General features: G+C 61.7%; 52 protein-coding genes and 1 pseudogene (2 of these 53 cut by a window edge). 25 read left to right on the top strand and 28 right to left on the bottom strand.

The annotated features are described in order from the left end of the window. From ACESMZ_RS00750 to trpC, 3 genes are all read left to right on the top strand, one after another. Positions 1-262, top strand: the 3' portion of a protein-coding gene (locus tag ACESMZ_RS00750; protein ID WP_372972069.1) for an aminodeoxychorismate/anthranilate synthase component II. It extends 317 nt beyond the left edge of the window; only the last 262 of its 579 coding nucleotides appear in the window; its start codon lies beyond the left edge, outside the window; its stop codon occupies positions 260-262. A gap of 577 nt (positions 263-839) precedes the next feature. Continuing rightward, the gene (gene trpD / locus ACESMZ_RS00745; RefSeq protein ID WP_372956190.1) at positions 840-1,871 is read left to right on the top strand and encodes an anthranilate phosphoribosyltransferase; all 1,032 of its coding nucleotides are present in this window, start codon (positions 840-842) and stop codon (positions 1,869-1,871) included. A 13-nt stretch (positions 1,872-1,884) separates the two neighbouring features. After that, on the top strand, positions 1,885-2,697 hold the full coding sequence (trpC, locus tag ACESMZ_RS00740; protein WP_372956189.1) for an indole-3-glycerol phosphate synthase TrpC: 813 nt from the start codon (positions 1,885-1,887) through the stop codon (positions 2,695-2,697). 27 nt (positions 2,698-2,724) lie between these two features. On the opposite strand, the gene ACESMZ_RS00735 is transcribed toward trpC, so the two are convergent. The 5 genes and pseudogenes from ACESMZ_RS00735 to ACESMZ_RS00715 all read right to left on the bottom strand — a co-directional run. After that, positions 2,725-3,336, bottom strand: coding sequence for a DUF4202 domain-containing protein (locus tag ACESMZ_RS00735; protein WP_372956188.1), 612 nt, complete (start codon positions 3,334-3,336; stop codon positions 2,725-2,727). Positions 3,337-3,340: 4 nt separating this feature from the next. Continuing rightward, positions 3,341-3,958 carry a glutathione S-transferase family protein gene (locus ACESMZ_RS00730; protein WP_372956187.1) on the bottom strand — a complete coding sequence of 206 codons (618 nt, stop codon included), beginning with the start codon at positions 3,956-3,958 and terminating at the stop codon, positions 3,341-3,343. Positions 3,959-4,142: 184 nt separating this feature from the next. Continuing rightward, a complete protein-coding gene (locus tag ACESMZ_RS00725; protein WP_372956186.1) occupies positions 4,143-4,910 on the bottom strand; it encodes an alpha/beta fold hydrolase in 768 nt (255 codons plus the stop codon). A gap of 25 nt (positions 4,911-4,935) precedes the next feature. Then, positions 4,936-6,033 (bottom strand): M14 family zinc carboxypeptidase, encoded by a 1,098-nt coding sequence (locus tag ACESMZ_RS00720; RefSeq protein ID WP_372956185.1) that lies wholly within the window; start codon positions 6,031-6,033, stop codon positions 4,936-4,938. 142 nt (positions 6,034-6,175) lie between these two features. Beyond that, positions 6,176-7,171, bottom strand: a pseudogene (locus ACESMZ_RS00715) (tryptophan--tRNA ligase); the annotation flags it as partial. 155 nt (positions 7,172-7,326) lie between these two features. Here ACESMZ_RS00715 and ACESMZ_RS00710 point away from each other — a divergent pair. After that, entirely contained in the window at positions 7,327-8,094 is a 768-nt protein-coding gene (locus tag ACESMZ_RS00710; protein ID WP_372956184.1) for a pseudouridine synthase, read from the top strand. A 7-nt stretch (positions 8,095-8,101) separates the two neighbouring features. Next, entirely contained in the window at positions 8,102-8,842 is a 741-nt protein-coding gene (locus ACESMZ_RS00705; protein WP_372956183.1) for a glutathione S-transferase family protein, read from the top strand. Between the two features lie 32 nt (positions 8,843-8,874). On the opposite strand, the gene ACESMZ_RS00700 is transcribed toward ACESMZ_RS00705, so the two are convergent. Next, the gene (locus tag ACESMZ_RS00700; protein ID WP_372956182.1) at positions 8,875-9,813 is read right to left on the bottom strand and encodes an alpha/beta fold hydrolase; all 939 of its coding nucleotides are present in this window, start codon (positions 9,811-9,813) and stop codon (positions 8,875-8,877) included. An 80-nt stretch (positions 9,814-9,893) separates the two neighbouring features. Next, positions 9,894-10,535 carry a cAMP-activated global transcriptional regulator CRP gene (crp, locus tag ACESMZ_RS00695; protein WP_091853186.1) on the bottom strand — a complete coding sequence of 214 codons (642 nt, stop codon included), beginning with the start codon at positions 10,533-10,535 and terminating at the stop codon, positions 9,894-9,896. Between the two features lie 289 nt (positions 10,536-10,824). Between crp and ACESMZ_RS00690 the strand changes: the two genes are divergently transcribed. The 3 genes from ACESMZ_RS00690 (at position 10,825) to ACESMZ_RS00680 (ending at position 13,299) form a co-directional block, all read left to right on the top strand. Further along, a complete protein-coding gene (locus ACESMZ_RS00690) occupies positions 10,825-11,244 on the top strand; it encodes an OsmC family protein (RefSeq protein ID WP_372956181.1) in 420 nt (139 codons plus the stop codon). Positions 11,245-11,502: 258 nt separating this feature from the next. Further along, positions 11,503-12,294, top strand: coding sequence for an adenosylmethionine decarboxylase (gene speD, locus ACESMZ_RS00685; RefSeq protein ID WP_372956180.1), 792 nt, complete (start codon positions 11,503-11,505; stop codon positions 12,292-12,294). Positions 12,295-12,453: 159 nt separating this feature from the next. After that, a complete protein-coding gene (locus tag ACESMZ_RS00680; protein WP_372956179.1) occupies positions 12,454-13,299 on the top strand; it encodes a pirin family protein in 846 nt (281 codons plus the stop codon). Positions 13,300-13,322: 23 nt separating this feature from the next. On the opposite strand, the gene ACESMZ_RS00675 is transcribed toward ACESMZ_RS00680, so the two are convergent. The 8 genes from ACESMZ_RS00675 to coaBC all read right to left on the bottom strand — a co-directional run bounded on the left by ACESMZ_RS00675 (position 13,323) and on the right by coaBC (position 26,715). Then, positions 13,323-17,093 carry a DUF1631 family protein gene (locus ACESMZ_RS00675; RefSeq protein WP_372956178.1) on the bottom strand — a complete coding sequence of 1,257 codons (3,771 nt, stop codon included), beginning with the start codon at positions 17,091-17,093 and terminating at the stop codon, positions 13,323-13,325. Between the two features lie 341 nt (positions 17,094-17,434). Continuing rightward, positions 17,435-18,745: an amino-acid N-acetyltransferase gene (gene argA / locus ACESMZ_RS00670; protein WP_372956177.1), complete on the bottom strand. Its 1,311-nt coding sequence runs from the start codon at positions 18,743-18,745 to the stop codon at positions 17,435-17,437. After that, positions 18,742-19,926 carry an acetylornithine deacetylase gene (gene argE, locus ACESMZ_RS00665; protein WP_372956176.1) on the bottom strand — a complete coding sequence of 395 codons (1,185 nt, stop codon included), beginning with the start codon at positions 19,924-19,926 and terminating at the stop codon, positions 18,742-18,744. The genes argA and argE overlap by 4 nt, the downstream gene beginning before the upstream one ends. Before the next feature lie 40 nt (positions 19,927-19,966). Then, a complete protein-coding gene (locus ACESMZ_RS00660) occupies positions 19,967-21,238 on the bottom strand; it encodes an acetylornithine deacetylase (RefSeq protein ID WP_372956175.1) in 1,272 nt (423 codons plus the stop codon). Positions 21,239-21,311: 73 nt separating this feature from the next. Then, positions 21,312-22,208 (bottom strand): acetylglutamate kinase, encoded by an 897-nt coding sequence (gene argB / locus ACESMZ_RS00655; RefSeq protein ID WP_372956174.1) that lies wholly within the window; start codon positions 22,206-22,208, stop codon positions 21,312-21,314. A gap of 65 nt (positions 22,209-22,273) precedes the next feature. After that, positions 22,274-24,898 carry a phosphomannomutase/phosphoglucomutase gene (locus ACESMZ_RS00650; RefSeq protein ID WP_372956173.1) on the bottom strand — a complete coding sequence of 875 codons (2,625 nt, stop codon included), beginning with the start codon at positions 24,896-24,898 and terminating at the stop codon, positions 22,274-22,276. 118 nt (positions 24,899-25,016) lie between these two features. Further along, positions 25,017-25,478 carry a dUTP diphosphatase gene (gene dut, locus ACESMZ_RS00645; RefSeq protein WP_372956172.1) on the bottom strand — a complete coding sequence of 154 codons (462 nt, stop codon included), beginning with the start codon at positions 25,476-25,478 and terminating at the stop codon, positions 25,017-25,019. A gap of 22 nt (positions 25,479-25,500) precedes the next feature. Beyond that, on the bottom strand, positions 25,501-26,715 hold the full coding sequence (gene coaBC, locus ACESMZ_RS00640) for a bifunctional phosphopantothenoylcysteine decarboxylase/phosphopantothenate--cysteine ligase CoaBC (protein WP_372972068.1): 1,215 nt from the start codon (positions 26,713-26,715) through the stop codon (positions 25,501-25,503). A gap of 165 nt (positions 26,716-26,880) precedes the next feature. Here coaBC and radC point away from each other — a divergent pair, with 165 nt between their 5' ends. The 3 genes from radC (at position 26,881) to rpmG (ending at position 28,189) form a co-directional block, all read left to right on the top strand. Beyond that, positions 26,881-27,564 (top strand): RadC family protein, encoded by a 684-nt coding sequence (radC, locus tag ACESMZ_RS00635; RefSeq protein ID WP_372956170.1) that lies wholly within the window; start codon positions 26,881-26,883, stop codon positions 27,562-27,564. A gap of 221 nt (positions 27,565-27,785) precedes the next feature. Further along, the gene (gene rpmB / locus ACESMZ_RS00630; protein WP_372956169.1) at positions 27,786-28,022 is read left to right on the top strand and encodes a 50S ribosomal protein L28; all 237 of its coding nucleotides are present in this window, start codon (positions 27,786-27,788) and stop codon (positions 28,020-28,022) included. Positions 28,023-28,033: 11 nt separating this feature from the next. Next, the gene (rpmG, locus tag ACESMZ_RS00625) at positions 28,034-28,189 is read left to right on the top strand and encodes a 50S ribosomal protein L33 (RefSeq protein ID WP_091853212.1); all 156 of its coding nucleotides are present in this window, start codon (positions 28,034-28,036) and stop codon (positions 28,187-28,189) included. Positions 28,190-28,260: 71 nt separating this feature from the next. Here rpmG and ACESMZ_RS00620 read toward each other — a convergent pair whose 3' ends face one another. The 3 genes from ACESMZ_RS00620 to ACESMZ_RS00610 all read right to left on the bottom strand — a co-directional run bounded on the left by ACESMZ_RS00620 (position 28,261) and on the right by ACESMZ_RS00610 (position 30,630). After that, positions 28,261-29,121 carry an endonuclease/exonuclease/phosphatase family protein gene (locus ACESMZ_RS00620; RefSeq protein ID WP_372956168.1) on the bottom strand — a complete coding sequence of 287 codons (861 nt, stop codon included), beginning with the start codon at positions 29,119-29,121 and terminating at the stop codon, positions 28,261-28,263. A 58-nt stretch (positions 29,122-29,179) separates the two neighbouring features. Further along, positions 29,180-29,821: a thiol:disulfide interchange protein DsbA/DsbL gene (locus ACESMZ_RS00615; RefSeq protein ID WP_372972067.1), complete on the bottom strand. Its 642-nt coding sequence runs from the start codon at positions 29,819-29,821 to the stop codon at positions 29,180-29,182. Between the two features lie 203 nt (positions 29,822-30,024). Then, a complete protein-coding gene (locus ACESMZ_RS00610) occupies positions 30,025-30,630 on the bottom strand; it encodes a c-type cytochrome (protein WP_372956166.1) in 606 nt (201 codons plus the stop codon). A 154-nt stretch (positions 30,631-30,784) separates the two neighbouring features. Between ACESMZ_RS00610 and yihA the strand changes: the two genes are divergently transcribed. The 3 genes from yihA (at position 30,785) to coaD (ending at position 33,649) form a co-directional block, all read left to right on the top strand. Beyond that, a complete protein-coding gene (gene yihA, locus ACESMZ_RS00605) occupies positions 30,785-31,498 on the top strand; it encodes a ribosome biogenesis GTP-binding protein YihA/YsxC (protein WP_372956165.1) in 714 nt (237 codons plus the stop codon). 157 nt (positions 31,499-31,655) lie between these two features. Further along, entirely contained in the window at positions 31,656-33,101 is a 1,446-nt protein-coding gene (locus tag ACESMZ_RS00600) for a coniferyl aldehyde dehydrogenase (RefSeq protein ID WP_372956164.1), read from the top strand. A gap of 71 nt (positions 33,102-33,172) precedes the next feature. After that, positions 33,173-33,649: a pantetheine-phosphate adenylyltransferase gene (gene coaD / locus ACESMZ_RS00595; RefSeq protein ID WP_372956163.1), complete on the top strand. Its 477-nt coding sequence runs from the start codon at positions 33,173-33,175 to the stop codon at positions 33,647-33,649. An 88-nt stretch (positions 33,650-33,737) separates the two neighbouring features. Here coaD and ACESMZ_RS00590 read toward each other — a convergent pair whose 3' ends face one another. The 4 genes from ACESMZ_RS00590 to ACESMZ_RS00575 all read right to left on the bottom strand — a co-directional run bounded on the left by ACESMZ_RS00590 (position 33,738) and on the right by ACESMZ_RS00575 (position 38,784). Then, a complete protein-coding gene (locus ACESMZ_RS00590; protein WP_372972066.1) occupies positions 33,738-35,051 on the bottom strand; it encodes a DUF945 family protein in 1,314 nt (437 codons plus the stop codon). Positions 35,052-35,198: 147 nt separating this feature from the next. Further along, complete coding sequence (gene ppk1, locus ACESMZ_RS00585; protein WP_372956264.1) at positions 35,199-37,328, bottom strand: polyphosphate kinase 1; 2,130 nt, start codon at positions 37,326-37,328, stop codon at positions 35,199-35,201. 7 nt (positions 37,329-37,335) lie between these two features. Beyond that, positions 37,336-38,346 (bottom strand): porphobilinogen synthase, encoded by a 1,011-nt coding sequence (hemB, locus tag ACESMZ_RS00580; protein WP_372956161.1) that lies wholly within the window; start codon positions 38,344-38,346, stop codon positions 37,336-37,338. Positions 38,347-38,562: 216 nt separating this feature from the next. Continuing rightward, positions 38,563-38,784, bottom strand: a complete 222-nt coding sequence (locus ACESMZ_RS00575; RefSeq protein ID WP_372956160.1) for a hypothetical protein — start codon at positions 38,782-38,784, stop codon at positions 38,563-38,565. A 285-nt stretch (positions 38,785-39,069) separates the two neighbouring features. Between ACESMZ_RS00575 and ACESMZ_RS00570 the strand changes: the two genes are divergently transcribed. The 3 genes from ACESMZ_RS00570 (at position 39,070) to panP (ending at position 43,003) form a co-directional block, all read left to right on the top strand. Further along, positions 39,070-40,776, top strand: a complete 1,707-nt coding sequence (locus ACESMZ_RS00570) for an isovaleryl-CoA dehydrogenase (protein ID WP_372956159.1) — start codon at positions 39,070-39,072, stop codon at positions 40,774-40,776. Then, on the top strand, positions 40,769-41,110 hold the full coding sequence (locus ACESMZ_RS00565) for a DUF503 domain-containing protein (RefSeq protein ID WP_372956158.1): 342 nt from the start codon (positions 40,769-40,771) through the stop codon (positions 41,108-41,110). Before ACESMZ_RS00570 ends, ACESMZ_RS00565 begins: the two co-directional genes overlap by 8 nt. A 222-nt stretch (positions 41,111-41,332) precedes the next feature. After that, on the top strand, positions 41,333-43,003 hold the full coding sequence (gene panP, locus ACESMZ_RS00560) for a pyridoxal-dependent aspartate 1-decarboxylase PanP (protein WP_372956157.1): 1,671 nt from the start codon (positions 41,333-41,335) through the stop codon (positions 43,001-43,003). Positions 43,004-43,216: 213 nt separating this feature from the next. On the opposite strand, the gene ACESMZ_RS00555 is transcribed toward panP, so the two are convergent. Together ACESMZ_RS00555 and ACESMZ_RS00550 are read right to left on the bottom strand one after the other, a co-directional pair. Next, a complete protein-coding gene (locus ACESMZ_RS00555; protein ID WP_372956156.1) occupies positions 43,217-43,483 on the bottom strand; it encodes a hypothetical protein in 267 nt (88 codons plus the stop codon). 134 nt (positions 43,484-43,617) lie between these two features. Continuing rightward, a complete protein-coding gene (locus ACESMZ_RS00550) occupies positions 43,618-45,180 on the bottom strand; it encodes an inorganic phosphate transporter (RefSeq protein WP_372956155.1) in 1,563 nt (520 codons plus the stop codon). A gap of 197 nt (positions 45,181-45,377) precedes the next feature. Here ACESMZ_RS00550 and ACESMZ_RS00545 point away from each other — a divergent pair, with 197 nt between their 5' ends. Both ACESMZ_RS00545 and ACESMZ_RS00540 read left to right on the top strand, forming a co-directional pair. After that, a complete protein-coding gene (locus ACESMZ_RS00545; protein ID WP_372956154.1) occupies positions 45,378-45,830 on the top strand; it encodes a flavodoxin domain-containing protein in 453 nt (150 codons plus the stop codon). A 162-nt stretch (positions 45,831-45,992) separates the two neighbouring features. Then, positions 45,993-48,536 carry an EAL domain-containing protein gene (locus ACESMZ_RS00540; RefSeq protein WP_372956153.1) on the top strand — a complete coding sequence of 848 codons (2,544 nt, stop codon included), beginning with the start codon at positions 45,993-45,995 and terminating at the stop codon, positions 48,534-48,536. A gap of 58 nt (positions 48,537-48,594) precedes the next feature. Here the strand turns inward: ACESMZ_RS00540 and ACESMZ_RS00535 are convergent, their stop codons facing one another. From ACESMZ_RS00535 to ACESMZ_RS00525, 3 genes are all read right to left on the bottom strand, one after another. Further along, positions 48,595-49,464 (bottom strand): acyl-CoA thioesterase, encoded by an 870-nt coding sequence (locus ACESMZ_RS00535; RefSeq protein ID WP_372956152.1) that lies wholly within the window; start codon positions 49,462-49,464, stop codon positions 48,595-48,597. A 139-nt stretch (positions 49,465-49,603) separates the two neighbouring features. Beyond that, entirely contained in the window at positions 49,604-50,773 is a 1,170-nt protein-coding gene (locus ACESMZ_RS00530) for an FAD-dependent oxidoreductase (protein WP_372956151.1), read from the bottom strand. 13 nt (positions 50,774-50,786) lie between these two features. Further along, entirely contained in the window at positions 50,787-50,954 is a 168-nt protein-coding gene (locus ACESMZ_RS00525) for a rubredoxin (RefSeq protein WP_372956150.1), read from the bottom strand. Between the two features lie 282 nt (positions 50,955-51,236). On the opposite strand from ACESMZ_RS00525, the gene ACESMZ_RS00520 reads away from it, so the two are divergent. The 5 genes from ACESMZ_RS00520 (at position 51,237) to phoR (ending at position 55,516) form a co-directional block, all read left to right on the top strand. Further along, positions 51,237-51,794 (top strand): hypoxanthine-guanine phosphoribosyltransferase, encoded by a 558-nt coding sequence (locus tag ACESMZ_RS00520; protein WP_372956149.1) that lies wholly within the window; start codon positions 51,237-51,239, stop codon positions 51,792-51,794. A 10-nt stretch (positions 51,795-51,804) separates the two neighbouring features. Continuing rightward, the gene (locus tag ACESMZ_RS00515) at positions 51,805-52,350 is read left to right on the top strand and encodes a chorismate--pyruvate lyase family protein (protein WP_372972065.1); all 546 of its coding nucleotides are present in this window, start codon (positions 51,805-51,807) and stop codon (positions 52,348-52,350) included. A gap of 73 nt (positions 52,351-52,423) precedes the next feature. Then, positions 52,424-53,311: a 4-hydroxybenzoate octaprenyltransferase gene (gene ubiA, locus ACESMZ_RS00510; protein WP_372956147.1), complete on the top strand. Its 888-nt coding sequence runs from the start codon at positions 52,424-52,426 to the stop codon at positions 53,309-53,311. Positions 53,312-53,448: 137 nt separating this feature from the next. After that, a complete protein-coding gene (phoB, locus tag ACESMZ_RS00505; protein WP_372956146.1) occupies positions 53,449-54,138 on the top strand; it encodes a phosphate regulon transcriptional regulator PhoB in 690 nt (229 codons plus the stop codon). Positions 54,139-54,175: 37 nt separating this feature from the next. Continuing rightward, the gene (gene phoR, locus ACESMZ_RS00500; protein ID WP_372956145.1) at positions 54,176-55,516 is read left to right on the top strand and encodes a phosphate regulon sensor histidine kinase PhoR; all 1,341 of its coding nucleotides are present in this window, start codon (positions 54,176-54,178) and stop codon (positions 55,514-55,516) included. On the opposite strand, the gene ACESMZ_RS00495 is transcribed toward phoR, so the two are convergent. After that, positions 55,487-56,311: a response regulator gene (locus tag ACESMZ_RS00495; RefSeq protein ID WP_372956144.1), complete on the bottom strand. Its 825-nt coding sequence runs from the start codon at positions 56,309-56,311 to the stop codon at positions 55,487-55,489. The two genes, phoR and ACESMZ_RS00495, sit on opposite strands and share 30 nt — an antisense overlap. Positions 56,312-56,433: 122 nt before the next feature. Here ACESMZ_RS00495 and ACESMZ_RS00490 point away from each other — a divergent pair, with 122 nt between their 5' ends. Next, a protein-coding gene (locus tag ACESMZ_RS00490) for a lytic murein transglycosylase (RefSeq protein ID WP_372956263.1) crosses the window boundary here: on the top strand, positions 56,434-56,920 show its start. It continues 794 nt past the right edge of the window; only the first 487 of its 1,281 coding nucleotides appear in the window; it begins with the start codon at positions 56,434-56,436; the stop codon falls past the right edge of the window.

Raw genomic sequence — 56,920 nt, 5'->3', positions numbered from 1 at the left:
GGTTTACCACTCCGATACTGGTGTTTTCCGGGGGTTGAGCAACCCATTGCAGGCAACGCGGTATCACAGTCTGGTGATCGAGAAAGAATCATTGCCGGACTGCCTGGAGGTAACGGCCTGGACCCGCAATGAGGACGGGTCCATTGAGGAGATTATGGGGGTTCGGCACAAGACGTTGCCCATTGAGGGGGTGCAGTTTCATCCTGAGTCTATTATGACTGAGGAGGGGCATGAGCTTTTACGGAACTTTTTGCGGTCTTAGAATCAGGCCTTTTGGCTGAGTGCCATGGCTCGGGTACCGGCCGGGGAGCGGTATCATTTTTCTGGACACGCCCACGAGCACGTCCATGTGGGGCTCGACGGCAGCCTCTCGATGCTAAATGCTCCTGCGTCGCATCGAGAGTCCAGGACTGGCCTTCCATGGCCAGCCCGTGAAGAGCGATGCTCTTCACCCATGGCTGCCGACGGTCTGGAAGAATAATCCCCCACCCCTCCCCTCCGAGTAGCCCGACAACTGCACCAGAAAGAGGATTTCTGATTAAACGCGTGCTAGGGCACAGTTCGGGTTATAGGTGCGTCTCGCTGACAGGCCCGTCGGACGGGGGGTGCAGGGGGCATTTTCGCAGCAGCGCCATGGATGGCGCAGAGCAAGGCGGGTGCCAGGGACGGCCCCTGAATTGCGGCGGAGAAAATGCCCCCTGCACCCACCGGCCAGGCACCCAAACCCGACGTCAACCCATACTCAAACCCACGTCAAAGTGCGGTAGCATCGACAGGCCAGGTACTGGACCAAGACGACAACCAAACACAGAGTAAAGAAACGAGAGGCCCACCAAACCATGGACATGAAAGAAGCCCTGAACCGAATCGCCTCCAACCTGGACCTGAGCCGGGAAGAAATGAAAGCGGTCATGCGCATTGTCATGAACGGTGAGGCCACCGACGCCCAGATTGGCGCCTTCCTGATGGGCCTGCGCCTCAAGAGCGAAACCATCGACGAAATCACCGGCGCCACCGAAGTCATGCGCGAACTGGCCACCGGCGTCCAGATCAACGCCGAACCCCTGGTCGATATCGTCGGCACCGGCGGCGATGGCGCCAACCTGTTTAACGTGTCCTCCGCCTCCGCCTTCGTGGTGGCCGCCGCCGGCGGTTACGTGGCCAAGCATGGTAACCGGGCCGTTTCCTCCAAAAGCGGCAGTGCCGACCTGATCGAAAAGGCCGGCATCAACCTCAACATGACACCGGAACAGGTCGCCCGCTGCGTAGAACAGATCGGCGTCGGCTTCATGTTTGCTCCCAGCCACCACGGCGCCATGAAACACGCCATCGGCCCCCGCAAGGAACTGGGCTGCCGGACCATCTTCAACATCCTCGGCCCCATGACCAACCCCGCCGGCGTCAAGCGACAACTGCTGGGCGTGTTCACCCCGGCCCTGTGTCGCCCAATGGCGGAGGTTCTCCAGAAGCTGGGCAGCGAACACATCATGGTGGTGTGCTCAAAGGATGGCCTCGACGAAATCAGCCTCGCCACCTCCACCCACGTGGCCGAACTCAAGGATGGCCAGATCACCGAATATGATGTCAACCCGGAAGACCTGGGCATCAAGAGCCAGTCGCTGGTGGGCCTCACCGTGGACACCTCCGAGGACTCCCTGAACCTGATCCGCGCTGCCTTCGGTCGTGGCCATGACGAAATGGCCGAGAAAGCCCGGGACATGATTGCCCTCAACGCCGGTGCGGCCATCTACATAGCCGGTCTGGCGACCACACCGAAGATGGGGGTGGAAATGGCACTGGATGCCATGGGCAGCGGACTGGCCGCCGGCAAGATGTCCGAGCTGGCTGACTTTTCACACTGTTTTGACTGAGCAGCCTGACACCATGACTGACCGACATAACGACCGGACCCCCACCATCCTCCGCAAGATCGTGGACCGCAAGTGGGAAGAAATCGAAGAGCGCAAGCGCTCCATCTCCCAGGCTGACCTCAGGGCCATGGCCGGCGACCAGCCGGATGCCCGGGGTTTTGCCCGGGCTATGGCCGACCGGATAGGCCAAAGGAAGCCCGCCGTCATCGCTGAGATCAAGAAGGCATCCCCCAGCAAGGGCATCCTGCGGGACCCGTTTGATCCGCCAGCCATCGCCCATAGCTACGAAGAGGGCGGCGCTACCTGTCTGTCGATTCTCACCGACCATGACTTCTTCCAGGGCCACGAGGATTACCTCAAAGCAGCCCGGGCCGCCTGCAGCCTTCCGGTGATCCGCAAGGACTTCATGGTAGCGCCGTATCAGGTTTACGAAAGCCGGGCCATCGGCGCTGACTGCATCCTGCTCATCGCCGCCTGTCTGACCAGGGACCAGATGCAGGAACTGGAAGGTATCGCCCAGGAAGTCGGGCTGGATGTACTGGTGGAAGTCCATGATGGCGACGAAATGGATGATGCCCTGACCCTCCGCACACCGCTGGTGGGCATCAACAACCGTAACCTGCATACCTTCGAGGTATCTCTGGACACCACCTTTGATTTGCACCAGCGCATTCCCGAAGATCGCCTCACCATCACCGAGAGCGGCATTGTGACCCGTGACGACGTCACCGCCATGACCGGGCGGGACATCTACGGCTTCCTGGTGGGAGAGTCCTTCATGCGGGCACCGGAGCCCGGCGAAAAGCTGAGGGAACTGTTCGACTGACCGTTCCTGAAGGAAACGAGGGGGCCTTTAGCCCCCCTCAAGCGCTTCCTTCAAAACCACCTGCAAGTGGGCTGGCATGGTGCCAGCCAACTGCAGCGCTGCCTCATGGGCCCGGGGTGTCATCTTCTCCCAGGTGCGGCGTACGATTCGCAGCCACTTCTCCTTGTCGAAGTCCGGGTTATCCTCATAGAAGTCCGCAAAATAGCGTTCCAGGAACACCATGCAGGCCACGTCCTCCAATAGCTGCGTGTCAGGGTCGTTACGCAGCTCCCGCTTGGTAAGGATAGTAGCAACCCGCTGGCACTCCGCTTCCGGATACCCGCACTGCGCCATGATTTCAGCAGCCCGCTCGCCATGAAAACGACCACAGGCCTGGCGCCACTGGTAATAGCCCTTGCGACCTTCCGGAAAATCCGCCCGGGGCCGGGTCCAGCGTTCGATGTGCTGGGCCCGGCAGGCTATCTGCATGCGTTCGGACGGCTGTGCTTCCAGGGCGAACAGCCAGCGGGTCATATGCAGGCTGTAGGCGTACTCCCGTGGCACCGTCTGGCCGTCCACACGTTCCATGTTGGGGTCCTGGCGGTTGGCCCGGTCGATGGCATCCAGGGCACAGGCCAGGCCAGTATCCTTTGTCATCATGCCATCAGACCTTTGCAGAGGGGCGTTCCTTCATATGGTCGTACCAGGCCTGCAGGTTCTTCTGCTCCGGGCTGATACGGATCTTCACCACCTTGGCAAAGTCCAGCACACACAGGGCGGTAATATCTGCGGCAGTGATGCTGTCGCCGTAGATGAACTTGCGTCCTTCCAGGTGTCGGTCCAGGAAGTCCATAAAGCCGGCAGCCTGCTTGCCGGCCTCTTCGCCCCATTCCGGAATCGGATTCATCCGGTCCTTGAAATAGCCGGTGCTGTGCTGGAAGCACATGCCGGTGGGCACGAAGAAGTAGTAGTCCAGCCACCGCTGCCACTGGTCCAGCTGGGCTTTCTCCAGCGGTGTGGTACCCATCAGGGGCGTCGTATCCGGGTACTGTTCCTCGAAATAGAGGCAAATGGACATGGTCTCCGCAATGCAGTTGCCGTCATCCAGCTGCATCACCGGCACCTTCTTCATGGGGTTCATGGCCTGGAACTCCGGGGTCAGGTTCTCCCCTTTCTGCAGATCCACTTGCACAAATTCCACCTTGTCCAGCAGACCCTTTTCCGCCAGGAACATGCGCACTCGCCGGGGGTTGGGGGCAGTTTTGGTCTCGAAAATCTTCATGGGTGACGGCACCTCGGATGTTGTTATGAATAAACAGGTAACACAGGGGGTAAGGTTGCCGTCACAGATTGTCCTGTTGGCGAAGTTCCGTCAAGAGCGCAGCCTCACCCCACACCCCGGCGTCTGCTGACTTGTAGCATTACCCGATATTAACTGGAGTTAATTGAGGCATGTTAGTTGCCGGTCAGGGTAAGGAAGGTTCGACCGGGCTTTCGACAGGCCTGTTTGGCAGCTCACAACCGAGTTGCCTGATCACCCACTGCGGATCATCCAGCGGCAGGTCATGACCTGCATCCGGGTGGACCAGCAGCGGCCAGCTCCAGCGATCGGCCAGGCGGCGGCTGCACTGCCAGTTAACAATGCGATCTCCGGCACTGGCCAGCAGCAGGGCCCGGGCCGCTGGAGCGGAGGAGCCGGGACGGTAGCGGGCCGCTGCACGGAGCTGGGCAAGGGTGGTGCGCAGGCTGACAGGCCGGCGCCGCTGGATTTCGAACCAGCGCCTTTGCAGGGTGTCGGTTACCGGGCGGTTGGAGGTCAGCTCGAGTATGGCCCGCTCCCGCTTCTGTACATCCCGCTGCCACATCAGCGCCAGGACCCGCCCCAGGGTTTCCGGTTTCATGCGCTGCCAGGGCGGACTGAAACCGGTGCTGGCATTGACCAGCACCAGCTGCCGGACACGGTCCGGAGCAGCCTGCGCCCAGTCCAGGGCCACCATTCCGCCCATGGACAGTCCCAGCAGCCCGATTGGACCCGTGATGGGCTCCGCGCTGGCCTGCACTTTCCGGCGGATGCCGGCAATCGTGGCGGGGGAAACCTCATGGAAATGTTCGCCGGTACCAGGCAGGTCGAGGACATGAAACCGGTGCCGTGGAAACGCCTCCTCCAGCCGCTCCCGGAAGTCGCCCCAATGCGCTCTTTCCCGGGTCAGGCCCCGCAGCAGGATCCAGTTCATGGCGCAGTCCCCGGAAAGCATGGACTCAGGCTTCCCGGTACCAGTGGGTAAGCGCCGCTTCCCGCAGCGTCCGGGCCTGTTCCCCGGTTGGCAACCAGTTACCGTGGCTGACCGCAGCATGAACGAGAAAGTCCATCAGCAACAGGTGACTGCGAAGCACCCGCTGATGGCGGTGGGGCACCAGCGGGTTGAAGAAGCCTTCCATGCGGAACAGTTGACGAGGGCGTTTTCGCAGCCAGCGCCACGAGCCCATCTCCAGGGTCAGGGGAATGAAGGTGCCCTTTCCCTGGCGATTCACCTGCTTGTAAAAGTAATCCCACAGATCCCCGTGGGTCAGATAGTGGGCCGACTGGGGCTCGAACACGTAGCGGTGGTTGGGGTAGGCCTGCTCCCAGAGCAGCTTCAGGGCCATTACCGAGTCAATGCGACGCATCGGGCGACGGCGGTAGGCGTAGGGGAACCAGATCTGGTCCTGCCACCCAAAGCCCGAATGGCAGTCCAGGGCCAGGCTGAACGGCCGCCCCGGAAGCATCTCGTCAATCACCGATTTCAGGGCTTCACCCTCCGGCTCCATGCCCTGTTCAGGCTCACCGGTGTACCAGGGCAGCCGTGGCGAGAGCCTCTGCCCCCCGAGAAGGAAGGTGCTTTCACCCTGGGCCATGATCGGCGCATTGCGCATCAGGTCCACGCCGGATGGGTTGGCCCGCTGGTTCAGGAACATGCCGCCAGGGTTGAGAATGGGCAGCGCAACAATACGGACCCGAGTGAGCAGCTCGTTCAACGGCTCATCCCAGCGCAGTTTGGCCAGCAGACTGTCGAGCCAGGCAATGACCACCTGCGCTCCGATGCGTTCCAGCCCGTGGACACCGCCCACCAGCAAAACCACCGGTGCGTCCTCGGCCTGACTGCCGATATCAATGCGGTAAACCGGCAGAACCAGGTCCCGGACCTCTACCCGGGTCAGTACGCGGCTCTGGATGCCCTCCGGGGCTTCCGCCAGCAGGCGCTCCAGCTGGACCAGTTCCGGCAGGAAGGTGCGGATGGTCCGCCGCTGGTGATTGCTGCGGCGCTGTTTTTCCGCAGCGATATCCCGATGGTGGGTCAGCTGTTTCAGCTCGGTCACGGAAGGCCTCCCGGGGTGGAACGGACCCTCTATCATGACCGGCTACCAAGTCACTTCTGTGACACCGGGAACGCGACCTTAATCCCGCGCGCTCATGGGCCCCGGTGAAACAGCGGCAAACGCCTCAGCCGGCAATTGGCCCGATACCCACCTTGCGACGCACATCAGCCATCAGTGGCGTGGCGTAGTCCCGGGCCTTTTCAGCACCCTGTTGCAGGATACGGTCCAGCTGGGCCGGGTCGTCCATCAGGGTATTGTAGGTGTCCCGCATGGGCGCCAGTTCCTCATTGATCAGCTCGAACAGCTGTTTCTTGGCTTCGCCCCAGGCAATGCCGTTGGCGAATTCCTGGCGCATGGCGGCTGTCTGCTCCTGGCTGGCAAACGCGGAATAGATGGAGAACACCGCACTGGTCTCCGGGTCCTTGGGCTCACCAGGCTCCAGCAGGTTGGTCTTGATCTTGTTGATGGCCTTGCGCAGCTTTTTCTCACCCTCGAACAGCGGGATGGTGTTGTTATAGCTCTTGGACATCTTGCGGCCGTCCAGCCCCGGCAACACCATGGACGACTCCTCGATCACCGCCTCCGGCAGGGTGAAAGTCTCGCCGAACAGGTAGTTGAAGCGCTGGGCGATATCCCTGGCCATCTCGATATGCTGGGTCTGGTCACGGCCCACCGGGATTTTCTCACCGTTGAACATCAGGATGTCCGCCGCCATCAGGATCGGGTAGCAGAACAGCCCCATGGTGATGCCGCGATCGGGGTCGGCACCCTCGTTCTCCTCATTCTCCTGGACGGCCGCCTTATAGGCATGGGCCCGGTTCATCAGGCCCTTGGCAGTCACGGTGGTGAGCACCCAGTTGAGTTCAGTGATTTCGGGCACATCGGTCTGACGGTAGAAGGTCACCTTTTCCGGATCCAGGCCACAGGCCAGCCAGGTGGCGGCGATCGCCCGCACGGATTCCTGCACCCGGGCCGGCTCCTGGCACTTGATCAGGGCATGGTAGTCCGCCAGGAAGAGGAAGGATTCACTCTGGCCTTCCTCGCTGGCGCGAATGGCAGGGCGAATGGCGCCTGCGTAGTTGCCCAGGTGGGGAATGCCTGTAGTGGTGATACCGGTCAGTACTCGTGTCTTGCTCATGGTGATCGCGCTATTCCGGATGGGATAAAAACCGAGGTTAAAAAGAAAGCAGAACCATACCCAATGGAAGGCCGGGCGGCAAACGGATTCGTGAGTGCCGGCCCCCGAACACGGTATGATAACCGCTTCAGCCGCCAACGCGTTTTGACTGCCCCATGCCCCAGGAAACCCTGCCACTGATCTACCGGGACGACCACCTGGTGGTCGTGGACAAGCCCGCGAACCTGCTGGTCCACCCCAGTGAGATTGACCGCCGGGAAACCCGCTCCGCCATGATGATTCTGCGGGACCAGCTGGGACAGTGGGTGTGGCCGGCACACCGCCTGGACCGCCCCACGTCCGGTTTACTGGTATTTGCCCTGAACCGGGACTGCGCCCGGGAGCTGGCCATGGCTTTCCAGGAACACCGGGTGCGCAAGGAATACCTGGCCATCGTTCGCGGCCACCCTCCCCTCGGCGGCATTATCCGCCATGCACTGACGGTGAAGGATGACCAGGAGTCCCGGCGAACCATCGACGCTGAGCCCCAGCCGGCATTAACCCTTTACCATCGCCTGGCCCACACCACGGTGGATTGGCCGGTGGACAAACGCTACCCCACCAGTCGCTACGCCCTGGTGCGCTGCCGCCCTGCCACTGGCCGGCGGCACCAGCTACGCCGCCATCTCAAACACATCAGCCACCCCATTATCGGGGACAGCAGCTACGGCAAGGGCGCCCATAACCGTGCATTTGCAAGCACATTCGGCGAGCACCGACTGTATCTGCACGCCAGCGATCTCTGGCTGAATCACCCGGTGACCGGAGCACCTGTTGACTTGTCAGCCCCACCACCGGATGCGTTCCTGAGGGTCGCCGGGGCGTTCGGCTGGGCAGAGTCTGCTATGATCAGGTCCGGTCAGGCTCACGTCACCAAGGAGTAACCTGGACATGCCCCTGAAACTCTACCAGTTCGCCATCTCCCACTACTCGGAAAAGGTCCGCTGGGCCCTGGACCAAAAGGGCATCAGCTATGAGCCGGAGTACCTGTTGCCGGGGATGCACGGCAAGGTCATTCGCGGACTGACCGGGGAGAAGGCCACCTCGGTGCCGGTACTCGTAGACAGTGGCAAGGCCATCCAGGGCTCCGGGAAGATTCTGGACCATCTGGACAGTGCATTCCCAGACAACCCCCTGTTGCCGGAAAGCGCCAATGAACGTGCCTCGGCACTGGCCTGGGAAAAACGGCTCGATGAGGAGGCCGGCCCGGCGGTTCGTACCTTTGCCTACCATCACCTGCTGCAGCGACCCAGGGTGGTGGCCCCCCTGCTGACCGCAAAATCTCCATTCTGGAACCAGTACCTGCTGAGGCTGGGATTCAGCCGCGTGGATGAAACCATGCGGGAAATGATGAACATCAACGAGAAAACCGCCGCCCGGGCACAGGTGGTCATCGAAAACCTGCTGGAAGAGATCAACGAAATTTATGGCGAAGGCCGGTACCTGGCAGGTGCCAGCTTCAGCCGGGCGGATATCACTGCCGGGGCCCTGTTTGCGCCGCTTTTCATGCCCCCGCAGTATCCGGTGCCTTGGCCGGGACCCGGGCGACTACCTCCGGGGCTGAAAGAATGGCACCGGCAGAAGGGGGCTCTGCTGGAGCCTGTTGCCGCTTGCTACCGGAAGCACCGCTGAGCCGTTAACGCAGTGCCGGTCGCTGACGGAGGTCAGGGCAGCGGGTACCGCTGGAGAAATCCGTGCCACAGTTCAGCGGATTGCTTCGGCACCTCCAGCATGGGCACATGGCCCACACCATCAAGCAGGACCACCGTGCTGTTTTCGATACCTTCCGCAAAAACCCCGGCATTTTCCGGCGCCAGCACCCGGTCCTGCTTTCCCCAGACGATCAGCGTGGGGGCTTCGATTGCGGGCAGGATGCCGGAGAGATCCAGCTGCTCACCGGATGAAAGGATGGCATCAAAGATCTGGTCATTGATGGACTGCCGTGCCATGGCCTCTTCTTCCATCACGGAGGTGATCGGCCAGGGTGCAAACGGACGCTGCTCCAAAACGAAGTCCATCAGCTCGTCAAAGTCACCGGGATCACGAACCACCAGCGGGTTATGCCCTTCCGCCAGCGCCTGGTCCAGTTCGGAGGGGTACTGGCTCGACCCGGCAGGATCGAACAGGGCGATGGTCCGCACCCGGTCCGGGTAGCGGCTGGCGAAATAGGCGGTGATACCTCCGCCCATGGAATTACCGGCCATATCCACCCGCTCGATACCGAGGTGGTCTATCAACCGGGCGAGGGTGGCGGCCTGGGCCTCAACCGTGTACGCCTCTGGTCCGGCAACACTGCTGTCACCATGGCCCGGCAGGTCGGGAATAACCAGGTAGTAGTCGTCAGGGAGATGGGTCGCCATCCGGACCCAGTTGTCCTTGTCGGCGGCAAAACCGTGAACCATCACCAGGGCCCGGGTCGCCGAGGACTTACCATTGGTGAGATAGACCACGGAAAGTTCGCCGAGGGTAGCCTCCTGCAGCTGCAGACCAGCGTCTTCACGCTCGCTGGCGATCAGCCAATCGTACAGGTCATATCGGGAACACCCGGTCAGCAGCACCGCGCCAAGCAGCACCGCCAGCCATGCCAGCCGGCTGTGTGTCATACCATCCTCGTATTCTTCGGTCCGCCTGGCAGGCTGGCGCCTTCCCTGCCGGTAAACAGCCGGGAAGCGAGTCACCCCGGTCAGCGGGTTCCGTAGACCACCATGGTCTTGCCCTTGACCTGAACCAGGCCCTGCTCTTCCAGCGTTTTCAGTACCCGGCCCACCATCTCACGGGAGCAGCCGACGATACGACCGATCTCCTGACGGGTGATCTTGATCTGCATCCCGTCCGGATGGGTCATGGCGTCGGGCTCCTTGCAAAGGTCAAGCAGGGTCCGTGCCACCCGACCTGTGACGTCCAGGAAGGCCAGGTCGCCCACCTTGCGAGTGGTCTGACGCAGGCGGGTCGCCATCTGCTCGCCGATGAAGTAAAGCACACGGGGATCCTGCTGGGCGATTTCCCGGAACTTGGTGTAGCTTATTTCCGCCACCTCGCATTCCGTCTTGGCCTTCACCCAGGCACTACGGGAATCCATGTTGTCGAACAGACCCATCTCCCCGAAGAAATCTCCGGAATTCAGGTAGGCCATGATCATTTCGCGACCGTCTTCATCTTCTATGATGACGGTGACAGAACCTTTAACGATGAAAAAGAGAGAGTCGCTCTTGTCCCCGGCGTAGATGATGGTGCTCTTGGCCGGGTAGCGACGGCGATGGCACTGGGACAGGAAATAGTCCAGGTGCTTGGTTTTCTGCTCAACTGGCCGGACGATGGTAGCCATGGTAAGTGTCGTGCCTCCTCAAGTGTCGCCATCCCTGGACGTTTGTCGTTTATGAAGTCGCTCTCCTGCGACTGTTTTATTGTTCACGGGGGATCCTCCGTGGAGGGTACTCCGCCCAAATCCGGTTCGGTGTGTCGCTTTTGTAGACGAAACGCTACTACGACTCATGATGTTAAGCCGGAGTCACAAACTCGTCCATAACGCACTTCTCAATAGCGAACCATTTCACAGGTTTTTGCGGCTTTATGCTAGCATTTCGCCCCTGAGTTTTGACCAAAGGACTAATCCGATGAAAGCAACCATAGACTGGACCGGCAATGCCAGCTTCCGGGCGACCAGCGGCAGCGGCCATGAAGTACAGATGGATGGCCCGCCGGACCATGGCGGTGAGAACCTGGGACCACGCCCCATGGAGATGCTGCTGATGGGCCTGGGCGGCTGCTCCTCCTTTGATGTAATGAGCATTCTGCAGAAAAGCCGCCAGGACGTCACCGCCTGCCACGCCGAACTGGAGGCAGAACGGGCGGACGCGGTGCCGGCGGTGTTCACGAAGATCCACCTGCATTTCGTGGTCACCGGCAATAACCTGAAGGAAAACATGGTAAAACGAGCGGTCAGCCTGTCTGCGGAAAAGTACTGCTCCGCCTCCATCATGCTGGAGAAGGCCGGCGTCGAGATCACTCACAGCCATGAAATCAGGGCCAACTGAGCCGGCTGACGAACCCGACCCGAACCATTCGCCCCGCCCCCCCCGGATAACGCTGATCTGACAGTGCGGGAGGCGATGCTAAAATGTGGTTTGAAAAGCTATTCAACCGGATAAGCGGTGTGCATAATACGCACCCTTCTCCGCCGGTCTGCGCACGTAAAATGGTCAGTTATCGGTGGCGGCCTCGGCAGACCGGACCATCCGTGATTGATGGACGAGTCTGTACCTAACCATCTCCATTCTCCGGAGGGGCTGAACATGGAATCCAAACTCCAGCTGCACGGTTTCAACAACCTGACCAAATCACTAAGCTTCAACATCTACGATATCTGTTATGCGCAGACCGAAGAACAGCGTGAAGCCTATATCGACTACATCGACGAGATGTACAATGCCGAACGCCTGACCCAGATCCTCACCGACGTGGTGAAGATCATCGGCGCCAACGTCCTCAACATCGCCCGCCAGGACTACGAGCCCCATGGCGCTTCAGTTACCATGCTGATCGCCGAGCACGAACTCACCAGCGGCGAGCCGGACAACGAGGAGTCCCCTGGCCCCCTGCCAGACGCTATCGTTGCGCACCTGGACAAGAGCCACGTTACCGTGCACACCTACCCGGAGAGCCATCCCTATGAAGGCATCAGCACCTTCCGGGCGGATATTGATGTGTCCACCTGCGGCCTGATCTCGCCGCTGAAGGTACTCAACTATCTGATTCACAGCTTTGATTCGGATGTGGTCACGGTGGACTACCGGGTGCGGGGCTTTACCCGGGACGTGGACGGCACCAAGCACTACATCGACCATGACATCAACTCGATCCAGAACTACCTGACCGAGGACACCCAGAACGCGTACCAGATGATTGACGTCAATGTGTACCAGGAAAACCTGTTCCACACCAAGATGATGCTCAAGAATTTCGACCTGGATAACTACGTGTTCGGCGTCAACGCCAGCGACCTGGACCCGGAAGAGGCCGCTTCCATCGAGGAACGCCTGAAGCGGGAAATGCTGGAAATCTTCTACTCCCGTAACGTCCAGTAATAGCACGCCCGACTGACGGGCCGGCCCCGACCACACGGGTTTCGCGTGAAAGAAACCTTGTTCAGTTTTACTGAACACCGGGGCCGGAATTTTTCGGTTTCTTCCCCTCCCCGATCCTTCTTTAATGGTGATGTCAGTCAACCTGAGAAGGAGGTCGCCATGACCGAACGCACCATCAAACGCGTTATCCCCGCCCTGGAAACCTCGGATGGTGCGGGCGTGCGTATACGCCGCTCCCTCGGGCAGACCCAGCTGGTGCGCATGGACCCCTTCCTGATGCTGGACGAGTTCGGCTCTGACCAGCCTCAGGATTATATTGCCGGCTTCCCTGCCCACCCCCACCGGGGCTTCGAGACAGTCACCTATATGATCGAGGGCCATATGCTCCACGAGGATCATCTGGGTAACCGGGGCAACCTTCGTAACGGCGGCGTGCAGTGGATGACCGCTGGCCGGGGCATCGTGCATTCAGAAATGCCCCAGCAGGAAGAGGGCATGATGCGGGGCTTCCAGCTGTGGCTGAACCTGCCCGCGGCGGAGAAGATGAAAGCAGCCGGCTACCGGGATATCCAGCCGGAAGAGATTCCCCACATTGCCCTGGACGGCGGCGAGGTCTGGCTCATCGCCGGTGAACTTTCCCTGGACGGGCAGCCCCGCCAGGGCGCTGTTACCGGGGGCTCCACCCAACCGCTCTACGCCGACCTGCACATGGACGCGGGAGCAGGGATGACCTTGCCAGTGGCCTCTCATCTCAATGCCATGGTGTATCTTTACGAGGGCAGTGCCAGCATCGGCGGAGTGGAACTGAGCCGCTCAGCGGCCACGGTACTGGAGACCGGCGACCGGCTGACGGTGGAGGCCGGCCCGAAAGGTGCACAGCTGCTCCTGATCGGCGGCCGCCCCATCGGGGAACCCGTGGTGCAGTATGGCCCCTTTGTGATGAACAGTCGTAAGGAAATCGAGCAGACCCTGCGGGACTATCAGAACGGCCGGCTGACCGCCTGACGGGAAATACGGCTGACCGGGGCTCAGGCCGTTCCCAGGCGCTCCAGCAGCCCGGGCTTTTCGATCACGTACCCCTGGCCATAGTCCACGCCCAGCTTGCGCAGCATGTCCAGGGACTCGCGGCTCTCGACATGGGTGGCAATGACCTCCCGGTTCAGGTAATGAGCCATTTCCACCATGGAGCGAACCATGGCCTGGTCCGTCTCACTGTCAGCAATCTGAGCGGCAAAGGCCCCGTCCAGCTTGATCATATCCACGGGCAGGCTGCGCATGTACTGATAGGAAGTGGGGCCCGCACCAAAGTTGCCCAGGCAGAAGCGGCAGCCCAGCTCCTGCATCTCACCGATAAACTCGGCTACCGCATGCACATCGCGAATCGCCGCCACCTCGGTGATCTCAAACCACAAACGCTCAATCGGTGCATCGGCCTCGCTGAGTTTGCCGTAGATAAACTCCAGCAGGCTTTCGTCGTTCAGGGAGTATCCTGACAGGTTGATGCAGTAACCCGGCTGGCGGCTCTCACCACTGTCCCCCTGGCGGCTATGGCTGCGCAACCAGTCCAGCATGTAGCCCACCACCCAGCGATCAACAAACTGCATGCGGTTGTACCTTTCGGCCATGCGCACAAAATCTGCCGCGGTAATCAGCTCCCCCTGGTCGTCATACATGCTGATCAGCACTTCGTACTGGGTGGTCAGCCGGGTGTCCTTGTGCAGCGGGATAATCTTCTGGCACCGCAGCAGCATCCGTTCTTCGTTGAGATCCCCGAGGCTGGCTACCTTGGCGGCAATCTGTTCCTGCTTCTCGAAACGCTCCGGTTCCAACTGATAGATCACATACTTGCCCGAGCCACGGGTCTTCGCCAGCTTGCAGGCCTCCTCGGTGGCCCGCAGCCAGCGCCCGGCGGTGGTCAGTACCGGCAACTGGGGCGCCAGGCCGGCACTTGCCGACAACCGGTATCGGCGCCCCTGCCAGTTCAGTTCCAGACTCTCGATGGCGTGGATTATGCCCTCCACCAGGGGGGCGGCATTCTCGGATGGCACCAGAAAGCCGAACTCGTCTCCGTCCAGCCGGGCAAGGGGCATACCCTCCACCACCCTGTCCCGAAGAATGCCCGCCACCCGCCTCAGGGCCTCGTCACCGGCGGCCAGGCCGGCGGTGTCATTGAGCAGCCGGAACTGGCGCAGGTCCAGCCGCACCAGAGTGCGCTCGTCCTCATGGCGACTCAGCTGCTGCTCCAGTACCCGCTCGAACTCCCGCCGCTCCAGCAACCCGGTCAGCTCATCATGGGTAGAGGCCCAGGACAGCTGGTCATAGACCTTGCGCACCATCCGATCGATGCTTTCATCCACCAGCGGCCGCGCATACTGGCTGTCGGGCACGATCAGGCCCTTCTGCATACGTTCGGCCAGATCCGCCAGTTCCAGCTCTACCACCCGCATACCCTGGTGATTGACAAACACAAACCGGTTGAAACCCCGTGCGATCCATACCAGGCGGATGTACTGGACCTGGTCGGGGTTGGTCTGGTCTTTCAGCCAGTCGCCGGTACGCAGTTTCTGGGCCCGGGCGATCCAGCGTTGCAGGCGCTTCTGCAACCGCTCCTGCTGTTTGCGATCGACATCGTCTTCGGGCTCGGCCCTGGGCACCGGCACCCGCTCCACCGGCGTATCCGGCGACCGCACCAGGAACTGTTTGAGCTCCTCACGCACCTGGGTTGCGGGCAGATGGTTGCTGGATATGGAGCCCAGCCCCTCCTGGATCAGCCGCAGCAGTTCCGACAGGTTGATATCAATCTCTGGATCGTCCGCGAATGCCATCAGCGTATCCACTACCGACAGGTAGTCCTGCCATAGCTGGCTGTCCGGGCCCTGGCGGATCCAGGTCAGCGACAGCAGATCCCGCCAGCCCGCATTGAGCAGGCTGATGACAGCCCGGGGAACGTCCCGGCCGCCAAGTCGCTCATCCAGTGCCCTGCTGACCGCAGACTTGGACTCGGCGACCTTCTGGGCCCCTTCAGCGGCGGCCGTGACCCGCTCCACATTGCGGCGATAGATCAGGTTCTGCCGGTCGATCAGGGTATCCAGTTCACCCATGGCTCCTTCGAATACCCGGGTGTCCTGCTCGAATTCGGCGGCAATTCGATCCACCAGGTCGTCCACCCGGCGCTGTACGGCGGGGTTGGTGCGACCGCCACGAACCCCCAGTTGCGCCAGGCGGTTCATCACCCCCCGGACCGGACTTTCGATATCATCGAAGAAAGCTGGATCCCGCAGTACCACCTTGAGTACCGGCACTTCCAGCTGACGCATCTGCTGGCGGGCATGGTCGGTCAGTCTCGGGCTCTCCACCACGCTGCGGAAGAACTGGTCCACCACGTCCAGGGTAGCCTGCTGTTCCTCGTCCAGGGCATGGTCGCCGGAACGCTTTACCTGCTCAATGACTCGTTCTTTCAGCGGTGCGGCCTGCTCTTCCGGTTTCGGCGTCCTCTGCAGGGAATGCAACTGGGCCTGGAATTCGCCCTGGGAAAGCGGACGGGCGTCCTCGGCAAACGGTGCGGGCGCCTGTTCAGCCATGCGGCCGGATTTGAGGGTTCCGATCAGGTTGCGTACCGTTTCGAAGGCCGAGCGGGCAAGGGTCATCTGCTCCTGGAATCCCTGACTGCGGGCATCACCGACCGGCGGCCGGCCGGAACCTGTCGGGGTGGCCTTTTCCTTTATCGCTGCAGCAGATTGACTGACCGGCGACGCTGCGGCCGTTGTTGGCGGGGTCTCAGGCTTTGGTGCCTCGCCGCGGGGCTTGCGCTCGCTCAGGTAACGACTGAGGTCCAGGTCCGGCAAAATGCCGTGACGTACCAGAATCTGGTTGAGCTCCTCGTACAGCGGGCCAATTTTCTGCAGCACCAGGGTCTCGAAGGTTTTCAGGCAGATCTTTTCCACCGGCCGGCTCGATCGCAGGCTTTCCAGGCCGGTGTGAAACGCCTCGCAGATCAGTGAAGGCCCCAGGGGATTCTGGTGCCCCGTGGCGTTGGTCACGCCCAGCCGGTCCAGCCGCATCCGTAGCTGTAGCAGCTCGGCGCGATACAGGGTATCGGCCTTGGTCACCATCACCTTGATGGCCAGCCAGTCCTCGAACTCGCCCTTGTCCACCAGCGACAGGCTGGAAGAGGCCTGGTTATCCCGTTCCGGCTTCAGGGGGGACTCCAGGTACCGCGACATCAACAGCCAGAACGAACGCTGGCGACTCTCCACCTGGGCGGCGGCATCCATGAACTCGTTGGCCTGCTGGTCATTGGCGGCCTTGAGGGCGGCCTGCCTCAGGTTTTCCACCATGGCCACAAAGCACTCGCCCATCAGCGGCTCGATATGCTGGGTGACACTCCGGGCACACTGACGAAGGATAAACTGGACACGTTCACTGGGCGGTTTGAGGGAGGCGCGTTCCTGAAACTCTCCATCTGCACCGCACTGGCTGAGCATGGCTTCCACTGCCTGCGGACTGGAGCGGGTGAACTCGACGCCCATGGCACCGTCGATCAGGCGCACCGGCCTGGCGTTCAGCTGGTGGCGTTCGCGGCCATCACCGGTGCGAAAATGAATACCCAGGTCCTGGCCAGGGTATTTCTGCAGGTGGGCGCGGATCCTGGCGGAAGTATCGCCGGAGTAGCGGACAAACAGACCTTCTGCACAGAAATCGGCTATCTGGCAGGGCCACATTCCGGCTTCCCCCAGGTCAACCTGGGCGGCCAGTTTGATGGGGCGTCGGGGGCTGGAGCGTCGTTCCTTCGGATCCATTCACTACCTGATCGATGGTATAGCCCGGCAGCACCGTGGTACCGGCCAGGACGATTCCCTTTCAGCGGGTGGTAACCGGCACCCGCAGCGCGACCTCAGCAAACCGGGACCTATCCCGGTGCACCCGTCCGAAGCGGACAGGGCTCTGCGGTCAGTATAGCCATAACGGCCAGAAAACAAGATCACTGGAAACTGGCCCTCCAAAAAGGACGGAACCTTTTGTTTCCAATTGTTAATGTGACTATTTTGACGACGGTTCGTCAAGGGCATTACGGAATAAATTCGAGCAGGCGCTCGCTACAAAGCCCGCCCGCTCCCTGCCTCAGCCGGCGAACGGGATATCACCCCATGTTCTTGACGAAAACCTTGGAGTTGCGACGGGTATTGTAGGCAGCCAGTTTCGGCCCGGGCAACGACTGAACCGAGGAAGGCTCGAATCCCCGCTCCCTGAACCAGTGCTCGGTCTGGGTGGTGAGCACGAACAGTCTTGCCAGGCCCTGGGCCCGGGCCATGCGCTCGATCATCGACAGGATCTCGTCACCCCGGCCACCCCGGCGATAGGCTGGGTCCACGGCAAAGCAGGACAGTTCCCCCGCCTGCTCCTCCGGGTAGGCATAGAGGGCCGCGCAACCAATGATCATGCCATCCCTTTCAGCCACCACGTACTGGTCGATCTCGGTCTCCAGCATCTCCCGGGAGCGGCGCACCAGTACGCCCTGCTCTTCCAGGGGCTGGATCAGTTCCAGGATACCACCAATATCCTCCACCCGGGCACGGCGGATCTGCTCGTAGTCATCATCGGTGACCAGGGTGCCGGAGCCATCGCGGGTAAACAACTCTTCCAGGATGGCACCGTCCCGCAGGTAACTGATGATATGAGCCCGGCGCACCCCACGGGTGCAGGCATCACAGGCTGCCCGCAGCAGGTCGGCGTCATGGCCGGAGACCACCTGCTCGCTGACTTTCTGCAGGGCCTGGCGTACGGTCAGTTCGCGCACCAGCGAGCCATCCTCGTCCAGCACACCCTGATCATCGGTAAACACAATCAGTTTGTCGGCCCGCAGGGCCGAGGCCACCTGGCTGCCCACGTCCTCGTAGGACAGGTTGAAAATATCGCCGGTGGGCGAATAACCCTGGGGCGGCATCAGCACAATATGCCCCAGCTCCAGCAGGCGCTCGATACCGGCGGTGTCTACCCGCCGCACGCGGCCGGTATAACCGTGATCCACACCGTCCAGCACGCCGACCGGACGGGCCGCCACAAAGTTACCGCTGGAAACCCGGATTCTCGCACCGTGCATGGGGGAGTTCACCAGCCCCATGGACAGCCGGCTTTCCAGCCACGAGCGCACCCCCCCCACCGCCTCCATGATCAGGGGCAGGTCCTGTTCCGGCGTGATGCGCAAGCCGCCGACAAATTCGGACTCGTGTCCGGCCTGTTCCAGGCGCTGTTGTATCTGGGGACGGGCACCAAAGGTCACCACCAGCCGAATACCGAGGCTGCTGAGCAGGGTGATGTCATGGATGATGTTCAGCAGGTTGTCGCTGGCAAGGGCCTCGCCCCCCAGCACCAGCACTACGGTGCTGCCACGATGGGTATTGATATAGGGTGACGAGTGGCGAAAGCTGTGCAGCCAGTCGGATACGCTCATAGACAGAAGTGCCTGATCAGTTGTTTCAGCAACGAAATGGTGGGGTTGATCTGGGCCAGGTCCAGGTATTCGTCGGGCTGGTGGGCCTGGTCGATAGATCCGGGCCCCATCACCAGGGTTTCCAGGCCCAGTTTCTGCAGCCAGGGGGCCTCGGTGGCGAAGGCCACGGCCTCTGCCTGGTGGCCGGTCAGCTTTTCGCACACCCTGACCAGCTCGGCTTCCGCCGGAGTTTCAAAAGGTGGTACACCATCGAACAGGGGCTCGAAGGTCAGCGAGAGATCCCGCCGGCGGGCCAGGGGTTCCAGGCGGGTGAGAATGGCCTGGCGCAACCCGGCCATATCCATGCCCGGCAGGGGGCGCAGATCAAAGTGCAGTTCGCAGCGGGCGCAGATCCGGTTGGGGTTGTCACCACCGTGGATACAACCCAGATTCATGGTGGGGAACTGCACGCGAAAATGGGGATTGCGGTGCTGCTCCTGCCACTGGCCGCGCAGGGTCAGCAGCTCGTTCATGGCCTCGTTCATGCCCTCCAGGGCATTGCGGCCGAGTGAGGGGTCGGAGGAATGCCCGGACTGTCCCTCGAACACCAGCCGCTCCATCATGATGCCCTTGTGCATGCGAATGGGGCGCAGCTCCGTGGGCTCACCGATCACCGCATACCGGGCCTTCGGATAGCCTGCTTCCGCCAGGGCCCGGGCACCGTTCATGGAGCTTTCCTCGTCGGCGGTGGCCAGCAGGATCAGCGGTTGTTTCAGCGGCTGACCGGCCGCCTCCCTCGCGGCCTCGATGGCCAGGGCGAAGAACCCCTTCATGTCACAGGTGCCGAGGCCGTACAGGCGGTTATTCCGCTCGGTCAGGGTAAAGGGATCACTCTGCCAGCGCTTGTCATCAAAGGGGACGGTGTCAGTATGACCAGAGAGCACCAGCCCGCCGGGGCCGGACCCGAGCGTGGCTACCAGGTTGTACTTGCCGGGCATGCCCGGAACCGGCAGGATCTCGTTGCGGAAGCCGAGCGCGCCCAGCCACTCCGCGAGCAGGTTCACCACTGCTTCATTGCTGTGGTCCCAGTCGGCCGAGGCGCTGCTGATGGACGGAATGCCTACCAGCCGCTCGAGCATGGTACGGACATCCGGCGGCGCCTGATGCTGGTCGGTCGGTGTCTGGCTGGTGGGATTATTCATCTTGCCGGCTCCTGCAGGTCAATCCTGAAGGGATGGGGTGTCAGTCATCCGCCCGCTGGCCACGACGCCAGACCGCTAGCTGATCCACGGCACGGAGAGCCATCGGATAGGCCACTTCACCACCATCCACCGGGCGCGCCACCTCCACCTGCTGATCGTCAATACGGGTCAGCCGGCCTTCAACGTTGCGCCCGTTACTCAGGGTAACCCGGACGGTGTAACCAAGCCAGTCCGCCGCCTGTTCAGGCGCAATCACCTGCCAGCCGGCGACGACCGGTGCCTGCTCCGGATCCACCACCGGCTCCAGTGCCTGCTCGGGTACATCCGGCGTAACCGGCTCGATCCTGGACAGGTAGACATCGGGCACAGCCGCGCCGTTATAGGAGACCGTGAAGGACGGTGACCCTGAGTCCCGGGTTGCTCCCGGCGCACTTTCAGAGACCCGGACCGGTATCCCCGGCCAGGCGGCCTTCGGATCCAGGGTCGCCACCAGTTCGCCACCCTCGGTCAGCCATTGGCGGTACAGCGCCATCAACTGAGGTGAGGCCTGCAGTCCCCGGCTCTCCAGCCCTTCCCGGAAGGACGTCATCACCAGGTCGGCCCAGGACGCTGCCGGCAGACCGGTCTCCCGGGCACAATAGGCGGTTATCCGCCGCATCATGCCACCGTCCCGCAATGCTATCTGGATGCGTTCAGCGGCAGGGGTGAGGTTAACGCCGTCGGCGTCCAGCCTCAGCCGTGCCCCTTCCCAGAACACATCAATACCACCGGACTCCCGGGTGTGAACTTCCAGTCTTACTCCGCCGGAACTCTGACGCAGCTGGGCGTCGCCGGCCAGCTCATTCAACCCCATACGGATCAGATCGCCACTGCCCAGTTGTTGCCTGGCATCCGGACCGCACACCGGCATGAACAGGGGACGCGGCGCCTGTTCATCGGTATCCGTCACCCAGTTTCGCAGCATGGCTGTGTCCAGGGGCAGCCGCCAGTCGGAGGCCTCCAGCCGCCAGCTGCGGGGCAGGTCGTGCTTGTCATGGAGGCTCTGCAGCAGCGCCAGCGGTGAGTCCGTCATCAGGTGCAGGCGCCGGATTACCAGGGGCTGGGTCAGCCGGAACGACTGAAACCGGGTGCCCTCGAGGATCAGCTCACCACTGACACCGGAACTGATGCTGCCCCGCTCCAGCGCACCATGATCCGACAGCGAACGGCGCAGTTCCGCCATGGTCTGGTCTGCGTACCACCAGACCGCCCCCTTGTAGGCACCCCAGGCCACCAGCACCAGGATGACAGTCAGCGACAACAGTTTTCTCAAGGCTTCCTCTCCCTGTGGGGAATGCCGCGTGCAGAGGCGATTGGCCGGATCCGTTTACCCCGCAGAGCGGGGGTCAGTTCCGGGATATCAGCGTACCCACGCCTTCGTCGGTAAAGATTTCCAGGAGCGTGGCGTGGGCAACCCGCCCGTCAATAATGTGGGCCGTGCGCACGCCATTCTCCACCGCACTGAGGGCACAGCGGATTTTCGGCAACATGCCGCCATGGATGGTGCCGTCCTCGATCAGGTCATTGACCTGGGCCGCGGTCAGCCCGGTCAGTACCTTGTCATCCTTGCCCTTGAGACCGGACACGTTGGTCAGCAGGATCAGTTTTTCCGCATTCACCGCCTCGGCCACCTTGCCGGCCACCAGGTCGGCATTGATGTTGTAGGAGGCTCCATCCGGCCCTACCCCGATGGGAGCGATGACCGGGATCACATCGCTGTGGGTGAGCATGTCGATCACCTTGGTGTTCACCTGGGCCACCTCACCCACGTGACCGATGTCGATAATTTCCGGGCGGCTGACCTCGTCCGATTTGCCCACCACTTCCAGCTTGCGGGCCCGGATCAGATTACCGTCCTTGCCGGTCAGTCCAACGGCGGTACCGCCATGGGCGTTGATCAGGGAGACGATTTCCTTGTTCACCTGGCCGCCAAGCACCATCTCTACCACATCCATCGTCTCGGAATCGGTGACCCGCATCCCGTTGACGAAGTGGGACTTGATATTGAGCCGGTTCAGCAGGTCGCCGATCTGGGGACCGCCGCCATGCACCACGATGGGGTTGATGCCGACCAGCTTCATCAACACCATGTCCCGGGCGAAGCTGCTCTTGAGCTCTTCGTTCTCCATGGCGTTGCCGCCATACTTGATTACGACCGTCTTGCCGGTAAACCGCTGGATATAGGGCAGACCCTTGCTCAGGACATCCGCCACCTGCATTGCCGTATCACGATCCAGTGCCATTCATCTTGCCTTATCAGGTTCGGCCCGGTTCACCGGGCCAGGTAGTTAATAAACTTGGGAATACCTCAGAAGGTTATGTTCACATCCGGGGCCAGTGCCCTGAGCTGCCCGCGAAAGATCTGCTTGATGCGTTCCAGGGCTGCCTCGTTCTCCGCCTCGAACCGCAACACCAGTACCGGGGTGGTATTGGATGCGCGGCACAACCCCCAGCCGTCGGGGTAGTCCACCCGCACGCCATCAATGGTGGTGATATTGGCCTCCCCGAAGTCAGCCAGCTCCCTGAGGCGCTCGATAATGCGGAACTTGCTCTCGTCCGTCACGTCCAGATTCAGCTCAGGGGTGCTGATATCCTCGGGGAACTCCGCGAAAACCTCGCTGGTCTGGCGATCCTCGATACCGAGGATCTCCAGCAGTCGTGCCGCAGAATAGAGCCCGTCATCAAAGCCATACCAGCGCTCGCCGAAGAAAATGTGCCCGCTCATCTCACCAGCCAGCAGGGCGCCGGTTTCCTTCATCTTGGCCTTCATCAGGGAGTGCCCGGTCTTCCACATCACCGGGCGACCGCCAGCGGAAGAAATCACACCACTGAGTCGCCGGCTGCACTTGACATCAAACAGCACATCCGCACCGGGATTACGGGAGACCACGTCCCGGGCGAACAGCATCATCAGCCGGTCCGGCCAGACAATCTGTCCCTCGTTGGTAACCACACCCAGACGGTCGCCGTCACCATCGAAAGCAATACCCACGTCGGCGCCTTCCTGCCGGACCCGGTCAATAAGATCCTGAAGGTTCTCGGGCTTGCCGGGGTCCGGGTGGTGGTTCGGAAAGCTGCCATCCACCTCACAATAGAGCGGGATCACCTCACAGCCGAGCTCTTCCAGCAGTAATGGGCCAAGTTCCCCGGCAATGCCGTTACCGGCATCGACCACAACCTTGAGTGGAGCTGCCACGGCAATATCACTGACGATACGGTCCAGGTAATCCCGCCGCACATCCTGGTCCGAGGCGCTCCCCTGGCCCCGGTGCAGGTCGCCGGTCTGAACCCGCTGCAACAGCTTCTGGATGCCCTCTTCCGCCAGGGTTTCACCACCCAGCATGATTTTCAGGCCATTGTAATTGGACGGGTTGTGGCTCCCCGTCACCATCACCCCCGAGCCGGTGCCCAGGTGGTGGGTGGCAAAATAAAGCACCGGTGTTGGCACCGCGCCTATGCGGATGACATGACAACCGGCCTCCATCACGCCCCGGGCCAGCGCATCCGCCAGCTCAGGACTGGAGTGGCGACCATCGTAGCCGATGCAAAGGGTATCCTGGCTTCTGTCCAGCGCCTCGGAACCAATGGACTGGCCAATCAGACGAACGATCTCCGGTGTCAGTGTTTCACCCACGATGCCGCGAATGTCATAGGCCCGGAAGATCGCGGGGGACAGTTCGGCCCGGGGTGCCGGCGCTTCCGCCACTTCCGGGGTGGCGCCGGCAGGGCTCTCCCCGAAGCCGAGTACATCCTCGTCACCATCCAGCATGTCGATGTCCGGCATGTCCCGTTCCTGGAACAGGGGTTCGTCCATCTCCGGCTCAGCCGCCAGCGCCGGCTTCGCCTCGGGAGCCTTCCGGGCGCCCCCCTCAACCCGTTTCTCCACGGCCTTGCTCAGCCGGTACAGGACGTCGGCCAGTACCGAAGGCAGCTCCCAGTGAAACCGGGGAGGCGCCGTGCGATCGCCGGAGAATGCCTTGTTGGCCCACTGCACCAGGCGCGTCGTTTCCTTGCGCATTCCGGACTGGGCGGAGGACAACAGCAGCCAGACGATCACAGCAGCCACCAGGAAACCTGCCACCACCAGCCCCAACAAAACCACCGGCACAGGGGACGCAGCCGGCTGCGACTGATAGCGGAGACTCCAGTCGGGCACGGACAGCGACCTGGTCACTTCCGGCCCGGCCCCCTGACCGCGGCTGATCACATTGCGGGACTGACCACCTACCGTCTGGAGCAGGGTGGACTGGCCCTCAATACCGGAAAGCACATCGGCCAGCACATTGGCGTCAAACTGGATAACCAGCGTGCCCTCCGCTACCTCGGTAGACGGATTACGGACCCGGGTCGCCATCTGCACCCGCCATCCACCATCTGCCGGCAGGGCGTCCGGGGTAACAGAGCGACCGGTTTCCGCGCGGCGGGCCAGGTCCAGGGTGGCGAAGCCAAGACCAGCCTGTTCATCCGCCCGTCGCGGAATGGCGCCGTAGGGAAACAGGAATACTCGCTCAATACCCGGCAGCATGGACCGCAGTTCGCCGGCCAGCTCTCTGCCACCACCAGTCTCACCCAGGGCTTCCCGCACCGAGGTCTGGGTACCGAGCCCCTGCGTCAGCGACTGCAGGAAACCGATGCGCTGCTCCAGCCGCCCTGCCGCGAGTTCCGCATTACGCTCAGCCGCCTGCAGCCGGCCTTGCTGCTCCGCCGGCTGCAGTACCAGCATGTACATCACGACGGCTACCACCAGGCCGGTGACGACTACGGCCAGCGCCTGCCCCAGCGCCACCGATGAGAGCTTGCGCACCTTGCTGCGCTCAGGCTCTTTTGCCCCCTTGCCCCCGGCGGCTTTCTTCGTGGCTTTCTTGTTATCGGAAGTGGTCCCGGGTGACGGGTCAGCGGTCCCGGCCTCTTCCTTCTTTTTGCCAAATCTCATAGTCGGCTCCGTCTCGACGGCTGTCGCAGCACTGCGTGTTATTCAAAGCGTGAATGGCTGTCAGTATAGATGGTTACATGAATTCGTTAATGACACATTTGGCGTATTGGAAACTTTCTCAGTATCGTCCGGTGGAGCCGAAACCACCTTCACCGCGTCCGCTGGCGTGGAACTCATCGACAATATCGAACTGTGCCTGCACTACCGGCACCAGCACCAGCTGCGCAATACGTTCGCCCACGTTCACCGTAAAGGCGGTGGTACCACGGTTCCAGCAGGACACCATCAGTTCACCCTGGTAGTCAGAATCAATCAGTCCCACCAGGTTGCCCAGCACAATACCGTGCTTGTGGCCCAGCCCACTGCGGGGCAGGATCATGGCTGCCAGGGAATTGTCCTCGATATAGATGGAAAGCCCCGTGGGAATGAGTACCGACTCCCCCGGCGCCAGGGTCACCGGCCCTTTCAGACAGGCTCTCAGGTCCAGTCCGGCGGAGCCGTCAGTGGCATAGGTGGGCATGGGGATATCCTGGCCGATACGCTCATCCAGGATGCGCATCTGCACGGGCTGATGGCTCATACTTCTGTTCCTCAGGGCAGTTTCAGGGTTGGGCGGGCATCCGCTCGGCGATCAGGGTGATGAGTTCCCGGGCGATGTCACGCTTGGGGGCGGGTCCGAGGGCGCGCTGGCCCCCGGACCAGAATACCGTGACAGCGTTCTGGTCGCTGTTGAAGCCGATACCGGGGGCTGACACATCGTTAGCCACGATCATGGCCAGCTTCTTGCGCTTCATCTTGTCGGTGGCATAGGCGGCGACATCATTGGTCTCTGCCGCAAACCCCACCGTAAACGGGGCATCCTTCCGGGCGGCAATGGTGGCGAGGGTGTCCGGGTTGCGTACGAGCTCCAGCGACAGGGCCTCCGACGACTTCTTCATTTTCTGGCCAGCCACAGCCACCGGGCGATAGTCCGCCACGGCGGCTGTGGCAATGAACACATCCGCACCCTTGTCCACTTCCGCGCTGCTGGCCCGCAACATGTCTTCGGCGGTCTGCACTGGCACCACTTCCACCCCTGACGGCGCCGGCAGGCTGACCGGACCGCTCACCAGGGTCACGGTGGCACCCGCGGCCCGGGCGGCCTCGGCGATGGCATACCCCATCTTGCCGGAGCTGTGGTTGCTGATGTAACGCACCGGATCAATGGGCTCCCGGGTGGGGCCGGCGGTGATCACCACCCGGCGCCCGGCCAGGAGCCCAGAGTCAACGGTCACCGGTGGCTCAAACTGATCGATCAGACCGAACAGGGTCTGGGGCTCAAGCATCCGTCCCGGCCCGGTATCCCCGCAGGCCTGACTGCCCTGGTCGGGGCCCCACAGGGCAATCTGGGGATCTTCCTCAAGAAGCCGGACATTACGCTGCGAACGGTGGTTGCCCCACATGGCCTGGTTCATCGCCGGGGCCAGGGCTATGGGGGCCTCGGTGGCGCAGCAGACAGTAGCCAGCAGGTCGTCCGCCAGGCCATGGGCCAGCCTGGCCATGAAATCCGCCGATGCCGGCGCCACCACCACCAGGTCTGCCCACTTGGCCAGTTCAATATGCCCCATGCCGGCCTCGGCTTCCGGGTCCAGCAAGGAACTGCGTACCGGCTCGCCGCTGAGGGCCTGGAACGTCATGGGGGCAACGAAGGCCTCCGCGCCGCGGGTCATCACCACCCGCACCGGGTAGTCGGCTTTTCTGAGCAGCCTCACCAGCTCTGCGCTTTTATAGGCAGCAATACCGCCGCTGATGCCCAGCAGAATGTTGGGTCTGGCCATGGTGTCTCCGTTATACCCGTGTCCGGTCAAAGGGCTATAAGATAGCATTGCCGACACTTCCCCGACAGTGGGGCGGTCGTGCTAAGATTCTGCCCGGTGTCGCCACGGCCCAGTCCGGCGAGAGGGGACACCCACCAACGCAGGAAGCACCCACAAGGATCCGGGATGGATACGACTACGAGACCCCACTGGCCCCGGGATGAGCGCCCCCGGGAGCGACTCATGGCTCATGGCGCCGAAAGCCTGTCAGATACCGAACTGCTTGCCATATTCCTGCGCACCGGCACCGCCGGCGTGCCGGTAATGGCCATGGCACGCCACCTGCTGGACGAATTCGGCGGCCTGCGGGGCCTGATGACCGCCTCCCACAGCAGCTTTTGCCGGGTTCGCGGACTCGGTACCGCCAAATACGCCCAGGTTCAGGCCGCCATGGAGATGGCTCGCCGGGTCATGGACGAGCCGGTTCGCCAGGGGGACCCGCTGACCTCGCCAGAGGACACCCGTCGCTACCTGGGTGCGAGGCTGGGCACCCAGCCCCATGAGGTGTTTGCCGGTCTGTTTCTGGACAACCGGCACCGGGTGATCCGGTACCAGGAACTGTTCAGGGGCACCATTGACGGCGCTGCGGTCTACCCCCGGGAGGTGGTGCGCCAGGCACTGGACCATAATGCGGCGGCGGTCATCTTCGCCCACAACCACCCATCAGGGATTGCCGAACCCAGCCAGGCGGATATTTCCCTCACCCGCCGGCTGAAAGACGCCCTCGGCCTGGTGGACATCCGGGTGCTGGATCATATGGTTGTGGGACATGGCGAGATTATTTCCCTGGCAGAGCGGGGACTGATGTAATCAGCCCGGGGCTGCACAATTTCCCAACAATTTTTTGCGTTAGGGGTCCCGTTCTGGTATAAAAGCGTCCCTTTCTGGCGGCGTCTGGCGAGCACCGTGCGCACTGCAGACACGTAAAGCAACCAGAGACCCGATGACAGGAACCTCTGCGAAGGATCAGCTTCAGAGGCTTCCTTAAAACGAATTCGTATTCAGGACCCAAGCTCAGGTCGGAGGCAAACATGTCCAGAGTCTGTCAGGTAACCGGTAAGCGGCCGGTAACCGGTAACAACGTTTCTCACGCTATGAACCACAACAAGCGTCGTTTTCTGCCCAACCTGCAGAGCCATCGCTTCTGGGTCGAGTCCGAGAAACGCTTCGTGAAGCTGCGCGTATCCACCAAGGGCATGCGCATCATCGATAAAAAAGGCATTGACGCTGTGCTGGCCGATGTTCGTGCCCGCGGCGAGAAAGTATAAGGAGCCGCATCATGCGCGAGAAAATCAAGCTGGTTTCATCAGCAGGTACTGGTCACTACTACACGACCAAGAAGAACAAGCGTAACACTCCGGAAAAGATCGAGATCAAGAAGTACGATCCGGTTGTCCGCAAGCACGTTGCGTACAAGGAAGCGAAGATCAAATAAGATCGCCGCTTACCAGAAAACCCGGCCATGGCCGGGTTTTTTTATGCCTGCCCGGCGGCGCCCCGCCCGACTCAGAAGGTTTCCAGATAGCCCTTGGGCAAGGCAATATCCATGGCGATGGGCAGGTGGTCGGACAGCGGATAACTCACCACTTCCGAGTTGCGGATTTCCAGGCTGGGGCTGACCAGGATGTGATCCAGCGCCCGCTCCGGCCGCCAGCTGGGAAAGCTGTGGGCGGTATCCGGCAGCGGCACCAGGTTGGCATCCCTGAGGGGCGTATTGGTCAGCAGCTCTTCGGCATGGTTGTTGAGGTCCCCCATCAGCACCACATGCTGATAATCCGCAATGAGTTCGTGAATATAGGCCAGCTGACGGACCTGCCCCGCCTTGCTGAGAGACAGGTGCATGATCACCAGTACCAGGGGGTCATCTGCATCCCCGTAGCGGGCGATGATAGCCCCCCGCCCCGGCAGCAGGCCCGGCAGGCGATGCTCGGTCACATCCAGGGGCCGGAACCGGCTCAGCAGACCATTACTGTGCTGGGCCACGGGGCCGAGATTACGATTGAGCTGCTGATGCCAGTAGGGAATACCGGCGGCCTCGGCCAGGTACTGCACCTGGTTGATGTAGCCGCTGCGGAGGCTACCACCGTCACACTCCTGCAGCGCAACCACGTCGTAATTGCGCAGCAGGGTGGCTATCCGGTCCAGGTTCTCTATTCGGCCCCGGTGCGGCAAGACATGCTGCCAGCTGCGGGTCAGGTAATGGTGGTAGGAGGCGGTATTGATGCCCACCTGGATGTTGAAGGTCAGCAACCGGATGTGATGACCGGGCTCGAAGTCCGGCACATGATCCACACCCGAGCAGGTACCCCGCGATGGCGAGGCCCTGCCGGTACGATCGGCAAACCCCTGTTTCAGCCTTCTGTACATTTCAGCCTTCTATAATATGGCCCGCCCCGGGCACAGGGCCCGGGAACCGGCGACATCCCTATTCGGCGCTTTCACCGCGCTCCTTCTCAACAAGATAGTCCACGACCGCCAGGGCTTCCTTATAGCCACCGGCCATGCTTGGCGAGGTGCGGTACTTGCCGGCCACCAGTACCGTAGGCGTCCCCTGGACCTGGGCACCCCGCAGGACCGACATGGCGCGCTGGGTCTGGGCCTTCACACCAAAGCCGTTGAACGCCTTGAGGAAGGCGTCCCGGTCAACCCCCTGCTCTGCCACGAAGTCAGCCAGGTCAGAGGCACTGGACAGGTTCCGCCGGTCAGCCGCCAGGGCCTGGTAGAACGCATCGTGAGTCTGCTCCCGGGCATCCAGTGCTTCGCTGGCATAGAATGCCTTGGCGTGCTCTGCGGCAGCACGGTTCATGGGCGCAGGCAGGTAGACAAAGTTGATGTCCTCGGCCATGTCTTCCTTCCAGGCCTGCACATGGGGCTCGAACTCCAGGCAATAGCCGCAGCCGTACCAGAACACTTCGGCCACTTCGATTCCCTCATCAGAGGAGGATGCACTCACCTCGCTGGGCAGGCGCTGGTAATGCTTGCCCTCCTCCCACTGGTCCTGGGCAGAGGCGGAGAATGCGATAGCGGCGGCGATAACGCCCGTGGTCAGGTGTCGGAGAATTCCCATGGATATACCTCTGGATTCGTTCTGGTTGTGATTCGGTCGCTACCCCGGAAAGACAGGGCCGCCGGTAAAAGGTTCACCCGGGATTATGTCCCAGGCCTGCTTCCGGTATCCAGTCGCGCTGGCGTTACCGTGCTGACAGGATGCCAAAAACGCAAAAGCCCGCACAGGGCGGGCTTCCGGAAACACTGTCAGGAAGACAGCAATCAGTTCAGGCCGGAGATGTAGCTGGCTACGGCCTCGATCTCCTCGTCGGTCAGCCTGGATGCGATATCCGTCATGATCTGCGACTGATATCCGCCACGCTCACCGTCACGGTAGTCCTGCAGCGTCTTCACCACATACTCTGCACTCTGCCCACCCAGGTGCGGGTAGCCCGCGGGCTCGTTACCCTTGCCCTGCGGGTTGTGGCACGCCGCGCAGGCAGCCACACCGGAGGCCAGGTTGCCACCGCGATACAGCGATTCGCCCTGGTCGACCAGCTCCGGATCAGCCTGCCCCAGGGGCATATCTTCCTGATTGAAGTAGGCTGCCAGGTCCTCCAGGTCCTGATCGGACTTGCCGTCCAGCTGGCCGGTCATCTCGGGGATCTCGCGATCGCCATCCCGGATAGCCAGCAACTGGTTATAGAGGTAGGTCTCCCCCAGCCCGGCGATTTTCGGGTAAACACCCATTACCGGAGCGGTACCTGCCTCTCCATGACAGGCCGCGCATGCAGCGGCCTGGGACTCACCAGCTTCAGGATCTCCCGCGCCATGGGCCGTCATTGAGAGGCCCACGCCGAGAACTACACCTGCGATCAGTTTCTTCATGCTCGCTCCGCTTATCTCTCATCAGAAACGTTATTCTTTGTGACGCTGGCAGAACTGGAAAAGCCACGACTATCGGGCCATTGGCAGTAGTAACCTGCGCACTGTCCGGAAATTGGTGTAGCATTATACATTAAGGAGCCAACGAATAAATGCCATGGGCCTGTCCCAGGTCAACCCGCTGCCCCTCGGCTTTCATCCGGCCCGACAAACCGACATCCTCGCCATTCAGGAATACTCTGTGACACCCGAAGCACCCAAACCGATTTCTTTCAACAGCGCCCGCTTTCTGGTCAGTGCTGCCCGGCTGCAGGACTGCCCGCCGGATGCCGGTCGGGAGGTTGCCTTTGCCGGTCGATCCAATGCCGGCAAGTCCAGCGCCATCAACTGCATTACCACCAATGGCAAGCTGGCCCGCACCAGCAAGACCCCGGGGCGCACCCGGCTGATCAACTTCTTTTCCCTGAACCGGGAGAACTGCCGGCTGGTGGACCTGCCCGGCTATGGTTATGCCAGGGTCTCCCGGGACATGAAGGATGACTGGCAACAGCACCTGAGCCACTATCTCACCGAGAGGCGCAGCCTGGCGGGACTGGTACTGGTGATGGACATTCGCCACCCGCTCACCGACTTTGACCAGATGATGGTGGAATGGTGCGAACATAACAACCTGCCGCTGATGATTCTTGCCACCAAGGCTGACAAACTGAAGTTCGGTCAGGCGAAAACCGCCATGCTGGGTATCCGCAAGGCCCTGAAGGACAATCAGTGCCTGAAGCACCTGATCATGTTCTCGGCCACCAGCAAGACGGGACTGGAAGAGTGCCGCAAGGGGCTGACAGACTGGCTTGAACCCGGGCAGGATGACTGAACACCCGGCATAAAAAAACCCGACCGGTTATCCCGGCCGGGAATCGTCAGGGTTTGCGACGTACTGAGACCTGAGTCTCACCGGCGAGTCCGTTGGCACCGGCATTGACTGTGATCAAACTTTCACCAGAAAGTTCCCTTTACCCGAGGAATTGGACATGACCGCAACCGTTGTTCCCCTGAACGAGAGCAAAAAGCAGATCCAGCTGACCGCCCGGGTACTGGCTGAGCAGAAACAGGCCTTCAGCCGCAACCCCCTGCCATCGCTGAGTGAGCGTCTGGATAACCTGCAACGCCTGAAGAAGGCTCTGCTGGCACACCAGGAACAGTTCTGCGAGGCCATCGACAAGGACTTCAACGGCCGCTCCAGGGACGAGACCCTGATCGCCGAGGTTATCCCGTCGGTGGAAGGCATCAACTACGCCATGAAGAACCTGAAGGGCTGGATGCAGCCAGAACGGCGCAACGTGTCCATGCTGTTCCAGCCGGCCAGCAACAAGGTGTATTACCAGCCCAAGGGCGTCGTTGGCATCATCGTGCCCTGGAACTATCCCCTGTACCTGGCCGTGGGGCCACTGGTCGCAGCGATGGCTGCGGGCAACCGGGCCATGATCAAGATGTCCGAGTTCACACCCTATACATCAGCCCTGCTGGCCCACCTGGTGGAGGCTACCTTCCCGCGGGACCTGGTGGCGGTCATCAACGGAGAGGCGGATGTCGCAGCGGATTTCTCGGCCAGCCCCTTTGACCACCTGCTGTTCACCGGTTCCACCACGGTGGGCCGGTTGGTCATGAAAGCCGCCTCGGAGAACCTGACCCCGGTCACCCTGGAACTCGGCGGCAAGTCGCCGGCCGTCATATCCGGCGACGTGCCCATGGGTGACGCGGCTGAACGCATCGCCTTCGGCAAGGCCCTCAATGCCGGTCAGACCTGCGTGGCACCGGATTACGTGCTGTGCCCCTCTGACCGCATCAATGCCTTTGTGGATGCGTTCCAGGATGCCATGGCGCGGATGTACCCCACCCTGCGGGACAACCCGGACTACACCGGCATTATCAACGAGCGCCAATACCAGCGCCTGCAGGAGTATCTCGCGGATGCCCGCAGCAAGGGCGCCCGGATCGTCGAGATCAACCCCGCCGGCGAGCATTTCGAGGATGGCTGCCGCAAGATGCCTGTCACCCTGGTGCTTGATCCCACCGAAGACATGAAAGTGATGCAGGACGAGATCTTCGGGCCGCTGCTGCCCGTCGTGGCCAGCAAGGGACTGGAAGATGCCATGGGGTTTATCAACCGTCGCCCGAGACCGCTGGCCCTGTACTACTTCGGCTATGACCGGGATGAGCAGAAGCGCCTGCTGGCGGGCACCCATTCCGGCGGGGTGTGCATCAACGACGCCCTTATGCACGTTGCCCAGGACGACCTGCCCTTCGGCGGCATTGGCGATTCAGGGATGGGGCACTACCACGGCAAGGAAGGCTTTCTGACCTTCTCCCACGCCCGGGCGGTGTTCAGCAAGCAGAAGATCAACAGTGGCAAGCTGATCTACCCGCCCCACGGTGGGACCTTGCACAAACTGGTCTATCGATTCTTTATTCGCTAGTGTAGTGCGTCGACTTGTTTGACGTATCACACCCCAATGACCAGCCCTGAGACGAGCGAGGAGTAACGCCAATGACAACGGTAATTTACCCGGGAACCTTTGACCCCATCACCAATGGCCATATCGATCTGGTGGAACGCGCCAGGCGCCTGTTTGATGAGGTGGTAATTGCCGTTGCCTTCAGCTCCAAGAAAAACCCCCTGTTCACGCTGGAGGAGCGGGTCAGGCTGGCGGAACAGTCCACGGCGCACTTGGACAACATCCGGGTAGTGGGCTTTGACAACCTGCTGGCCGATTTCGTCCGGCAGCAGAATGCCACCGTCCTGTTGCGGGGCCTGCGGGCGGTTTCCGATTTCGAGTATGAATTCCAGCTGGCAGACATGAACCGCCACCTGGCTCCGGAAGTGGAAAGCGTATTCCTGACCCCGTCCAACCACCTGTCGTACATCTCCTCATCCCTGATCCGGGAGATTGCCTCCCTTGGCGGCGATGTGTCCGAGTTTGTCACACCGACGGTGCAGGACGCCCTGAAGGCCAAGTTTGCCTGATAGCCCCTGCACAACCGTCTGGCAACGCCCAGAAAAAAGCCGGACCCCGCAAGGGCCCGGCTTTTCCGTATCACGATGACAGCACCACCTACATCTGCGGTGACAAACCACCACCCATGCCCGGTACAGGAAGGGGCATCTCGTTGCCATTGAGGTTGACCATCATATTGTTCAGCGAAGCCTCCATCACGTAGAAGTCGCCTTCTTCCACCAACAGCCCCTGGATCAGCAGCGGCATCAGCTCCTCACCCAGCTCCGGATAGCGATCCGCCAGGGCCCTGGGCAGCTTCACTGACATCTCGCCCTCGATGGTCCGGGCGATCATCATCAGCGGCACCGGCTCGCCATCTTCCTGCTCGGGATGGGAAATGGTCAGGCGACCGGTCACCGGACCTTCCGGTGAGCTCAGGTCCAGGTCAGCGTGGCTGGAGAGGCCATCAGCCATCATCGCCTCGATACTGCCGGTAAGCGCCATCGTTGCCTGCATCTGCTGCTCGAAAGCCTGCTGGGGGTCACTGGCAGAGCCGGCACTCATGGCCTGGAGTTCACTGACGGACTCAAGCAGGTTGTTCCAGGCTGCCACGCTGACGTCCGACAGACCAAATTCAAAGCGGTGCGGACCTTGGGCTTCGTCACCGTAGCTTACAGTTTCCAGGGTCAGGGACGTGGTTACACCGAACTGCTCAGCGGAGCTGTCTGCCTCGGAATTGCTGACCATCCTGATATCTTCCAGTACCAGCTCTGGCTCATCCCGGCTGGCGACCGATACCTTGTCCAGGGTTACCGTTGCATCACCGGTCCACAGCTTGCCGGTAAGCAGGCTCGCATGCTGGTCCAGGGTAAGGTTTTCCATGGACAGGCGCCCATCCGGCGCCCGAAGCACCAGCCCGGGCAACTGCATTTTTGCATCCAGGGTTTCGCCGTTATCACTGATGTTCAGGGTGGCGTAGCTTGCGGAGACGTTGAGGGACTCACCGCTGCTGTCGTCGATGTAGTCGATGGCTGGCACATTCAGCTCCACCAGCGAAGAACCCCAGGCGCTGGTGGTGACGGTAACGGTGGGCTTCTCGTCAGGAAAAACCGCTTCCATGCCGGCATCGTCGGCGAAATCAAATTCGAAATCGATGGTGCTGCTGGTAACACCATGGGAGATATCGCCGGTCCAGCCCACCGGATAGCGTTCGCCGGTATCCGGGTCAACGGCAAACAGCTGGCCGCGGGCCTCGGAACCCAGGTAGCCCCGCTCGTAGACGTCGGTCTCCATCACGAAATAAGGCTGAGAGGCGTTGAACTGTTCAGTGGCAGACTGCCAGTGCTGTTCCGTCAGCTTTCCCACGGCCCATGGGGCAGAAACCGCTGCCACCACGACCAAGCCGCCGGCAATGATCCATACTTTTTTCATGTCCTTGCTCCAACTCAGGGAGTCAGTGGAGCGTTACCACGCAACACCCTGACTTCCCTGTCTACTGATCCTGCCCGCGCTTTCCCGGGAACCCCCACAACCATACCGGGGAACTGGCAAAAGGACGGGCGACGAGACCGGCGTCGATCACTTGGCAGTCAGCCGCTCCAGCAGGACCAGCTGGGATGCAAAGCGCTCTTCATCCGGTGCCGGCTGATTTTGCAGGTAACGGCCGTCGGGCTGCAAGACCCAGCTCTGACAGTTGTCACGTAAACAGGCATCAAGGTCATCTTTCAGCCGCGCAACCAGGTCCCTGTCCTCCACCGGGAACGCCACCTCAACCCGGTTCACCAGGTTGCGGACCATACCATCGGCGCTGGAGCAGTACACTTCCGGCTTGCCGTTATTGCCGAACCAGTAGACCCGGGTGTGCTCCAGGAAGCGCCCGACAATGGACCGGACCTGAATATTCTCGGACAAGCCTGGAACGCCGGGGCGCAGGCAGCAGATGCCCCGGATGATCAGATCGATCTTCACACCCGCCTGGGAGGCACGGTACAGGGCAAGCATGACGCCGGGATCGGTCAGGGCATTGAACTTGAAAATGATATGGCCCCTCTCCCCGTACTCGGCTTCCCGGTCGATCAGTTCGATTATACGCCGGTGCAGGGTAAAGGGCGCATGGAAGAGCTTCTTGATCTTCAGGGCCTTGCCCATGCCGGTAAGCTGCTGGAACAGCTTGTTGACGTCGTCCCCCAGGGCGTCGTCCGCGGACAGGAAGCTGTAGTCGGTATACAGCCGGGCGTTGCCGGCATGGTAGTTACCGGTGCCCAGGTGCACGTAACGCCTCAGGCGGCCCTCTTCCCGGCGGACAATCAGAATCATCTTGGCGTGGGTCTTGTACCCCACCACACCGTAGACCACTACCACGCCAGCTTCCTGCAGGCGACTGGCCAGCTCCAGGTTTTCGGCTTCGTCGAAACGGGCCCGCAACTCGATGACGGCGGTGACCTCCTTGCCCCGGCGGGCGGCGTCCATCAGCGCCTCAACAATCTCGGAATCGGCGCCGGTACGGTACAGAGTCTGGCGGATCGCGAGCACCTGGGGATCCTTGGCGGCCTGGCGCAGGAAGTCGATCACCGGCGTGAAGCTTTCGTAGGGGTGCAGCATCAGAATGGGCTGCTTGCGGATGGCGTCGAAGATCACTTCCTTGTTGCGAATCTGCTTCGGCAGCGCCGGAGAGAAACCCGGGTAGGTCAGGTCAGGCCGGTTCACCAGGCCACTGACCGCCATCAGCCGAGTCAGGTTCACCGGCCCGTGCACCTTGTAGAGGTCCCGCTCGGTGAGACCGAACTGGTGCAACAGGAACTGCACCAGCTCTTCCGGGCAGTTGTCTGCCACTTCCAGGCGCACACCGTCGCCGAAACGGCGGCTGAGCAGCTCGCCCCGCAGCGCCGAGGCCAGGTCTTCCAGGTCGTCTTCCAGCTCGAGGTCCGCATTCCGGGTCAGGCGAAACTGGTAGCAGCCCTTGACCTCCATGCCCGGGAACAGCTCATCCGCATGGGCGTGGATCATGGACGACAGGAACACCAGGTTGTCGCCCCCGTCGCAGACATCATCCGGCAGCCTCACCAGCCGGGGCAGTGAACGGGGCGCCGGCACGATGGCCATACCCGTCTCGCGGCCAAACGCATCCTTGCCATCAAGCTCGACAATAAAGTTAAGGCTCTTGTTAACCAGTCGCGGGAACGGGTGGGACGGGTCCAGCCCGATGGGATTGACCACCGGCAGTATCTCATCCTCGAAGTACTGGCGTACCCATTCAGTCTGCGCCGGGGTCCAGTCCCGGCGACGGACAAAATGGATATTCTGCTGTTCCATCTCCGGAATCAGCACCTTGTTGAGAATGTCGTACTGCTCGCTGATGTACTCATGGGCCACCTGACTGATTTCCGCCAGCACCTGCTCCGGCAGCATGCCGTCAGGCCCGACCATTTCGCGGCCGTATTTCATTTGCTGACGCAGGCCCGCAACACGGATCTCGAAGAATTCGTCCATGTTGGAACTGAAGATGCAGAGGAAGATCAGCCGGTTGACCAGCGGATGATGCTCATCCAGCGCCTGCTGCAGCACCCGGTAGTTGAACTGCAGGTGGCTGAGCTCCCGGTTGAAGTAGTTCTCCCGGGCGGTGAGGTCCAGCACTTGCTCGGGTACCTCCACGGGCTCGGGTACGGCTGCCACCTCGCCCACCTTGCTCACCTCCGGAACCGGATTCATGGCCATGTCAGACTCCTTTCAACAGGCGTGCCGCCCGTACCGCAAAATAAGTCAGAATTCCGTCCGCCCCGGCCCGGCGCATGGCCACCAGGCTTTCCATCATCACCTTGTCGCCATCCAGCCAGCCATTTTCAGCCGCCGCCATGTGCATGGCGTACTCACCACTGACCTGGTAGACAAAGGTAGGCACCTGCAACTCGGTTTTCACCCGGTGAACAATATCCAGGTAAGGCATGCCCGGCTTGATCATGACCATGTCGGCACCTTCAGCCAGGTCCATGGCCACCTCGTGCAACGCCTCATCACTGTTGGCGGGGTCCATCTGGTAGGTTTCCTTGCTGCCCTTGCCCAGGTTACCGGCAGAACCTACCGCATCCCGGAATGGGCCATAGTAGGACGAGGCATACTTGGCGGAATAGGCGAGGATGCGGGTGTTCACGTGGCCGGCCGCCTCGAGCGCATCACGGATCCCGGCTATGCGGCCATCCATCATATCCGAGGGCGCCACCATATCGGCGCCCGCATCGGCGTGGGACAGGGCCTGCTTCACCAGGGCTTCCACGGTGCGATCATTCAGCACATAACCGTTCTCATCGAGAATGCCGTCCTGGCCGTGGGTGGTAAAGGGGTCGAGAGCGACATCGGTAATCACACCCAGCTCCGGGAAACGACCCTTGAGCGCCCGCGTGGCACGCTGGGCCAGGCCTTCCGGGTCCCATGCACCAGAACCTTCCAGATCCTTTTTTTCAACCGGAACCACCGGGAACAGGGCCAACGCGGGAATGCCCAGCGCAACCACTTCCTCCGCGTGCTCAAGCAGGAGGTCGATGCTCAGACGCTCTACTCCCGGCATGGAGGGCACCGCTTCCCGCTGCCCTTCGCCTTCCAGCACAAAGACCGGGTAGATCAGGTTATCCGCGCTGAGCTGGTTCTCCCGCACCAGTCGGCGGGAAAAATCGTCCACACGGTTCCTGCGAAGGCGGGTCCTGGGATAACGGCGGTTCGGGAGTGAAAACACGGAATGCCTCCATAACTGGGTTGTTTAACCGTCTATCATACACGTCAGGATATTACCGGGGGATGAACCGGAACATAAGAGGGCATATCGCCGGGTCAGGGCAACACCCGGATCAGGCCAGAAAAACGGGAAACCCACCCTAAAGGGTGAGCTTCCCGACGGATCAGAGCACTGCGCTCAGGCGGTGTCCACAACCGGAACGCAGGGGGAGAGGTTTTAGGACAGGCTGCGGTTGTTGAAACCAACTTCCACCTTGCGGGGAACGTCTGCCCGGAAACTGGTGTCCACTTCCTGGATCTGGCCACCCTGGCTCAGGAAAGCCTGGATATCCGCCTCCAGCTGGGCCCGAATGCGCGCCCGTCCCGCGACTGAATGATTGTCTTCCGAGTCGTTCCAGCCGCCTGAGGACTCCAGGCTGTTTTCGTCGAATTCACTCATGGCTACTCTCCATCAGCGAAGACCCGGGGACCGTCAACGAAAACCCTTCGATTCCGGCCCCCTGTATTCAATGAAACGCGCACCGGCATGGCCGACTACCGTTTCCTGATCGGCGCCCGAGGCATTGCGTGCATGGGGGCCTTGGCGTCTTTATAATCGTCTTTGAATGACAGCGCTATCTTGTTGCAAAAGCTTTTTTGTAACTTTTTGTAACTCGCAGTTGCGTGCCCGAATGACCATATTTTTTTAAAACAAATACAAACAGATAAAACGATGAGGCTCGACATGAATGCCAAGCAGCCAAACACCCCCGAACCGTCTTTTGAGCCGGACCCCTGGCTGGCCCAGACCCATGAGGTGCTGAATCAGCCCCCGGCGCTGGAAAACTACAACCTGTTCCTGCAGGACCGGGCCCTGCAGGAGGCTGTCGAGCGGGAAGGTGCCGACTGGGCCCGGGCCGACCTGGAGGCCTTCGGTGAGCTGGCGGGACGCCGGGAAACCATCGAACTGGGGTTTCTCGCCAACGACAACAAGCCGACGTTTCATACCCATGACCGTTTCGGCCACCGCATTGACGAGGTCCGCTTCCACCCGGCCTATCACGAACTGATGCGCCTCGCCATGGAGCATGGACTGCACAGCAGCCCCTGGCAGCAGCCCGGCAAGGGTGCCCATGTCGCCCGCGCGGCCAGGTACTACCTCCATACCCAGGTGGAGGCGGCCCATGGTTGCCCCATCACCATGACCTTTGCCGCCATGCCATCCATCATGAAACAGCCTGAACTGGCCGAGGTCTGGGCACCGAAAATCCTTCACCGCGACTACGACCCCCGTAATGTGCCGGACAGCGAGAAGCAGTCGGTCACTATCGGCATGGCCATGACGGAGAAACAGGGCGGCAGCGACGTGCGGGCCAACACCACCCGCGCCCTGCCCACCGGCAAGGAAGGCCCCGGCCAGGCCTATGAACTGGTGGGGCACAAGTGGTTTGTGTCCGCGCCCATGTGCGACGCCTTTCTGGTACTGGCCCAGGCCCCCGGTGGACTATCCTGCTTCCTGATGCCCCGCTGGCTGCCGGATGGCAGCAAGAATCCGTGGCAGATCCAGCGCCTCAAGAACAAGATGGGGAATGTCGCCAATGCTTCCAGCGAGGCGGAACTCCGCGGCGCCCTCGGCTGGATGGTGGGCGAGGAAGGCCGTGGCGTTCCCACCATTATCGAGATGGTGGCCATGACCCGGTTCGACTGCATGATCGGCAGCTCCTCGGGCATGCGCCAGGCCACCGCCCAGGCGCTGCATCACTGCCATCATCGCAGTGCATTCGGCGCCCGGCTGAGCGAACAGCCCCTGATGCAGAATGTGCTGGCAGATCTGGCGGTTGAGAGCGAGGCAGCCATGGCCCTGACCATGCGCGTTGCCCGGGCCCTGGACGCACCTGACGACGAACAGGAGAAACTGTTCCTCCGGTTGGCCACCCCGGTGGGCAAGTACTGGATCTGCAAACGCACCCCCAACCAGGCCTATGAGGCCATGGAGTGCATCGGCGGCAGTGGGGTAATGGAAGACTGCATCATGCCCCGACTGTTCCGGGAGTCACCGGTCAACGCCATCTGGGAGGGCTCCGGCAATGTGCAGTGCCTTGACACCCTGCGGGCACTGCAGAAATCTCCGGAAAGCCTGGACGCATTCATGGCGGAAGTAAACCTGGCCCGTGGCAGCGACCAGCGCTTTGACGTTTTTGTCGACCAGCTGCAACAGGACTTCAGCGCAGCAGTACGCAACCCCCAGGCGATCGCCTTCCAGGCAAGGGACCTGGTGGACCGGCTGGCGGTGTCCCTGCAGGCCTCGTTGCTGATCCGCAACGCCCCGGCGCCGGTCGCCGATGCCTACTGCGGATCACGAATCGCCGGCCAGGGAATGCATAACATCGGCACCCTGCCCCCGGGCGTGGATGCCAAGGCCATTATCGAGAGAGCCACACCCCATGTCTGAGAAGTTCCGGCAGTTGCTGGCGGCGCGGGAAACCGCGCCTGCCACCATCACGCCCCATATCGGCATTGTGACCCTGCAATTTCAGCTTTATGGCATTGAGGACCTGAAGGCCAAGCGCAAGGCGTTCACCCCCATGCGCGCTGTCTGGGGCAAGGAACCGGACCTGGCGGTGGCCGAGACCGGCGATTTCGAGGCCCTGGACAGCGCCGTGTGGAGCGTGGTCGCCATCGGCGGCACGTCACAGCAACTGACCGCTCGCCTGGACCAGGTGGAGAAGGCCATCGAGCAACGCATTGACGCACCGGTTCTGGAGGTCCATCGCGAACTGCTGTAGGCAGGGATACCGGAGGGGCATTCATCGAGCAGGCGCTCGCTTGGCAATACGACGCGTGACGCCGTATACTACGCGGCCCTGACCACGGACTGGCAGCTCCCGTCGCAAGCGCCGGAGCCTGTCCCATACAGGGGTTTAGGACCGCAACCCCTGTTGATTGTTCCGCTGAATTCGCCGGGCATCAGGAACCGCCCCGGGGATCCCACTGATTGTGTGGCGCGTATGACCGGTAAGAAAAAGTCAGCCCAGGCGTCGGTAGAGGCCATGTACCGGGTATTCACCGTACCCGAGGCCCCCGAATCCACCCTGAGCCGGATCGACCAGAATATCTCGGGCAACCTTGCCGGTTTCCTGCAGGAGCATATTGTTGCGGTCGAGCGCGACCTCAGCGAGGTGGAGAAGAACTTTTCCGACTCTGCCATCCCCGAAAAGCCCATCTTTGTATCCGAGCAGGCCCAGTTCCTTCTCGACAAGCTGGTGGCCAACTCGGTTCACACCGCCTCCCCCAGCTTTATCGGGCACATGACCTCGGCACTACCCTATTTCATGCTGCCGCTGTCCAAGATCATGATCGCCCTGAACCAGAACCTGGTGAAGACCGAAACCTCCAAGGCCTTTACGCCCATGGAGCGCCAGGTGCTGGGCATGATTCACCGGCTGGTGTACCAGCAGGATGGGGCCTACTATCGCAAGTGGATGCACGATCCCCGCCATGCCCTGGGCGCCATGTGCTCCGGTGGCACCGTGGCCAACCTGACTGCCCTCTGGGTGGCCCGCAACCGGGCCTTTCCGGCTGAAGGCAGTTTCCGCGGCCTGCATCAGGAGGGGCTGTTCCGGGCGCTCAAATACTATGGCCACGAAGGTATCGCCATCCTGGTTTCCCGGCGGGGGCATTACTCCCTGCGCAAGGCCGCCGACGTGCTGGGCCTGGGCCGTGACGCCCTGATCCCCATCGACACCGATGACGAGAACCGCATCCAGATCGACGCCCTGCGGGACAAGTGCCTGGAACTGCAGCGCCAGAAGGTCAAGATCATGGCCATCTGCGGCATTGCGGGCACCACCGAGACCGGTAACGTTGACCCGCTGGATGCCATGTCGGACGTCGCCCGTGAGTTCGGCGCCCACTTCCACGTGGATGCTGCATGGGGCGGGCCAACCCTGTTTTCCCGCCAGCATTCGCACCTGATGCGGGGCATCGAAAAAGCCGATTCGGTTACCTTTGATGCCCACAAGCAACTTTATGTACCCATGGGCGTCGGCCTCGTCGTGTTCCGTGATCCCACCATGGCCAGTGCGGTGGAGCACCATGCCCAGTACATCATCCGGAAGGGGTCCCGGGACCTGGGCAGCACCACCCTGGAAGGCTCCCGCCCCGGTATGGCCATGCTGATCCACTCGGGCCTGAAGATCCTGGCGAGGGAAGGCTACGAGATACTGATCAACCAGGGTATCGAAAAGGCCCGCACCTTTGCGGACATGATCCGGGAGGAGCCGGACTTCGAGCTGGTCACTGAACCGGAACTGAACATTCTCACTTACCGCTATGCCCCCGCCCGGGTACAACAGGCCCTGGCTGCGGCAAGCCCGGAGCAGGCCGAGCGCATCAACATGAGCCTGAACCGGGTGACCAAGTTCATCCAGAAAACCCAGCGGGAGCGGGGCAAGGCATTTGTCTCCCGGACCCGGCTGGAGCCGGCCCGTTATGGCCATTTCCCATGCATCGTGTTCCGGGTGGTCCTGGCCAACCCGCTGACCACGAAGGAAATCCTCCACGATATCCTGGAAGAGCAGAAAGAGCTGGCTGGTGTGCCGGGGCTGAAGGATGAGATGGACATTCTTTATCAGCACACTGAGGCTGTACTGGGGAAGTCTGTCGCCAAGCGAGCCTGATCGACCTTCAATTGCAGCGACTATGCACACTTGTCAGGTGCTGAGCAGGCCACTCCGCTGCCCGAGGTCGGGTGGGTGAGGGTGGTTTTGGAGCAGGGCCATGGATGGCCCGGAGCAAGGCGGGCGCCAGGGACGGCCCCTGAATTGCGGCGGAAAAACCACCCTCACCTGCCCGGCCATGCTCAAGAACATGAAGACACGCCTTGAAGAAGATCAGTAAAGCGCCTCCTCGTCATCCAGCACGTCGTCCAGGATCTCCAGGAACATCTTGTCCGCCTCACTCCAGTTCTCGGGAATACGAACCGTGGTCGAGGCGCTAATCTCGTCAGCGATCAGCTGGTGAGCATCCGGCTTGCCACGGTGCTTGCGGGCCACCTCAACGCATTTTACCGCCACGGTAGGATCACTCAGTACCTTCTTGATAAAGACCCGCAGCTCGCCAATCACCTTCGCCTGACGGCTTTCATTTGCTGTGCTCATAGACATCTCCGGAAAAGTTCAGGGAAAGGACAGATAAGAGTATGCAGCATTCGCTGCCACCACGGCCAGCGGCAGCCTCGCTCACACCGGAAACTCCGGCAGGACTGCTGACTTGCAGCCTGCCGGGGACAGGATCAGATCATCAAGCCACGGATGGTGAAGTACAGGATAGCCGCCAGAATCGCGGACACGGGTACGGTAATGACCCAGGCCGCCGCGATACGGATCAGGTGGGAGCGCTTGACCAGCTCCTCACGGTAGATCTTCTTGAGGCGCTTGCGTTCCTTCTTGGACAGGGGAATGTCCTGCTTGTGCTTGCGCGCCTCTTTCAGCAGGGCTTCCATTTCCTCCACGGTGGCGTTGCGGAAATCATCCAGGAAGGGCTGCAGGCGTGCCCGCTCTTCTTCGTCGTGCCGATCCAGCATGGTGTGAATCTGGCTGGCGTAGCTGCGCTTGAGGTATTCCCGCAGGAAGCCCACACCGAACACCCCACCGATGGCGATATGGGTGGAGCTAACCGGCAGCCCCAGCTGGGAGGCCAGGATAACAGTCAGCGCTGCCGACAGGGCCACACAAAAGGCCCGGGTCTTGTCCAGCTCGGTAATCTCGGAACCCACCACCTTGATCACCCGGGGACCGAACAATAACAGACCCACGGACAGGCCCAGGGCCCCCACCATCATGACCCACAGGGGAATGGAGGCGTCGGAGACAATACTGGAAGCCGCCAGGGCATCATTGATCGCCGCAAGCGGGCCGATGGCGTTGGCCACATCATTGGCACCATGGGCAAAGCTCAACAGCCCCGCAGCGAAGATCAGCGGCCAGACAAACAGGGCGTTAACCCCGTCGGTGTTGTTCTCCATGGTGGCCGCTCGTCGGCTGACCCTTACCCGAACCAGAACGAACACCAGGGCCGCCACAACCAGGCCCACCAGCGTGGCCCCGAGAAAATCCACTGCAACGATCTTCTTGACGCCCTTGATCATCAGGTAGGTGCCAAAGGCCCAGGCCATGATCGCCACCAGCCAGGGGACAAACCGGCGGGCGCTGGCCACCAGATCCCCCTGGTACAGAATGGTTTTCTTGATGACGTAGAGGAAAAAAGCGGCGATCAGACCACCCAGGGCGGGCGAAATCACCCAGCTGGCGGCGATCTTGGCCATCACCGACCAGTCCGCAATGCCCCAGCCGCCGGCGGCGATCCCGGCACCCAGAACGCCCCCGACGATGGAATGTGTCGTGGAGACCGGTGCGCCCATCCAGGTCGCCAGGTTGAGCCACAGGGCGCCCGCCAGCAGGGCCGCAGTCATCAGCCAGACAAAGGTGTTCACGTCATCCAGCCGCTCGGGAGCGATGATCCCGCCCTTGATGGTGGAGACCACGTCGCCCCCTGCGACGATGGCTCCGGCGGCTTCGAACACCGCCGCAAGCAGGACCGCGGCAAACAGGGAGATGGCGCCGGACCCCACGGCCGGGCCCACGTTGTTGGCCACGTCATTGGCGCCGATATTGATGGCCATATAGCCCGCGATCACAGCCGCCGCAACCAGTAGCGGCTTGCCGGTCATGTCTCCACCGATCTGGGTGACCACCAGCCCGACGATTGCGAGGAAGATAAGGCTGATGCCAATGCGGTAACGTTCCGTCGTCTGGCTGGTCAGCACCTGGTCCATGAATCCGGATGATTTCGCCATAACGGGTTTCTCATGCAGCAAATGGGTGGGCGGCACTATAAAATTTCTGACATCAAATTGAAATAAACCACCCGCGATTTGTAGGCGAGTATAGACGCCCTGACTGGCCCCTGCTGCGCGGCCAATACCGTACCGGTTGAGAGGCCGGGGGCCGCTCGCTAAGATGTCGCCTCCCCAGCCCAGTACCGAGGTAACCCATGACCGATGTTCAGATCCTGATAGGAAGTGTTTACGGCGGCGCCCTGATGACCGCCCGCAAGATCCGTGATGAACTGTCCAGCGACCAGATCCGGATCACCGTGCACGAAAAGCCAACGCTCGCCAGCCTGACGGACACCACCGGCCCGGTGCTGGTGTGCACCTCCACCACTGGCCAGGGCGAAGTACCCGAAAACCTCCTGCCGTTCTACGTGGAGCTGCGTGACACCCTGCCCCTGCAGAATGGACGCCCGTTCGGCATCATCGTGCTGGGGGACAGCTCCTATGGCGAGACGTTCTGCGGCGCCGGCGACCTGATGGAAGAAGCCCTGCTGGAAGTCGCTGCCCGCAAGGTGGGTGATACCCTGCGGATTGACGCCATGGAAACCATGGAGCCGGAAGCGGAAGCCCTGCCCTGGGCCAGGCAATGGCTGGAACAGGCCCGACAGTAAACGGGCCAAAGGTTACATCGCGAACCCTGTCACACAACATCCGGTTACACACTGGCACCATTCTGCAACACTTGGTGGCAACATGACGCTTGTGTAAGCGTTTTGTAATGCTGATACTCAGCCTACCTATGCTTTCCGAAACAAATACACGACAGGGTTTCTGTGCAGCGAACAGCGATACTGACATCTCTGCTGGTGTTCCTCTGCCTGGTTTCCCCGGCAAGCTGGGCCATCAACACCGAAGCCGCCCCCCTGCAGCCCATTGAATACCTGCGCCTGGCGCCTGACCAGGCCACCCTGTCTCCCGAACAAGCCCTTGCCAGCGACCACTGGCAGACCCTGCCCGGAAGCACACCGAATTTCGGCTACGAAACCGACACTTTCTGGTATCGAATGGATCTGCCGCCGGGGGACAGCCGCCGCATCCTGGAAATCGCCTATCCACACCTGGACGATATACGGTTCTGGCTGGTCACCGACGGGGAACCCGGCGATGTCACACGAACCGGTGACCGCCTTCCCTTCAGCCAGCGACCGCTGACCCATCCCAACTTCCTGTTTCCGATTCCGGACGAGCCGGGCGCCAGCCAGCAAATTCTGCTGCGGGTCCAGACTGAGGGCGCGCACCATGTTCCCATGGAACTGGCCGGCACCGGCGAACTGTTTCTGAAACTGTCCCGGGAAGACCAGCTCCACTCCCTTTATTACGGAACCCTGGTCACCATCACCCTGTTCAGCCTGGCGGTGTTCATCTCGCTGCGGGAGAAAATCTACCTCTATTACCTGGCCACCACGGCCAGCTTCCTGCTACTGCTCGCCTCGCTTCGAGGCGTGACCTACCCGGTGCTCTGGCCCGGTAGCCCGACCCTGCAGAATTACAGCATTCTGGTTGCCATTCCCCTGGCGCTGATATCCATTGTCCTGTTCTCCCGGGCCTTCCTGCGCCTGAAACAGGTCGGTGGATGGGTTTACTACGCGGTGCAGGGCTCTCTTTATATCAACCTGGTCGCGTTGATTGGCGTGGCGGTGCTGGACTACAACCTTTCCATCTGGTTTTCAGTATCCGTCGGGCTGGTGACCTGCCTGGTGCTGGCCATGATTGGCCCGGTGCTCTGGGTGCGGGGCCATCCGCAATCAGGTATCTATACGCTGGCCTGGGGTGCGCTGACCCTGGGTTGCCTGGTTACCGGCGCCAACATGTACGGGCTGCTGTCCAATAGCTTTATAACCACCTACGGCCTGCAGCTGGGCTCAACCCTGCAGGCGGTGGTGCTCACCATGGCCCTGGCCAACCGTATCTACCAGGAGCGGGAGTCCCGCACCCGTTCCCGGGAGGCCGAGCTGGCGGCCGTGTCGGCCCAGCGCCGGGCCGAGCAACGGGTGATGGACCAGGCCATGCGGGATCCCCTCACCCAGCTACCCAACCGGGCCTGCTTCGAGCTCAATGCCAGTGAGAAACTTCATTTGTCTCCCGGGGGTCGCTGGGCCGTATGCGTTGTCAAACTCGACAATCTGGCAGCGGTGACCAAGACCCTGGGCCACCGCAACTCGGACCGATTGCTGGAACTGGTCAGCCTGCGCCTGCACCAGATTGCCCGGGACCTGCCGGGTATCGAACCCATCGGGCCCAACGACCAGGACTGCCTGGCGGTGCTGGAGCCTTCCACCTTTGCCTATCTCATGAATGCCGACACCGCTGCGGCCAATCCCCGGCAGATGGCCCGCAGCATGGAGCAGTTGCAGGAGCCCATCGACTACCTGGGCATGCAGGTGCCCATGGACTGCTGCATCGGGGTAGCCCTGTTCCCGGACCATGGCAAGGACCTGAATACGCTGGTGAGACAGGCCTACGTGGCCCAGGAAACGCCCATCGCCCGGGAGAAGGGGCTGGCCTATTACGATCCGGCCCGGGATCCTTACAGCCCGGAACGCCTGACCCTGGTCACGGAACTGCGCCGGGCTATCGATGAAAACCAGCTGGCGCTCTGGTACCAGCCCAAGCGCTGTCTGAAGCGTAACGAGATCGTCGGCGTGGAAGCGCTGATCCGCTGGCCCGGGCGCCAGCCGGCGGTGTTTGCTGACCAGATCATCGCGGTGGCGGAGCAAAGCGGCCTGATCCGGCCGCTGACACGCTGGGTTATGGAGCAGGCCCTGGGTGCCCGCCGGGTGTTGATGGAGGCGGGGCTGGACCTGACCGTGGCCATCAACATCTCGCCCAACAACCTGCGGGAAAGGGACTTTCCGCTGTTCGTACAGCGCCTGATGACCAGCCATCACCAGCACCGGGGCCGCCTGATCCTGGAGGTAACCGAGACGTCCATGATGCAGGACCCGGCCAACTCCATGCGCACCCTGCGCTCCCTGGACTATGCGGGCATCCCCCTGGCCATCGACGACTTTGGCTCTGGCTATTCCTCGCTTTCCTATATCAAGCAGTTGCCCGCCTGCGAAGTGAAAATCGACCGTTCACTGATCACCGACCTTTTGTCCCACACCGATGACCGCATTATCGTCAAGACCACCATCGACATGTGCCACAGCCTGGGTTACCAGGTGGTGGCCGAAGGGGTGGAAGACGAGGAAACCACGGAGCTGCTGAGGGAGATGGGCTGTGACATGATTCAGGGTTATGTACTGGCCAGACCCCAACCCCTGGCGGACCTGATCAGCCAGCTTCGACCGGCCGCCGGTACTTCCGCGCTCTGACCGGGGCCTGCCTGCAGAGAACCAGCCCAGCCACCGACGCCGGCGACTGGCCCGGGCATCACTTGCCGGACGGTTTTCTCCGGCGAATCAGGGCCTCCTGGGCCGTGGAGGCGACCAGTACACCATCCTGGTTAAACACACTGCCGCGATTGAAACCACGGCCGCCGGCCGCACTGGGGCTGTCCTTGTCGTAGAGCAGCCAGTCGTCCATGCGCAGGTCCCGGTGGAACCAGATGGCATGGTCCAGGCTGGCTACCTGCATGCTGGGCGTCATGAAGGTAACGCCGTGGGGATTGAGCGAGGTGCCGAGGAACGCGAAGTCCGAGGCATAGGCCAGCAGACAACAGTGCAGAATCCGGTCGTCCGGTAAGTCACCCTGGGCCCGGAACCAGCTCTGTTTGTGGGGCGAGCGCTTGTCCGGATCCAGGGGATTGATGGGGTCAATGGGCCGGATCTCGATGGGCCGGTTACGGGTAAGCTGGCTGTGGAATTTCTCCGGAATCCGGTCGAGCAGATCCCGGTTCAGCTCCTGTTCGGTTTTAAGGGACTGCGGGGCCGGCACATCCGGCATCTCGATCTGGTGATCGAACCCTTCCTCCTCCACCTGGAAGGAAACCGAACCGGTGAGAATTTCCTTGCCTTCCTGACGGGCGATTACCCGGCGTACCGAGAAGCTGCCGCCATCCCGGACACGCTGCACCTCATAGTCAATGGGCGCCCGGGCGTTTCCGGGACGCAGGAAATACGCGTGCATGGAGTGGGGCATGCGATCTTCAATGGTGCGGGTAGTCGCCATCAGCGCCTGGCCCAGCACGTGGCCACCGAAGAGATTGGGGAAACCCAGGTCTTCACTCTGACCCTGAAAGTGATCATCGCCGATGGGCGCAAGATCCATTAATTCAACCAGTGCTCTGGTAACGTCCAGCATGCCTGCTCCTGATAAATCGTTTGGCCGGCGCTGTCGCCGTGCCTTCTGTCCGTCCGTAAAATCAGGGGCCTGCCTGGCAGACCCTTAGCTTACGAAGCGGTAATTTCTACCGGATCCCTTGACCCGGTGCAAGCGCCGCTCACGACGCGGACAGCGGCGTCAGCACGGGCGGCACCTCCCTCGCCAGTGCCTGTTTTTCGATAACCCGGTCGCCGGTCAGGGCAAAACCAAGCAACGCTCCGCTGCCGTCGTGATACAGGGCGCGGACATTGTTGCCCTCGCGCTCCACCTGCCATGCACCGTCTTCCGCCAGCGGCGGGGGCACAACTGCCACCGGACAACAGGGCGTCTTGACCATCACCGGCATGGCACCCCACTGGACCGGCGTGGGCTCACCGGTCAGCGTGGCAGCCAGGGCCCGGGCGGACGCCATCAGGGGCATGACATACATCAGCACATTCCCCTCCACTTCGGCACAGTCCCCCAGCGCGTAGATGTCCGGCGCGCTGGTGGCCATCTGCCGATCGGTGACAATACCTTCCCTGACCTCCAGCCCCGCGTCCCTTGCCAGGCGTGTTCGCGGACGCAGGCCAACCGCTGATACCACCACGTCTCCCTGCAGCATAGCACCGTCGTTAAGGCGCACCTGGGCTGTCTCCCCGTCCCCGGTCACGGCTTCCGCCGCCACCCCAAGGTGGAAGGTCACACCCTCCGCCTCCAGAGCAGCCTGGACTGCCGAGGCGGCGGCCTCCGGCAACAGCCCTGGCATCACCTGTTCCGACGGTGCCACCACGGTGACATCATAGCCTCCGTTGCGCAGGTCATTGGCGTATTCGCAGCCGATCAGGCCCGCGCCCAGCAGGATGACCCGGCGGCGGCCCTCCAGGTGGCGGCGGAACTGCCGGTAATCCTCAAGATCGTTGATCGAGCAGACAAAGGGGCTGCCACTCACAGCATCGGGCAGGCGAACCACATCCGCGCCCCATGCCAGTGCCAGCTGGCGGTAACGCAGTCGCTCGTCACCGATGTGGATCTCATGAGCGCCGGGATCGATTGCGGTCACCCTCGTGTGGGTGCGAAGCTCCGTGGCCAGCTGCTCCGCCATGGTGCCCGCGTCTGCCTGGGCCAGTTCATCGGCAAGCTTGCCCTTGGTAAAGCCGGTGGACAGCATCGGCTTGGAATAGCTGACTCCATCGTCCGCCGTGATCATCATCAATGGCAGATCCTTGTCACGCTTGCGAATTTCCCGGGCGAGGGTGTATCCCGCCAGCCCGCTGCCGATGATCACTACCGGTGCGCTTTGCGTCATGGCCTTCGCTCCCTCAGGCAATTTCGATCATTTCAAAGTCTTCCTTGCCGACGCCGCAGTCCGGGCACTCCCAGTCTTCCGGTACATCTTCCCAGGCCGTTCCCGGCGCAATACCGTCCTCCGGCCAGCCTTCTGCCTCGTCATAGATAAAACCACATACCACGCACTGCCACTTTTTCACGCCTGCCCTCCTGAACAATCAATCGCTGTAACTCGCTCCGGGCGTACTCACCGGGAGCCCTGTCAGCGCCCATAATACGCATAGCGGGCATACCACCAAAGGAATACTGTTTCACCTGAACGATTCGGTAATGCCCGGTCCGGTTTCCGTAGCAGGTGACCGAAGACACCGGAAGGGAGACCAGCTCTTCCGGTTATTGCGTACTTTGCGGATACGCGGTGACCCTCCCTTAAGACCATCAACTTCGCTATACTTGCGCGTTTTACGACAGGACCGACGACTATGACCGACACCGTCGACGAGATGAACCAGGTAATGGCGGAAGCCGACTGCCTGGTATCGGAAGAGCAGGTCTACCAGGCCATCGACACCATGGCCGGGCAGATAACCACGGCCCTGAAGGACAGCAACCCGCTGCTGTTCTGTGTCATGAACGGCGGCCTGATCCTCACCGGCCAGCTGCTGCCCCGGCTGAAGTTTCCGATACAGGCGGAGTACCTCCACGCCACCCGGTATCGCCAGGAAACCACCGGCGGCATCCTTGAGTGGAAGCTGCGCCCCGAGGCGGACATGAACGGCCGCACGGTCCTGATCGTCGATGACATCCTCGATGAAGGCACCACCCTCAACGCCATTGCCGACTACTGCGCCGCCCATGGCGCCAGCGAGGTGCTTACTGCCGTGCTGGTAGACAAGCAGCATGAGCGCAAGGCCCGCCCCGGCCTGAAGGCGGACTTTACCGGGCTGGAAGTGGAAGACCGCTTTCTGTTCGGCTTCGGCATGGACTACAAGGGGTACTGGCGCAACGCTCCGGGGATCTATGCCGTCAAGGGACTCTGAGCCTGCGCGGATGCTCCACCCCGGTGCATCCACCGTACCCCCGACCCGCTGGTATGACTCGTTCCGCCAGGCCTGCCTGCGGCAGCCGGAACTGCGGGGTAACGCTTCCTTCTGGCTGCAGGCGGAGGGATCGCTTACCCGTCACTTGCAATTGCGATGCCGAAACCGCTTCCATGTGGAAGTTGCCAATGAAGGCTTTGCCACGCCGGGTTCCGAGGAAGCCCTGACCCTGGGCATCCCCCACCGGCAGCAGGCCTGGATTCGCGAGGTCCGCCTGTGCGGAGACGGCAACCCCTGGGTTCTGGCCCGCACCATTATCCCGCTCGCCACCCTGGAGGGACGCGGGCGTCGCCTGCGACACCTGGGCCGGACCCCGTTGGGTGCCTGGCTGTTCAGTCACCGGGAGTGGACCCGGGGCCCACTGCAGACCGGGCTCTGCCAGCCCCTGACCGAAGACCAGCCCTGTTACGCAAGGCGATCCGTGTTCGCCAGCGATAATCACGGCCTGCTGGTGGGGGAGTATTTTCTGCCGGCACTGCTGGAACAGCCGCTCTGACCCGGTCAATCCTCACTGAAGATAATGCTAAACTCCCCGGGTCTGACCACCAGCCCATGGAGTAGTACGCCCGATGACAATGGCCGCCCTTTCCCCGAGCCTGCGCAACCGCCTGATGGACTATGCCCGCCTGCTGCGCATTGACCGGCCCATTGGCTCCCTGCTGTTACTCTGGCCCACGTGGTGGGCACTGTGGCTGGCGGCTGACGGCGTGATGCCGTCCACCCTTAACCTGGTTGTATTCACCCTGGGCGTATTCTTCATGCGGGCGGCGGGCTGCGCCATCAACGACTTTGCGGATCGCAAGGTGGACAGGCACGTCAAACGCACGAAGGACCGGCCGCTGACGTCCGGGCGCATCCAGCCCAAAGAGGCACTGGGGCTGTTCCTGGGGCTGGTGTTGGCGTCGTTCCTGCTGGTGGTGCTGTTTACCAACACGCTCACCTTCTATCTGTCCTTCGGCGGGTTGGTTCTCGCCTTTATCTATCCCTTCATGAAACGCTACACCCACCTGCCCCAGCTGTTTCTCGGGGCCGCCTTCTCCTGGGCCATTCCCATGGCCTGGGCGGCGGAGGCGGGCGAACTGAGCCGCCTGACCTGGCTGCTGTTCACCGCCAATGTGCTGTGGACCGTGGCCTACGACACCCTCTATGCCATGGTAGACCGCGACGACGACCTTAAAATCGGAGTCAAGTCCACGGCCATCCTGTTCGGCGATGCGGACCGACTGATCATCGGGTGTCTTCAGGGCCTGGTGGTGGTGACGCTTCTGATGGTGGGCTTCCAGGCGGAACTGGGGTTCTTCTGGTATCTGGGGGTTGCCTCCATGGCGGCGCTATTCGGGTGGCACCAGTACCTGGCTCGCAACCGCAGCCGGGAAGGCTGCTTTGAGGCATTTCTCAACAACAACTGGGCGGGGTTCGTGGTCTTCGCCGGGCTGGCACTGGACAAGGTGTTCTGACGGGAGCCTCTGCCCCGAATCCACGAGACGAACCGGTCGGTATTTTTTCGTATATCCGGTCTGGCATGTCATAAACTTGTAACAGTTCCCCGTTGTAATGAGGCAGCAACAAACAAAGGAACACAGGTACACGCGCAATGTCCAAGACCGTACTGATCGTTGACGATGAAGCGCCTATCCGCGAGATGATTGCCGTCGCCCTGGAAATGGCCGATTACAATTACCTGGAGGCAGCGGACGCCCGGGAAGCCCACACCCTGATCGTGGACCGCCACCCGGACCTGATCCTGCTGGACTGGATGCTTCCCGGCACCAGCGGCGTGGAACTGGCCCGCCGCCTGAAGAAGGACGAAACCACGGCGGAAATTCCCATCATCATGCTCACCGCCAAGGTGGAGGAAGATAACAAGATCCAGGGCCTGGAAGTGGGCGCCGACGACTACATTACCAAACCTTTCTCACCCCGTGAGCTGGTCGCCCGGCTGAAAGCGGTGCTGCGGCGCACAACCCCGGCGGGCGTCGAGTCCCCCATAGAGGTGGATGGTCTGACACTGGACCCGGTGGGCCACCGGGTGACCGGTCCGGAGGGCGCCATCAGCATGGGGCCTACCGAGTATCGCCTGCTGCAGTTCTTCATGACCCACCAGGAGCGCGTCTATACCCGCTCGCAACTTCTTGACCAGGTCTGGGGCGGCAACGTCTATGTGGAAGAGCGTACTGTCGACGTCCATATCCGACGCTTGCGCAAAGCCCTTGGCGACCAATATGATCACCTGATTCAGACTGTACGCGGCACCGGGTACCGATTCTCGACCAGGGCCGCGTAACCCCTGGCACCGTATTCCCGGAACAGGTCAGACACAGATGCATTACAAGTGGTCCCGCTATCTGCGGTTGATTCTGGTTTTTCTGGCCCTGACCACCGGCGCCGGCCTGGCGTTCGGTTACCCCTTCGAAGGCCTGTTGGTCGGGCTGCTTCTCTACCTGGCGTGGACCCTGGCCCAGGCCCGAAAGCTCTACCAGTGGCTGGCCAACCCGGGCGCCGGTGAGGAAGCACCGGAGAGTATCGGGCTATGGGGCGACATCTTCGACGGTCTGCACAAACTTCACCGGGGGCACCTTGCCGCCCAGGACCGGCTGCTGGCCCAGTTCAACCGGATCCAGGAATCCACCAACGCCATGCGCGACGGCGTGGTGATGACCGACGCCCGTGGTGTACTGGAGTGGTGGAACGGCTCGGCCGAATACCTGCTCGGGCTCAAACGGCAGACCGACCGCGGCCAGCCTATCCATAACCTGCTGAGGGCACCTGCCTTCAAGGCCTACTTCGACCAGCGGGATTACCGGGACCCCCTCGAACTGAACTCGCCAGCCCGGCCCCACCTGCACCTGCAGGTCCAGATCAGCCTGTTCGGCGAAGACGACCGGCTGATCGTGGTGAAGGATGTCACCCGCCTGTTTCAGCTGGAACAGATGCGGCGGGACTTCGTCAGCAACGTATCCCACGAGATGCGCACGCCACTGACCGTCATCAGCGGTTACCTGGAAACCATGGTGGACAACAGCGACGACCTGCCCGCCCGCTGGCAGAAGGCCCTGCGCACGATGGCCCAGCAGTCCAGCAGGATGGAAGCGCTGATTACCGACCTGCTGCTGTTATCCAAGCTGGAGACCGGCGAACAGCACGGCGCCGAGATGGTGGTGAATGTCGAAGCGATGTGCAGGCAGATCTGCCAGGACGCCCGGGCGCTCAGCGGCGAGGCTGGCCACGAGTTCCAGCTGGATATCGGTGAACGGCATTTTCTGAGAGGCGACGAGGACCAGTTGCGCAGTGCGTTCTCCAACCTGGTCTTCAATGCTGTCAAGTACACACCGGCCGGTGGGCGGATTTTCGTCACCTGGCATACCAACCGTGAAGGGGCACACCTGTCGGTAAAGGACACGGGCATCGGCATCGACCCGATACATATCCCCCGTCTGACAGAGCGCTTCTACCGGGCCGACCCCAGCCGGCACAAGGAAACCGGTGGCACTGGTCTGGGCCTGGCCATCGTCAAGCATGTGCTGCTCAACCACGACGGTTCGCTGGAGATTCTCAGCCGCATTGGTGACGGCAGCGAATTCATCTGTCACTTTCCCCGGGAGCGCCTGGCAGAGCCGGAAACGGCTCCGGCCTCAGCGGCGGAAGCGGGCGATAAAGTGTGACAGGTCCTCCAGCTTCTTCGGATCGTCATCCACAAAGCGCACTGTCACACTGACAAAATCCGTATCCTGACGCTTGTCCACGGCCTGCAGCTGGTGCACATAGCCGTTCAGTCGCGCCACCCGGTCATCGGCCACTTCCATGTCCACCACCGCCTGGTCGAGGATACCGGGAAATGTCTGGTCCCGTTTTGCGATAACCCGGACCTCGGTGAGTGTTATGTCCTTGATGACGCATTTGAGGGTACTGTCGGCAAAGCGTATGGCTGCGACCACCAGCTTGCTGCCCGGCTCCCGGCGGCCTTCAGCTACCGGGGCAGGGTTATCCCTGGCGGGCTTGCGGGTGAGCAGGTCGGCGGATTCCCGAAAGGCATCCGTTCCCGGCGCTGCTGCTCCGCTGTCAGCCATGGCTTTCTGGAGTGTACGCCCCATGACCTTGATCACCTTCTTGCTGAGGCCCTCCGGGCTGAAGGGCTTGCCCAGATATTCCGACACGCCCTCCTGTACCGCCTCCACCACATGGCTCTTGTCGCCCCGGCTGGTGATCATGATAAAGGGCACCTTGCGGTAATGATCGTCTGCCCGCATCCACTGCAGCAGTTCCAGACCGGACATTTCCGGCATTTCCCAGTCGCACAGGATCAGGTCGAACCGGTTGCGGGCCATGAGGGACTGGGCCCTTTTTCCGTTCTGGGCCTCGGCCATTTCAATCACCGGAAAGCGCTGCCGCAGGGTGCGCTTCACCAGGTCCCGGACAAAACTGGCATCGTCCACTACCAGTGCCTTGAGTACCGCCATATAACTGCCCTTTGCTGAACTGTTGCCCGCTGCCGCTGATACCGGCGTGGGCTGTTTATCATTGCCCCAATCAGGCTACTATAAAGCCTGGTTCACCCGACGGAGAGGATTACGTGGTTCACATTTTTAACAATCGACACCGGGTGTCGTTTACCCCTGGCCCGCAACGCCTGCGTTCGAGTCGTACCAGTACCCGCCTGGGGCTGGTTACGGCAGGCTTGCTGGTCGCTTCGGCAGCCACCGCCGAGATTTCCGTGGTGCCGAAAAAACCGGAGAACTTCGGCCAGTGCCTGCAGGCGATAGAACAGCAGGCCGTCGCTGAAGGTGTTTCATCGGCAACCGCCAGCAAGGTACTGGCTGACGTGGAATTCCTGCCCAGAGTGATCGAACTGGACCGCCGCCAGCCAGAGTTCACCACCACCTTTGCCGACTACCTGGGCCGCCGGGTCAACGAAACCCGTATCGAAAAAGGTCGCGAGATGCTGAAAGAGCACCGCGACCTGCTTGACCGGGTCAGTGACCGGACCGGCGTGCCACCGGCTTACCTGGTGGCCTTCTGGGGCCTGGAAACCAACTATGGCAGTTATTTCGGAAAAATGCCCGTGCCCA

It is taken from the genome of Marinobacter sp. (genome assembly GCF_041690615.1).
In the GTDB taxonomy this organism is placed as follows: domain Bacteria; phylum Pseudomonadota; class Gammaproteobacteria; order Pseudomonadales; family Oleiphilaceae; genus Marinobacter.
The sequence above is the reverse complement of the archived record's forward strand: the minus strand, read 5'-3'. Positions and strand labels throughout refer to the sequence as shown.

Coding starts and splice junctions, on each gene's coding strand:
- argA (WP_372956177.1), bottom strand. CDS start 18,745: ATGAGCGTATCCGACTGGCTGCACAGCTTTCGCCACTCGTCACCCTAT.
- ACESMZ_RS00680 (WP_372956179.1), top strand. CDS start 12,454: ATGACCGAACGCACCATCAAACGCGTTATCCCCGCCCTGGAAACCTCG.
- ACESMZ_RS00620 (WP_372956168.1), bottom strand. CDS start 29,121: ATGTACAGAAGGCTGAAACAGGGGTTTGCCGATCGTACCGGCAGGGCC.
- ACESMZ_RS00515 (WP_372972065.1), top strand. CDS start 51,805: ATGCTCCACCCCGGTGCATCCACCGTACCCCCGACCCGCTGGTATGAC.
- ppk1 (WP_372956264.1), bottom strand. CDS start 37,328: ATGAATCCGGTTCCGGAGGTGAGCAAGGTGGGCGAGGTGGCAGCCGTA.
- trpC (WP_372956189.1), top strand. CDS start 1,885: ATGACTGACCGACATAACGACCGGACCCCCACCATCCTCCGCAAGATC.
- ACESMZ_RS00530 (WP_372956151.1), bottom strand. CDS start 50,773: ATGACGCAAAGCGCACCGGTAGTGATCATCGGCAGCGGGCTGGCGGGA.
- rpmG (WP_091853212.1), top strand. CDS start 28,034: ATGCGCGAGAAAATCAAGCTGGTTTCATCAGCAGGTACTGGTCACTAC.
- ACESMZ_RS00730 (WP_372956187.1), bottom strand. CDS start 3,958: ATGAAGATTTTCGAGACCAAAACTGCCCCCAACCCCCGGCGAGTGCGC.
- ACESMZ_RS00610 (WP_372956166.1), bottom strand. CDS start 30,630: ATGAAGAAACTGATCGCAGGTGTAGTTCTCGGCGTGGGCCTCTCAATG.
- ACESMZ_RS00735 (WP_372956188.1), bottom strand. CDS start 3,336: ATGATGACAAAGGATACTGGCCTGGCCTGTGCCCTGGATGCCATCGAC.
- ACESMZ_RS00550 (WP_372956155.1), bottom strand. CDS start 45,180: ATGGCGAAATCATCCGGATTCATGGACCAGGTGCTGACCAGCCAGACG.
- ACESMZ_RS00690 (WP_372956181.1), top strand. CDS start 10,825: ATGAAAGCAACCATAGACTGGACCGGCAATGCCAGCTTCCGGGCGACC.
- ACESMZ_RS00700 (WP_372956182.1), bottom strand. CDS start 9,813: ATGACACACAGCCGGCTGGCATGGCTGGCGGTGCTGCTTGGCGCGGTG.
- ACESMZ_RS00495 (WP_372956144.1), bottom strand. CDS start 56,311: ATGGCGGTACTCAAGGCACTGGTAGTGGACGATGCCAGTTTTGTCCGG.
- ACESMZ_RS00555 (WP_372956156.1), bottom strand. CDS start 43,483: ATGAGCACAGCAAATGAAAGCCGTCAGGCGAAGGTGATTGGCGAGCTG.
- coaBC (WP_372972068.1), bottom strand. CDS start 26,715: ATGGCCAGACCCAACATTCTGCTGGGCATCAGCGGCGGTATTGCTGCC.
- ACESMZ_RS00705 (WP_372956183.1), top strand. CDS start 8,102: ATGCCCCTGAAACTCTACCAGTTCGCCATCTCCCACTACTCGGAAAAG.
- ACESMZ_RS00600 (WP_372956164.1), top strand. CDS start 31,656: ATGACCGCAACCGTTGTTCCCCTGAACGAGAGCAAAAAGCAGATCCAG.
- ACESMZ_RS00675 (WP_372956178.1), bottom strand. CDS start 17,093: ATGGATCCGAAGGAACGACGCTCCAGCCCCCGACGCCCCATCAAACTG.
- trpD (WP_372956190.1), top strand. CDS start 840: ATGGACATGAAAGAAGCCCTGAACCGAATCGCCTCCAACCTGGACCTG.
- argB (WP_372956174.1), bottom strand. CDS start 22,208: ATGGCACTGGATCGTGATACGGCAATGCAGGTGGCGGATGTCCTGAGC.
- ACESMZ_RS00710 (WP_372956184.1), top strand. CDS start 7,327: ATGCCCCAGGAAACCCTGCCACTGATCTACCGGGACGACCACCTGGTG.
- ACESMZ_RS00565 (WP_372956158.1), top strand. CDS start 40,769: ATGTCTGAGAAGTTCCGGCAGTTGCTGGCGGCGCGGGAAACCGCGCCT.
- speD (WP_372956180.1), top strand. CDS start 11,503: ATGGAATCCAAACTCCAGCTGCACGGTTTCAACAACCTGACCAAATCA.
- ubiA (WP_372956147.1), top strand. CDS start 52,424: ATGACAATGGCCGCCCTTTCCCCGAGCCTGCGCAACCGCCTGATGGAC.
- panP (WP_372956157.1), top strand. CDS start 41,333: ATGACCGGTAAGAAAAAGTCAGCCCAGGCGTCGGTAGAGGCCATGTAC.
- ACESMZ_RS00650 (WP_372956173.1), bottom strand. CDS start 24,898: ATGAGATTTGGCAAAAAGAAGGAAGAGGCCGGGACCGCTGACCCGTCA.
- ACESMZ_RS00535 (WP_372956152.1), bottom strand. CDS start 49,464: ATGCTGGACGTTACCAGAGCACTGGTTGAATTAATGGATCTTGCGCCC.
- dut (WP_372956172.1), bottom strand. CDS start 25,478: ATGAGCCATCAGCCCGTGCAGATGCGCATCCTGGATGAGCGTATCGGC.
- rpmB (WP_372956169.1), top strand. CDS start 27,786: ATGTCCAGAGTCTGTCAGGTAACCGGTAAGCGGCCGGTAACCGGTAAC.
- argE (WP_372956176.1), bottom strand. CDS start 19,926: ATGAATAATCCCACCAGCCAGACACCGACCGACCAGCATCAGGCGCCG.
- ACESMZ_RS00575 (WP_372956160.1), bottom strand. CDS start 38,784: ATGAGTGAATTCGACGAAAACAGCCTGGAGTCCTCAGGCGGCTGGAAC.
- ACESMZ_RS00570 (WP_372956159.1), top strand. CDS start 39,070: ATGAATGCCAAGCAGCCAAACACCCCCGAACCGTCTTTTGAGCCGGAC.
- ACESMZ_RS00725 (WP_372956186.1), bottom strand. CDS start 4,910: ATGAACTGGATCCTGCTGCGGGGCCTGACCCGGGAAAGAGCGCATTGG.
- crp (WP_091853186.1), bottom strand. CDS start 10,535: ATGGCTACCATCGTCCGGCCAGTTGAGCAGAAAACCAAGCACCTGGAC.
- ACESMZ_RS00545 (WP_372956154.1), top strand. CDS start 45,378: ATGACCGATGTTCAGATCCTGATAGGAAGTGTTTACGGCGGCGCCCTG.
- phoB (WP_372956146.1), top strand. CDS start 53,449: ATGTCCAAGACCGTACTGATCGTTGACGATGAAGCGCCTATCCGCGAG.
- coaD (WP_372956163.1), top strand. CDS start 33,173: ATGACAACGGTAATTTACCCGGGAACCTTTGACCCCATCACCAATGGC.
- ACESMZ_RS00520 (WP_372956149.1), top strand. CDS start 51,237: ATGACCGACACCGTCGACGAGATGAACCAGGTAATGGCGGAAGCCGAC.
- ACESMZ_RS00615 (WP_372972067.1), bottom strand. CDS start 29,821: ATGGGAATTCTCCGACACCTGACCACGGGCGTTATCGCCGCCGCTATC.
- yihA (WP_372956165.1), top strand. CDS start 30,785: ATGGGCCTGTCCCAGGTCAACCCGCTGCCCCTCGGCTTTCATCCGGCC.
- phoR (WP_372956145.1), top strand. CDS start 54,176: ATGCATTACAAGTGGTCCCGCTATCTGCGGTTGATTCTGGTTTTTCTG.
- ACESMZ_RS00590 (WP_372972066.1), bottom strand. CDS start 35,051: ATGAAAAAAGTATGGATCATTGCCGGCGGCTTGGTCGTGGTGGCAGCG.
- radC (WP_372956170.1), top strand. CDS start 26,881: ATGGATACGACTACGAGACCCCACTGGCCCCGGGATGAGCGCCCCCGG.